Annotated in this window: 51 protein-coding genes (1 of these 51 cut by a window edge); 19 read left to right on the forward strand and 32 right to left on the reverse strand. The window is 71.8% G+C overall.

Annotation, left to right across the window (positions count from 1 at the left end; translation table 11 throughout):
• Positions 1-318 precede the first annotated feature (318 nt).
• From proC to ACIQM4_RS09255, 4 genes are all read right to left on the reverse strand, one after another.
• Positions 319-1,182, reverse strand: a complete 864-nt coding sequence (proC, locus tag ACIQM4_RS09240; RefSeq protein WP_401588285.1) for a pyrroline-5-carboxylate reductase — start codon at positions 1,180-1,182, stop codon at positions 319-321.
• Between the two features lie 139 nt (positions 1,183-1,321).
• On the reverse strand, positions 1,322-2,131 hold the full coding sequence (locus ACIQM4_RS09245; RefSeq protein WP_401588287.1) for an ABC transporter permease: 810 nt from the start codon (positions 2,129-2,131) through the stop codon (positions 1,322-1,324).
• Positions 2,132-2,157: 26 nt separating this feature from the next.
• Positions 2,158-2,943, reverse strand: coding sequence for an ABC transporter ATP-binding protein (locus tag ACIQM4_RS09250; protein ID WP_401588290.1), 786 nt, complete (start codon positions 2,941-2,943; stop codon positions 2,158-2,160).
• Positions 2,944-3,359: 416 nt separating this feature from the next.
• On the reverse strand, positions 3,360-3,881 hold the full coding sequence (locus ACIQM4_RS09255; RefSeq protein WP_401588293.1) for a hypothetical protein: 522 nt from the start codon (positions 3,879-3,881) through the stop codon (positions 3,360-3,362).
• A 487-nt stretch (positions 3,882-4,368) separates the two neighbouring features.
• On the opposite strand from ACIQM4_RS09255, the gene ACIQM4_RS09260 reads away from it, so the two are divergent.
• The gene (locus ACIQM4_RS09260; RefSeq protein ID WP_401588296.1) at positions 4,369-6,801 is read left to right on the forward strand and encodes a PQQ-binding-like beta-propeller repeat protein; all 2,433 of its coding nucleotides are present in this window, start codon (positions 4,369-4,371) and stop codon (positions 6,799-6,801) included.
• Between the two features lie 46 nt (positions 6,802-6,847).
• Here the strand turns inward: ACIQM4_RS09260 and ilvD are convergent, their stop codons facing one another.
• The 4 genes from ilvD to ACIQM4_RS09280 form a co-directional block, all read right to left on the reverse strand.
• On the reverse strand, positions 6,848-8,698 hold the full coding sequence (gene ilvD, locus ACIQM4_RS09265; protein WP_401588299.1) for a dihydroxy-acid dehydratase: 1,851 nt from the start codon (positions 8,696-8,698) through the stop codon (positions 6,848-6,850).
• Between the two features lie 115 nt (positions 8,699-8,813).
• The gene (locus ACIQM4_RS09270) at positions 8,814-9,596 is read right to left on the reverse strand and encodes a TetR family transcriptional regulator (RefSeq protein WP_401588301.1); all 783 of its coding nucleotides are present in this window, start codon (positions 9,594-9,596) and stop codon (positions 8,814-8,816) included.
• Positions 9,593-10,426 carry a sugar phosphate isomerase/epimerase family protein gene (locus tag ACIQM4_RS09275; protein WP_401590061.1) on the reverse strand — a complete coding sequence of 278 codons (834 nt, stop codon included), beginning with the start codon at positions 10,424-10,426 and terminating at the stop codon, positions 9,593-9,595. Before ACIQM4_RS09275 ends, ACIQM4_RS09270 begins: the two co-directional genes overlap by 4 nt.
• Before the next feature lie 65 nt (positions 10,427-10,491).
• The gene (locus ACIQM4_RS09280; RefSeq protein ID WP_401588304.1) at positions 10,492-11,424 is read right to left on the reverse strand and encodes a Ppx/GppA family phosphatase; all 933 of its coding nucleotides are present in this window, start codon (positions 11,422-11,424) and stop codon (positions 10,492-10,494) included.
• A gap of 54 nt (positions 11,425-11,478) precedes the next feature.
• Here ACIQM4_RS09280 and ACIQM4_RS09285 point away from each other — a divergent pair, with 54 nt between their 5' ends.
• Positions 11,479-12,321: a hypothetical protein gene (locus tag ACIQM4_RS09285; RefSeq protein WP_401588306.1), complete on the forward strand. Its 843-nt coding sequence runs from the start codon at positions 11,479-11,481 to the stop codon at positions 12,319-12,321.
• A 266-nt stretch (positions 12,322-12,587) separates the two neighbouring features.
• Here the strand turns inward: ACIQM4_RS09285 and ACIQM4_RS09290 are convergent, their stop codons facing one another.
• Positions 12,588-14,399, reverse strand: a complete 1,812-nt coding sequence (locus ACIQM4_RS09290) for a hypothetical protein (protein ID WP_401590064.1) — start codon at positions 14,397-14,399, stop codon at positions 12,588-12,590.
• A 268-nt stretch (positions 14,400-14,667) separates the two neighbouring features.
• Between ACIQM4_RS09290 and radA the strand changes: the two genes are divergently transcribed.
• Positions 14,668-16,068, forward strand: a complete 1,401-nt coding sequence (radA, locus tag ACIQM4_RS09295; RefSeq protein ID WP_401588308.1) for a DNA repair protein RadA — start codon at positions 14,668-14,670, stop codon at positions 16,066-16,068.
• Between the two features lie 111 nt (positions 16,069-16,179).
• Positions 16,180-17,313, forward strand: coding sequence for a DNA integrity scanning diadenylate cyclase DisA (disA, locus tag ACIQM4_RS09300; RefSeq protein ID WP_401588311.1), 1,134 nt, complete (start codon positions 16,180-16,182; stop codon positions 17,311-17,313).
• A gap of 497 nt (positions 17,314-17,810) precedes the next feature.
• Here disA and ACIQM4_RS09305 read toward each other — a convergent pair whose 3' ends face one another.
• Positions 17,811-18,689: a hypothetical protein gene (locus tag ACIQM4_RS09305; protein WP_401588314.1), complete on the reverse strand. Its 879-nt coding sequence runs from the start codon at positions 18,687-18,689 to the stop codon at positions 17,811-17,813.
• 185 nt (positions 18,690-18,874) lie between these two features.
• On the opposite strand from ACIQM4_RS09305, the gene ACIQM4_RS09310 reads away from it, so the two are divergent.
• The 6 genes from ACIQM4_RS09310 to cseC all read left to right on the forward strand — a co-directional run bounded on the left by ACIQM4_RS09310 (position 18,875) and on the right by cseC (position 24,386).
• The gene (locus ACIQM4_RS09310; RefSeq protein ID WP_401588317.1) at positions 18,875-19,501 is read left to right on the forward strand and encodes a phosphatase PAP2 family protein; all 627 of its coding nucleotides are present in this window, start codon (positions 18,875-18,877) and stop codon (positions 19,499-19,501) included.
• Between the two features lie 51 nt (positions 19,502-19,552).
• Positions 19,553-20,518: an A/G-specific adenine glycosylase gene (locus tag ACIQM4_RS09315; protein WP_401588320.1), complete on the forward strand. Its 966-nt coding sequence runs from the start codon at positions 19,553-19,555 to the stop codon at positions 20,516-20,518.
• A 159-nt stretch (positions 20,519-20,677) separates the two neighbouring features.
• Positions 20,678-21,229: a SigE family RNA polymerase sigma factor gene (locus ACIQM4_RS09320; protein WP_401588322.1), complete on the forward strand. Its 552-nt coding sequence runs from the start codon at positions 20,678-20,680 to the stop codon at positions 21,227-21,229.
• A complete protein-coding gene (locus ACIQM4_RS09325) occupies positions 21,217-22,197 on the forward strand; it encodes a hypothetical protein (RefSeq protein ID WP_401588325.1) in 981 nt (326 codons plus the stop codon). The genes ACIQM4_RS09320 and ACIQM4_RS09325 overlap by 13 nt, the downstream gene beginning before the upstream one ends.
• A gap of 58 nt (positions 22,198-22,255) precedes the next feature.
• A complete protein-coding gene (cseB, locus tag ACIQM4_RS09330; RefSeq protein WP_401588328.1) occupies positions 22,256-22,954 on the forward strand; it encodes a two-component system response regulator CseB in 699 nt (232 codons plus the stop codon).
• A 127-nt stretch (positions 22,955-23,081) separates the two neighbouring features.
• Positions 23,082-24,386, forward strand: coding sequence for a two-component system sensor histidine kinase CseC (cseC, locus tag ACIQM4_RS09335; protein WP_401588331.1), 1,305 nt, complete (start codon positions 23,082-23,084; stop codon positions 24,384-24,386).
• A gap of 199 nt (positions 24,387-24,585) precedes the next feature.
• Here cseC and ACIQM4_RS09340 read toward each other — a convergent pair whose 3' ends face one another.
• Positions 24,586-26,172 (reverse strand): MDR family MFS transporter, encoded by a 1,587-nt coding sequence (locus ACIQM4_RS09340; protein ID WP_401588334.1) that lies wholly within the window; start codon positions 26,170-26,172, stop codon positions 24,586-24,588.
• A 124-nt stretch (positions 26,173-26,296) separates the two neighbouring features.
• Between ACIQM4_RS09340 and ACIQM4_RS09345 the strand changes: the two genes are divergently transcribed.
• Complete coding sequence (locus tag ACIQM4_RS09345; protein ID WP_401588336.1) at positions 26,297-26,881, forward strand: TetR/AcrR family transcriptional regulator; 585 nt, start codon at positions 26,297-26,299, stop codon at positions 26,879-26,881.
• A 32-nt stretch (positions 26,882-26,913) separates the two neighbouring features.
• Here ACIQM4_RS09345 and ACIQM4_RS09350 read toward each other — a convergent pair whose 3' ends face one another.
• Positions 26,914-27,510: a M23 family metallopeptidase gene (locus ACIQM4_RS09350; protein ID WP_401588339.1), complete on the reverse strand. Its 597-nt coding sequence runs from the start codon at positions 27,508-27,510 to the stop codon at positions 26,914-26,916.
• A gap of 530 nt (positions 27,511-28,040) precedes the next feature.
• Between ACIQM4_RS09350 and ACIQM4_RS09355 the strand changes: the two genes are divergently transcribed.
• Positions 28,041-28,385 carry a trypco2 family protein gene (locus tag ACIQM4_RS09355; protein WP_401588341.1) on the forward strand — a complete coding sequence of 115 codons (345 nt, stop codon included), beginning with the start codon at positions 28,041-28,043 and terminating at the stop codon, positions 28,383-28,385.
• Between the two features lie 166 nt (positions 28,386-28,551).
• Here the strand turns inward: ACIQM4_RS09355 and ACIQM4_RS09360 are convergent, their stop codons facing one another.
• Positions 28,552-31,077: an ATP-dependent Clp protease ATP-binding subunit gene (locus ACIQM4_RS09360; RefSeq protein WP_401588344.1), complete on the reverse strand. Its 2,526-nt coding sequence runs from the start codon at positions 31,075-31,077 to the stop codon at positions 28,552-28,554.
• Positions 31,078-31,507: 430 nt separating this feature from the next.
• On the opposite strand from ACIQM4_RS09360, the gene ACIQM4_RS09365 reads away from it, so the two are divergent.
• The gene (locus tag ACIQM4_RS09365; RefSeq protein ID WP_401588346.1) at positions 31,508-32,107 is read left to right on the forward strand and encodes an SCO3374 family protein; all 600 of its coding nucleotides are present in this window, start codon (positions 31,508-31,510) and stop codon (positions 32,105-32,107) included.
• Here the strand turns inward: ACIQM4_RS09365 and ACIQM4_RS09370 are convergent.
• The 10 genes from ACIQM4_RS09370 to ACIQM4_RS09415 form a co-directional block, all read right to left on the reverse strand.
• Positions 32,086-32,418, reverse strand: coding sequence for an Lsr2 family protein (locus ACIQM4_RS09370; protein ID WP_401588349.1), 333 nt, complete (start codon positions 32,416-32,418; stop codon positions 32,086-32,088). The two genes, ACIQM4_RS09365 and ACIQM4_RS09370, sit on opposite strands and share 22 nt — an antisense overlap.
• A gap of 157 nt (positions 32,419-32,575) precedes the next feature.
• Complete coding sequence (locus tag ACIQM4_RS09375; protein ID WP_401588352.1) at positions 32,576-33,106, reverse strand: amino-acid N-acetyltransferase; 531 nt, start codon at positions 33,104-33,106, stop codon at positions 32,576-32,578.
• 9 nt (positions 33,107-33,115) lie between these two features.
• Complete coding sequence (locus ACIQM4_RS09380) at positions 33,116-33,505, reverse strand: BlaI/MecI/CopY family transcriptional regulator (protein WP_401588354.1); 390 nt, start codon at positions 33,503-33,505, stop codon at positions 33,116-33,118.
• Positions 33,506-33,621: 116 nt separating this feature from the next.
• Positions 33,622-33,786, reverse strand: a complete 165-nt coding sequence (locus ACIQM4_RS09385) for a hypothetical protein (protein WP_401588357.1) — start codon at positions 33,784-33,786, stop codon at positions 33,622-33,624.
• Between the two features lie 13 nt (positions 33,787-33,799).
• On the reverse strand, positions 33,800-34,399 hold the full coding sequence (locus ACIQM4_RS09390) for a hypothetical protein (protein WP_401590067.1): 600 nt from the start codon (positions 34,397-34,399) through the stop codon (positions 33,800-33,802).
• 159 nt (positions 34,400-34,558) lie between these two features.
• A complete protein-coding gene (locus ACIQM4_RS09395) occupies positions 34,559-35,359 on the reverse strand; it encodes a type III pantothenate kinase (RefSeq protein ID WP_401588360.1) in 801 nt (266 codons plus the stop codon).
• Complete coding sequence (gene nadC, locus ACIQM4_RS09400; protein ID WP_401588362.1) at positions 35,359-36,381, reverse strand: carboxylating nicotinate-nucleotide diphosphorylase; 1,023 nt, start codon at positions 36,379-36,381, stop codon at positions 35,359-35,361. Before nadC ends, ACIQM4_RS09395 begins: the two co-directional genes overlap by 1 nt.
• On the reverse strand, positions 36,378-38,108 hold the full coding sequence (locus ACIQM4_RS09405) for an L-aspartate oxidase (protein ID WP_401588364.1): 1,731 nt from the start codon (positions 38,106-38,108) through the stop codon (positions 36,378-36,380). Before ACIQM4_RS09405 ends, nadC begins: the two co-directional genes overlap by 4 nt.
• Complete coding sequence (gene panC / locus ACIQM4_RS09410; RefSeq protein ID WP_401588367.1) at positions 38,105-38,983, reverse strand: pantoate--beta-alanine ligase; 879 nt, start codon at positions 38,981-38,983, stop codon at positions 38,105-38,107. Before panC ends, ACIQM4_RS09405 begins: the two co-directional genes overlap by 4 nt.
• Positions 38,980-39,891: a Rossmann-like and DUF2520 domain-containing protein gene (locus ACIQM4_RS09415; protein WP_401588370.1), complete on the reverse strand. Its 912-nt coding sequence runs from the start codon at positions 39,889-39,891 to the stop codon at positions 38,980-38,982. The genes panC and ACIQM4_RS09415 overlap by 4 nt, the downstream gene beginning before the upstream one ends.
• 212 nt (positions 39,892-40,103) lie before the next feature.
• On the opposite strand from ACIQM4_RS09415, the gene ACIQM4_RS09420 reads away from it, so the two are divergent.
• Positions 40,104-41,249: a threonine aldolase family protein gene (locus tag ACIQM4_RS09420; RefSeq protein ID WP_401588372.1), complete on the forward strand. Its 1,146-nt coding sequence runs from the start codon at positions 40,104-40,106 to the stop codon at positions 41,247-41,249.
• Here the strand turns inward: ACIQM4_RS09420 and ACIQM4_RS09425 are convergent.
• Positions 41,246-41,596, reverse strand: coding sequence for a hypothetical protein (locus ACIQM4_RS09425; RefSeq protein WP_401588375.1), 351 nt, complete (start codon positions 41,594-41,596; stop codon positions 41,246-41,248). The genes ACIQM4_RS09420 and ACIQM4_RS09425 overlap by 4 nt on opposite strands.
• A 132-nt stretch (positions 41,597-41,728) precedes the next feature.
• On the opposite strand from ACIQM4_RS09425, the gene ACIQM4_RS09430 reads away from it, so the two are divergent.
• The gene (locus ACIQM4_RS09430) at positions 41,729-42,847 is read left to right on the forward strand and encodes a DUF5937 family protein (RefSeq protein ID WP_401588378.1); all 1,119 of its coding nucleotides are present in this window, start codon (positions 41,729-41,731) and stop codon (positions 42,845-42,847) included.
• A gap of 74 nt (positions 42,848-42,921) precedes the next feature.
• Here the strand turns inward: ACIQM4_RS09430 and ACIQM4_RS09435 are convergent, their stop codons facing one another.
• Together ACIQM4_RS09435 and ACIQM4_RS09440 are read right to left on the reverse strand one after the other, a co-directional pair.
• Complete coding sequence (locus ACIQM4_RS09435) at positions 42,922-43,605, reverse strand: response regulator (protein ID WP_401588381.1); 684 nt, start codon at positions 43,603-43,605, stop codon at positions 42,922-42,924.
• Positions 43,606-43,773: 168 nt separating this feature from the next.
• Complete coding sequence (locus ACIQM4_RS09440) at positions 43,774-44,967, reverse strand: sensor histidine kinase (RefSeq protein ID WP_401588383.1); 1,194 nt, start codon at positions 44,965-44,967, stop codon at positions 43,774-43,776.
• 136 nt (positions 44,968-45,103) lie between these two features.
• On the opposite strand from ACIQM4_RS09440, the gene ACIQM4_RS09445 reads away from it, so the two are divergent.
• On the forward strand, positions 45,104-46,156 hold the full coding sequence (locus tag ACIQM4_RS09445) for an SAM-dependent methyltransferase (RefSeq protein ID WP_401590070.1): 1,053 nt from the start codon (positions 45,104-45,106) through the stop codon (positions 46,154-46,156).
• 131 nt (positions 46,157-46,287) lie between these two features.
• The gene (locus ACIQM4_RS09450) at positions 46,288-47,433 is read left to right on the forward strand and encodes an NADH-quinone oxidoreductase subunit D (RefSeq protein ID WP_401588386.1); all 1,146 of its coding nucleotides are present in this window, start codon (positions 46,288-46,290) and stop codon (positions 47,431-47,433) included.
• A 75-nt stretch (positions 47,434-47,508) separates the two neighbouring features.
• Here ACIQM4_RS09450 and ACIQM4_RS09455 read toward each other — a convergent pair whose 3' ends face one another.
• The 4 genes from ACIQM4_RS09455 to ACIQM4_RS09470 all read right to left on the reverse strand — a co-directional run bounded on the left by ACIQM4_RS09455 (position 47,509) and on the right by ACIQM4_RS09470 (position 51,258).
• Complete coding sequence (locus ACIQM4_RS09455) at positions 47,509-48,549, reverse strand: hypothetical protein (protein WP_401588389.1); 1,041 nt, start codon at positions 48,547-48,549, stop codon at positions 47,509-47,511.
• Between the two features lie 179 nt (positions 48,550-48,728).
• Positions 48,729-49,715 (reverse strand): ABC transporter substrate-binding protein, encoded by a 987-nt coding sequence (locus tag ACIQM4_RS09460; RefSeq protein ID WP_401588391.1) that lies wholly within the window; start codon positions 49,713-49,715, stop codon positions 48,729-48,731.
• Between the two features lie 137 nt (positions 49,716-49,852).
• A complete protein-coding gene (locus tag ACIQM4_RS09465; RefSeq protein WP_401588394.1) occupies positions 49,853-50,521 on the reverse strand; it encodes an ABC transporter permease in 669 nt (222 codons plus the stop codon).
• A 5-nt stretch (positions 50,522-50,526) separates the two neighbouring features.
• A complete protein-coding gene (locus ACIQM4_RS09470; RefSeq protein ID WP_401588397.1) occupies positions 50,527-51,258 on the reverse strand; it encodes an ABC transporter permease in 732 nt (243 codons plus the stop codon).
• Between the two features lie 163 nt (positions 51,259-51,421).
• Here ACIQM4_RS09470 and ACIQM4_RS09475 point away from each other — a divergent pair, with 163 nt between their 5' ends.
• On the forward strand, positions 51,422-52,579 hold the full coding sequence (locus tag ACIQM4_RS09475) for an ABC transporter ATP-binding protein (protein WP_401588400.1): 1,158 nt from the start codon (positions 51,422-51,424) through the stop codon (positions 52,577-52,579).
• A 76-nt stretch (positions 52,580-52,655) separates the two neighbouring features.
• On the opposite strand, the gene ACIQM4_RS09480 is transcribed toward ACIQM4_RS09475, so the two are convergent.
• Positions 52,656-53,768 carry an alpha/beta hydrolase gene (locus ACIQM4_RS09480; protein ID WP_401588403.1) on the reverse strand — a complete coding sequence of 371 codons (1,113 nt, stop codon included), beginning with the start codon at positions 53,766-53,768 and terminating at the stop codon, positions 52,656-52,658.
• Positions 53,769-53,917: 149 nt separating this feature from the next.
• Here ACIQM4_RS09480 and ACIQM4_RS09485 point away from each other — a divergent pair, with 149 nt between their 5' ends.
• Positions 53,918-55,771, forward strand: coding sequence for a phosphatidylglycerol lysyltransferase domain-containing protein (locus ACIQM4_RS09485; protein WP_401588405.1), 1,854 nt, complete (start codon positions 53,918-53,920; stop codon positions 55,769-55,771).
• 298 nt (positions 55,772-56,069) lie between these two features.
• Here the strand turns inward: ACIQM4_RS09485 and ACIQM4_RS09490 are convergent, their stop codons facing one another.
• On the reverse strand, positions 56,070-56,395 hold the 3' end of the coding sequence (locus ACIQM4_RS09490; RefSeq protein WP_401588408.1) for an NADP-dependent oxidoreductase. It continues 601 nt past the right edge of the window; the window shows 326 of its 927 coding nt (coding positions 602-927); its start codon lies off the right edge, out of view; the stop codon is at positions 56,070-56,072.

Here is a 56,395-nt window from a genome sequence, read left to right on the forward strand (position 1 = left end):
GGGCCGTTCCGACGAGTGAGACATTAGCGGAGTCCGGGGCCCCGATGCCAATCGGGGTGCGCCCTCTCGAACGCGGATTCCTCATTTCGCAAAAGTGCACACCGAAGCAATGCGACGGAGAGTCGTCTGCTCGAAGTGGTTGATGCGGAATGACTGTCCGGGGACCGGCCGGAGCCGGTACTCACAGTCGGACAGCTCGGAGAACATTACGTATCGGCTAATCGCGTGTCAACCCCGGGCGTGGGGCGGCCCGGCACACCATGGATGAGGCGTGCCGGGCCAGGCGGGGCGCTGCCCGTGCGGTGAGGGTGCTGGAGGTCAGCCGTTGCCGGAGGCCAGTTCCTTGCTGCGGTCCCTGGCGGCTTCCAGGGCAGCGATGAGTGCGGCCCGTACCCCGTGGTTCTCCAGCTCGCGGATGGCACTGATGGTGGTGCCGGCCGGGGAGGTGACGGCCTCCCGCAGCTTCACGGGGTGCTCGCCGCTGTCGCGGAGCATCACCGCGGCGCCGATGGCGGCCTGCACGATCAGGTCGTGTGCCTGGGCGCGGGGCAGGCCCAGGAGGATGCCGGCGTCGGTCATCGCCTCGACGAGGAAGTAGAAGTAGGCCGGGCCCGAGCCGGAGAGAGCGGTGGCCGCGTCCTGCTGGGACTCGGGGACGCGGAGCGTCTTGCCGACCCCGCCGAAGATCTCCTCGGCGTGGGCGAGGTGGGCGGGGGTCGCGTGGCTGCCCGCCGAGATGACGGACATGGCCTCGTCCACGAGGGCGGGCGTGTTCGTCATGACGCGGACCACGGGGGTGCCGGCGGCGAGGCGCTCCTCGAAGAACGAGGTGGGGATGCCGGCGGCGCCGCTGATCACCAGGCGGTCGGCCGGGACGTGCGGGGCGAGTTCGTCGAGGAGCTTGCCCATGTCCTGGGGCTTCACGGTCAGGATGAGGGTGTCGGCGCGCTTGGCGGCCTCGGCGTTGGTGACGGACTCGACGCCGTAGCGGGTGCGGAGTTCCTCGGCGCGTTCGCTGCGGCGGGCCGTGACGAGGAGGTCGGCCGGGCGGCGGCCACCGCGGATCATCCCGCTGAGGAGGGCTTCGCCGATCTTGCCGGTGCCGAGGACCGCGACGGTCTTGGGCCTCGGCGCGGGCGCGTCAGGGGTGGCGCTGTGCGTTGCGTCTGTCTGCTGGGTCATGCGGGAAACCCTCCGGGGAGGTGGAGCTCGGGTATCTGGACATCCTTGCACCGGGTCGGCGGGGGACGGCGGAGTGTCCGAGGGGTGGAGGGGGCCAGGACGGGGTGAGGGGCGGGGAGGGGCGCAGACGGGTGGCGGGTCAGGGGGTGCGGCGGCGGAGGGTGGCGGCGCCCAGGCAGAGGACCAGGAGGGCGACCGCGGCGACGACCGTGATGCTGCGGACGAAAGCGGCCGTGATCTCGGCGTGGGTACGGATCTCGTTCATGGCGTCCACCGCGTACGACATGGGCAGGACCGTGGAGATCGCTTCCAGCACGGGGTGCATGGAGGCGCGCGGGGTGAGCAGACCGCAGAGGAGCAGCTGCGGGAAGATCACCACCGGCATGAACTGCACCGCCTGGAACTCCGACGCCGCGAACGCCGACACGAAGAGGCCCAGTGCCGTGCCCAGCAAGGCGTCGAGAAGGGCCACCAGGAGCAGCAGCCAGGGGGAGCCCACGACGTCCAGGCCCAGCACCCAGACCGCCAGCGCGGTGGTGAGAGCGGCTTGGAGCAGGGCGAGTACGGAGAAGGCGAGTGCGTAGCCGCCGATGAGTTCCGCCTTGGCGAGGGGCAGGGCGAGGAGGCGTTCGAGAGTTCCGCCGGTGCGTTCGCGCAGGGTGGCGATGGAGGTCACCAGGAACATGGTGACCAGCGGAAAGATCCCGAGGAGCGAGGCTCCCACCGCGTCGAAGGGGCTGGAGCCGGCCCCCGTACCTGCTCCTCCGCCTCCGCCACCTCCTCCGTCCGCCGTCGCCGACGTGTCGAAGACGAAGCGCAGGAGCGTGATCATCACTGCTGGTACCAGCAGCATCAGGGCCGTGGCGCGGGGGTCGTGGCGCAGTTGGCGCAGGACGCGGGCCGCAGTGGTGAGGGTGCGGTGCGCGGACGGCGATGGCAGCGGGGACATGACGGTCCCTTCCGGGGGCGGGCGGGTCAGGCGGCCGGGGTGTCGACCATGCGGAGGAAGGCTTCTTCGACTGTTGGGGCGCCGGTACGGGCGCGAAGGGCGTCCGGGGTGTCCTGGGCGAGGATCTCGCCGTCGCGCATGAGCAGGAGGTGGTCGCAGCGTTCGGCCTCGTCCATGACGTGCGACGAGATCAGCAGGGTGGTGCCGCGGTCGGCGGCGAGGGCGTGGAAGAGGTCCCATAGGTCGCGGCGCAGGACCGGGTCCAGGCCGACCGTCGGTTCGTCGAGCACGAGCAGCTCCGGGGTACCGAGGAGCGCCACGGCGAGGGAGACACGGCTGCGCTGGCCGCCGGAGAGGTTTCCGGTGAGGGCGTCGGCGTGGGTGGTGAGGTCGACGTCCGCCAGCGCGCGGGCGACGAACTCGGCACGGCGGTCGGCGGCGGCCCGGCCGGGGGCGAGGATCGCGGCGAAGTAGGCCAGGTTCTGGCGAACGGTCAGGTCGGCGTAGACGGACGGGGCCTGCGTGACGTAACCGATGCGGGGGCGGAGGGCCGGGTGCCCGGCGGGCCGGCCCAGAACCGTGAGGGTGCCGGTGACCTTGGCCTGCGTCCCGACCACCGCGCGCAGCAAGGTGGACTTGCCGCAGCCGGAGGGGCCGAGAAGGCCGGTGATCCGAGCGGGCGGGAGCTGGAAGGTGAGGTCACGGACGACGGGTCGGGAGCCACGGGTGACGGTGACGGACCGGGCGGCAAGCGCGGGGGTGTCGGCAGGGGGCTGGGGGCGGTTGTCATGGCGGCTCCCTGACTTATTCATCGTGTGATGAATTGTGCTGCGCACGGGCCGGACGCGTCAAGGGCGGGGAGGGGGGGTGGGTTGGCCGCGGGGGCGCGGGGACGCGGGGACGCGGGGACGCGGGGACGCGGGGACGCGGGGACGCGGGGACGCGGGGACGCGGGGACGCGGGGACGCGGGGACGCGGGGGCCGGGCACGCGGGGGCCGGGCACGCGGAGCCGCGGAGACGCGGGAAATGACGCCGGCATTCGTCGCCGACGTTTGGGGAGGTTTGCCGACAGTGGGGGCGGTTCGCCGACGCCGGCATTCGTCGCCGACGTTGAGGGCGGTTCGCCGACAGTGGGGGCGTTCGTCAACCCTTGGCTTCGTTCGTCAACCCCTGGCTTCGTTCGTAAGCCCTTGGGGGTGGGGTTCCTCGGCTGTCCTCGGGGTTCCGCTACTTGCGCTTCGGCTTCTTCTTGCGTGCGGCGGGGTTGCCGGTGCGGGTGCCGCGCCTGCGTTCGTACTGGGTGAGGGCCGTCTCGTACTCCTGGCGGTGGAGTTTCTCGCCGGGCGCCTCGGTCAGGGAGCGGAAGAAGTAGGCGAGGAGCGAGCCCACGAAGCCGATGGCCTTCAGGCTGCGGAGGGACTGCTCGCGCGCCGGATCCGCAGGGCGGGCCGAGAATCCTTCCCAGGTCTTGCGGAAGGCAATGGCGCTGCAGATCGCGAACATCACGACGACGAGCATCCCTACGATGCCGCCGACGTCGGCGATCTGGAGGCCTTGGTAGGCGAAACGGAGCAGGAGGCAGCCGGCGACCGCCGCCACGATCGAACCGCCCGCCGCGCCGACGCGGCGCAGTGCGTAGCCGTTGTCGTGGTGCACCCAGGTGGTGCCGAAGAAGCGGAGGGGCTCGGGCCGGGGCCCTGCCGGGGTGGTGGGGGCGTCGGAGTCGGCGTTCTGGGGGTTCTCGCTCACGGGGTCGATTATCCCTGGGGTTCGGTGCGGGAGGGGCGGGGCCGGACGCGGAGCCGGGTGAAAGGCCGCGCGGTGGTACGAGTGCGGTTCGTGCGCGCGGTTTGCGGCCGGCCGACCCGGCTCACGGAGCGCCTCCCTGCGCAGGGGGCCCGGGGGCATCCAACCGCTCCCGTCCCGGCTTACGGCCCGCCTCCCCGTCCCGAGGCCCGGGGGGCATCCAACCGCTCCCGTCCCGGCTCACGGCCCGCCTCCCCGTCCCGCACCCCCCTGGGGCCGACCCCCGTCCCGGTTCCCGCCTCCCCGTCCCGCCCCCCCCCGGGGCCGACCCCCGCCCCGCACCCCCAAAGACCGACCCCCGTCACGCCCCCCGGCACCCGCCCGCCCCGCGGGTGGTGCATTTCCGTTTTGGGGGTTCGGGGGGCTCGTGCGTTCTAGGGTGAGGGGACCACGCACTTCTCCCGGTCAGGGAGTCGAAGGGAGCTGAGCCGTGTCGCTCGCGGCGGACGATCCTCGGGTCATCGGGGACTACCGGCTTCTCGGCCGGCTCGGAACCGGCGGCATGGGCACCGTCTATCTCGGCGCCTCCCCCTCCGGTCGTGAGGTCGCCGTCAAGGTGATCCACGAGCAGTACTCCGCCGACCCCGACTTCCGGACCCGCTTCCGGCAGGAGATCGCCGCCGCGCGCAGGGTCAGCGGTGCCTTCACCGCGGCCGTCCTGGACGCCGATCCGGACGCCGTACGGCCGTGGATGGCGACCCAGTACGTACCCGGCCCCACCCTCGCGGAGCTGCTGGACGCACAAGGGCCGCTCGCAGAGGCCGAGTTACGGCTGCTCGCGCTCGGTCTCGTCGAGGCGTTACGGGACATCCACCGCGTCGGCGTCGTCCACCGCGACCTCAAGCCCGCCAACGTACTCATGGCCCATGACGGGCCCCGGGTCATCGACTTCGGCGTCTCGCGGGCCGTCGGCAACCGCGCGCTGACCGTCACCGGGCATGTGATGGGCACCCCGCCCTTCATGTCGCCCGAGCAGTTGAACAGCCCCCGCACCATCGGCCCCGCCTCCGACGTCTTCTCGCTCGCCACACTGCTCGTGTACGCGGCCGTGGGGCGTGGCCCGTTCGACGCGGACAGCCCGTACATGACGGCGTATCAAGTGGTGCACGAGCCTCCCGTCCTCGACGGCCTGCGCGAGCCGCTGCGCGGCATTCTGGAGTACTGCCTGCTCAAGGAGGCCCAGGACCGGCCCGAAACGGACGAGCTGGCCGCGCTGTTACGGAAGTGGAAGCCCGGGAGCGCTTCCGGGGCCGGGCCCGGTGCCCCGACCCCGGGGACCGGTACAGAGGGCGAAGGCGCGGCCCTCCGCGTCCGCATGCATGAGGGCGACGGCGCGAGCAAGCGTGAGGGCGACGGCGTCAGCGTGGGCAGGGGCGACCGCGTCGGCGCGGGTGGTGGGGGTGTCCGCGCCGACACCGACACCGGCACCGTCGTCGTGCGCCGTCAAGTTCCCGTCGGTGACCGGCCCACCCCGCCGCCCCGGCGCCGTTCCCTGTCCCGCCGTGCCCGGTTCGGGTCCGCCGCGCTGGTGGCCGTCCTCGGGGCCGGTGGGCTCGTCCTCTTCCTCAACTCTCCCGGTGACCAGGGACCGGGCTCCCCGGGCAGGAGTGAATCCGACGGGAAGGAGCCGCCCGCCGTCCAGCGGTCCTGGCAGACCGCGCTGCCCACCGCCACGGGCGCGTTCGGGCCGTTCGCCGAGGTCCGCTGCACCCTGTCGGGCAACGCCGTCCACTGCGGGGGCGGCAGCCTCAGGGCCGTACGGCTGGACGTCGCCACCGGGTCCACCCGCTGGCGCGCGCCCGAGCCACCCACCGTCCCCGGCACCCAGGAGGGCAACGACTCCTCCCCCTCCGCTGCCGCCGCCAAGGGCGCGGTGGTCTTCGTCGTCGAGACCGTCTCGGACTCGTCCCGCCGGCTGGCCGCCCTCGACACCCGGGACGGGCACCGCCTCTGGCACCGGCCCGTCGGCGGCTACGACTCCCCCGCCGTCCTGGACGACCTCGTCGTCACCCCCGACGCGGCCCGGCGCGCCGTCGTGGCCCGCGACCCCCGCTCCGGCGCGACCCGCTGGTCCGTGCCGAATCCCGCCGGGCAGTTCTGCTCGCCGTTCGTACTCGAAGGGCAGTTGTACGGGTCGTGCGCGCGCCCCGACGACGGCGCCGCGCCCAGGAGTTACGTCCGCTACGCGAAGACCGACGGCCGGCGGGCCGCGCTGGTGACGCGTGGCCGGGACCACGACGTCGTGGGGGCCGGCCGGGGTCTGCTGGTCCTCGCCAGGTGGGGCCGCCCCGGCGACGCCGCCGAGCACGCCAACCACGAGGGCAGTTACTCCTCGCTCCTGCTGGTCGACCCCACCGGCGCCCGCGCCCCGCGCACCCTCGCCCTGCCCGGCGCCCCCAAGGGCCGTCCGGTGCTGCTGGGCGACACGGTCTACTTCGTGCACCACTGGGGCACCGTCTCCGCGTACGACGTCAGGACCGGCGCCCCGCGCTGGAGCAGGGACCCGGGAGTGCGGGGCCTGGGCGTACCGGGGACCGACGCCGCGGGCGCCACCCTGTTCGTGCCGAGCCTCAGCGGCCAGGTGCTCGCGCTCAACTCCCGTACCGGCAAGGAGGTGTGGCGCTCCGCGCACCGCGGCGCGCCCCCGGCCGCGTACCACGACACCGCGGTCCTGCGGGCGGGTGGCCTGCTGGTGGTCACCGGTACGAGCGGCGAGGTCTTCGCCCTCGACCCGAAGGATCCGGGCCTGCGTCCCGGCAACGGCGCGGACGACGTCCGCAGGCCCGGCGGCGACGCGCCACCGCCCCCTCCGCCACCCCGGAGCGGGAGTGTCGGAGAGGGCGGAAGCGGGGGCCGAGGATAGGGGCGGGGCGGGGCGGCAGCTGTACCGATCGGCCCCCCCTGGGGGGTCAGCCCAGCTTCGAGACGTCGCGCACCGCGCCCCGGTCCGCGCTCGTCGCCATCGCGGCGTACGCGCGCAGCGCGGCGGACACCTTGCGCTCGCGGTTCTTCGGGGCGTAGACCCCGCCGAGTGCCTCGCTGCGCTCCGCCAGTTCCTGGTCGGACACGAGGAGTTCGATCGTACGGTTCGGGATGTCGATGCGGATGCGGTCGCCGTCCTCGACGAGCGCGATCGTGCCGCCCGACGCGGCCTCCGGCGACGCGTGGCCGATCGAGAGGCCCGAGGTGCCGCCGGAGAAGCGGCCGTCGGTGATCAGCGCGCACTCCTTGCCGAGGCCGGTGCCCTTCAGGTACGAGGTCGGGTAGAGCATCTCCTGCATGCCGGGGCCGCCCTTGGGGCCCTCGTAACGGATGACGACGACGTCGCCCGCCTTGACCTCCTTGAGGAGGATCTTCTCGACGGCCTGCTCCTGCGACTCGCAGACGACGGCCGGGCCCTCGAAGGTCCAGATCGACTCGTCCACGCCCGCCGTCTTCACGACGCAGCCGTCGACGGCGAGGTTGCCCTTGAGGACGGCCAGTCCGCCGTCCTTGGAGTAGGCGTGCTCGACGGAGCGGATGCAGCCTTCCTCGGCGTCGGTGTCCAGGGTGTCCCAGCGCTCGGACTGGGAGAAGGCGGTGGCGGAGCGGACGCAGCCGGGGCCCGCGTGCCACAGCTCGACGGCGTCGGGGGCCGGGGAGCCGCCGCGCACGTCCCAGTTCTTGAGCCAGTCGGCGAGGGAGGGCGAGTGCACCGAGTGCACGTCCTCGTTGAGGAGTCCGCCCCGGTAGAGCTCGCCGAGGATGGCGGGGATGCCGCCGGCCCGGTGCACGTCCTCCATGTAGTACGTACGGTTCTTGGCGACGTTCGGCGCGACCTTGGCGAGGCAGGGGACGCGGCGCGAGATCTCGTCCATCTCCGGCAGGCCGAAGTCCAGCTCGGCCTCCTGGGCGGCGGCGAGGAGGTGCAGGATCGTGTTGGTGGAGCCGCCCATGGCGATGTCCAGGGCCATGGCGTTCTCGAACGCGGCGCGGCTCGCGACGGCGCGGGGCAGGACGCTCGCGTCGTCCTGCTCGTAGTGGCGCTTGGTGATCTCGACGATCGTGCGGCCGGCGTCCTCGTACAGGGCGCGGCGTGCGGTGTGCGTCGCGAGGGTCGAGCCGTTGCCCGGCAGGGCGAGGCCGATGGCCTCGGCCAGGCAGTTCATCGAGTTGGCCGTGAACATGCCGGAACAGGAGCCGCAGGTCGGACAGGCGTTCTCCTCGATCCGGAGCATGTCCTCGTCGGAGATCTTGTCGTTGACCGCGTCGGACATCGCGTCGACCAGGTCGAGGGTACGGACCGTGCCGTCGACGAGAGTGGCGCGTCCGGACTCCATCGGGCCGCCGGAGACGAAGATCGTGGGGATGTTGAGGCGGAGCGCCGCGTTCAGCATGCCCGGGGTGATCTTGTCGCAGTTCGAGATGCAGATCAGGGCGTCGGCGCAGTGGGCCTCCACCATGTACTCCACGCTGTCCGCGATGAGGTCGCGGGACGGCAGCGAGTACAGCATTCCGCCGTGGCCCATCGCGATGCCGTCGTCGACCGCGATGGTGTTGAACTCGCGGGGCACCGCGCCCGCCGCCAGGATCGCGTCCGAGACGATCCGGCCGACCGGGGCGAGGTGGGTGTGGCCGGGGACGAACTCGGTGAAGGAGTTGGCGACCGCGATGATCGGCTTGCCGATGTCCTCGCTCGCTACACCGGAGGCGCGCATGAGCGCGCGGGCGCCTGCCATGTTGCGGCCGTGGGTGACGGTGCGGGACCTCAGCTCGGGCATCGGGTTCACTTCCCAGGAGTACGGATTCGTAGCGCCGGCCGACGGTACGACTGGCACCGAGCGTACGCCCCGGATCCAGGATCCGGACAGCTTGTCCGGATGACGGAACGACTGTTCAGATTTCGGTCAGATAGCGCTGGAGGGTGGGCGCGACCATCGCCACGATGTCCTCGACCTCCGCGGAGGCCAGCGGCTCGACCTCCAGCGCGTACCGCACGATCGCGATGCCGATCATGTGCGAGAGCGCCAGCTCGGCCCGGAACGTCGGTTCCGGTACGTCCAGGTCCGCCGCGACCCGCTCCAGGACGCGGCGCAGCACGAAGCCCCGCAGCACCTTCGCCGCCGCCTCGTGCGTCAGCGCGGACCGTACGACGGCGAGGAGCGGCCCCCGGGTCGCCGGGTTCTCCCACACCCCGAAGAAGAAGCGGGCGATGCGCTCGCCGATGTCGTCGACGCCCTGGCCCAGCAGGGACTCCAGGGCGAGGGCCGGCTCGAAGGACACCTCGACGGCCGCCGCGAAGATCTCGTCCTTCGTACCGAAGTAGTGGTGGACGAGCGCCGGGTCGACCCCCGCGGCCCTGGCGATCGAGCGCACGGAGGTCTTGTCGTAACCGCGCTCGGCGAACTCGGTGCGGGCGGCGGCCAGGATCCGGTCCCGGGCGGCCGGGACGGTCTCCCCGGCGGCGGCCCGGGGAGGGCGGCCGCGGCGGCGCCGGGTGGGGGGCGGGGTCGTCGGGGTCGTCGGGGCCGGGGTGGGAGTGGGAGTGGGCTCCGGGTCGGGTCCCGGGTCGGGGGCAGGGTCGGAGCGCGTGTTGGGTCCCGGGTCGGGGGCTGGGTCCGGGCCCCGGTCGGGTCCGGGGTCGGCGCCCGGGGGCTGCGGGGGTGGGGGCTTCGTCATGGGCCCTGGAGGCGGGCCTGGGGCCTCGCCGACGCCAGGTGCAGGCGGGTGAAGGCGAGGGCCTCGGCGAGGTCGGCCTCGCGTTCGGCGGACGACATGGCCCGGCGGGTGTTGACCTCGACGACGACGTGACCGTCGAAGCCGGTGGCGGCCAGCCGTTCCAGGAGTTCCGCGCAGGGCTGGGTGCCGCGGCCCGGCACCAGGTGCTCGTCCTTGGCGGAGCCCTTGCCGTCCGCGAGGTGTACGTGGCCGAGCCGCTCACCCATCCGGTCGATCATGGCCATGGCGTCGGTGCGGGCGGTCGCGGTGTGCGAGAGGTCGACCGTGAAGTGCCGGTAGTCGTCCTTGGTGACGTCCCACTCAGGGGCGTACGCCAGCATCTCGCGGTCCTTGTAGCGCCACGGATACATGTTCTCGACGGCGAAGCGGACGTCGGTCTCCTCGGCCATCCGCCAGATCCCGCTCACGAAGTCACGGGCGTAGTTGCGCTGCCACCTGAAGGGCGGGTGGACGACGACCGTCGACGCGCCCAGCCTCTCGGCCGCGGCCTGCGCGCGCTGCAGTTTGACCCACGGGTCCGTCGACCACACCCGCTGGGTGATCAGCAGGCAGGGCGCGTGCACGGCGAGGACCGGGACGCCGTGATGGTCGGAGAGTCTGCGCAGCGCCTCGATGTCCTGGCTGACGGGATCCGTCCACACCATGACCTCGACACCGTCGTAGCCGAGGCGTGCGGCGATCTCGAAGGCCGTCGCCGTCGACTCCGGGTAGACGGAGGCGGTGGACAGCGCGACCTTCGCATCGGGGATGCGTACCACTGGTTTCGCCACTTCTGCCACGAGGGACAGCGTACGGTCCCCTTCCGGTCCGGCGGCGCGCGGAGGTCTCCGTACGGTCATGCGGAGGGGAGGCGATCCAGCCGTCGCAGGATGACTCCCTCGCGCAGCGCCCACGGGCAGATCTCCAGGGTCGTCGCCTCGAAGAGGTCCATCGCACCCTCCGCGACCAGGGCTCCTGCCAGGAGTTGGGGAGCGCGGTCGGCGGAGACCCCGGGGAGCTGGGCGCGCTGCTCGACCGTCATCCCGGCCAGTTTCGGCACCCATTCCCGCAGCGAACTGCGACTGAGCTCACGTTGGACGTACAGACCCTCGGCCGAGCGGGCGGCGCCCCCGATCCGGGCGAGCTGACGGAACGTCTTGGAGCTGGCCACCACATGGTCCGGCGGCCCGAACCGGGCAAATTCCCCCACCGTACGGGCGATTTGTGCGCGTACGTCCTTTCGTAGGGCCCGTACGTCCTGGGCATCGGGCGGATCCCCCGGGAGGTGCCCCGCCGTGAGCCGGCCGGCGCCGAGCGGGAGGCTGACGGCGATGTCCGGGTTCTCGTCGAGCCCGTACGCGATTTCCAGCGAGCCGCCGCCGATGTCGAGCAGCAGCAGCTTGCCCGCCGACCAGCCGAACCAGCGGCGGGCGGCCAGGAAGGTCAGCCGGGCCTCGTCCTCGCCGGACAGGACCTGGAGGTCGGCGCCGGTCTCCTCGCGCACCCGGGCCAGCACGTGGTCCGCGTTGCTCGCCTCGCGGACCGCCGACGTCGCGAACGCCATCACGTCCTCGCAGCCCTTGTCCTCGGCCGCCTCCATGGCTTCGCCCACGGTGCTGACCAGCCGGGTTATCCCGACGGAGTCGATCGCACCCTCCTCGTCCAGCAGCTCCGCGAGGCGCAGTTCCGCCTTGAAGGAGTGCGCGGGCAGCGGGCGCGCGCCGCGGTGGGCGTCCACCACCAGCAGGTGCACCGTGTTCGAACCGACGTCGAGGACTCCGAGTCTCATGTACGGAACGCTACTGCGGCGCGCCGCGGCCGCTGCTGCGCCTACCCTTGCCCCGTGCCAAAGACGAAAAAGGCGAAGCCGGAGAAAGCCGCGAAGCAGCCGAAGCCGGATGCGGTGGCGGAGAGCGACGAGCAGGGGCTCGACTTCGCCCGCGCGTGGGTGGAGTTCCCCGACCCGGAGGACGAGGAGCAGGTCTTCCGGTGCGACCTGACCTGGCTCACCTCGAAGTGGACGTGCATCTTCGGCAGCGGCTGCCAGGGCATCAAGCTCGGCCGGGCGGACGACGGTTGCTGCACGCTCGGTGCGCACTTCTCCGACGAGGACGACGAGCAGCGGGTCGCCGGTCACGTGGCGCGGCTGACGCCGGACATCTGGCAGTTCCACGACGTGGCGAAGACCACGAAGGGCTCCAAGGGGCCGCACGGCGGCTGGGTCCAGGAGGACGAGGACGGGGACCGGCAGACGCGGCGCTGGGAGGGCTCGTGCATCTTCCAGAACCGGCCGGGGTTCGCGGGCGGCATGGGCTGCTCGCTGCACATCCTCGCGCTCAGGGAGGGCAAGGAGCCGCTGGAGACCAAGCCGGACGTGTGCTGGCAGCTGCCGGTGCGGCGGACGTACGACTGGATCGAGCGGCCGGACGACACGAAGATCCTCCAGGTCACGATCGGTGAGTACGACCGCCGCGGGTGGGGCCCCGGCGGCCACGACCTGCACTGGTGGTGCACGTCGGCGACGTCCGCGCACGGGGCGGGGGAGCCGGTGTACGTGTCGTACCGGCCGGAGCTGACGGAGCTGATGGGGGCGGGGGGGTATGCGCGGCTCGCCGCCCTGTGCGAGGCGAGACTCGCCTCGCAGCTGCCACTGGTGGCTCCGCATCCGGCGGATCCGGGGCGGTGAACTTGCCCCTTGCGGGGCGGGGGGGCTTGCCCCTTCCGGGGCGGGGAGGGTGTTGTGCGGGTGCGTCGTGGCTGGTCGCGCAGTTCCCCGCGCCCCTAAATGCCTGCCCTCGGGCCCCTCGGTCCTCGGAGAGGCCCTGCCCCCACTCCCCCCTCAGCCCCCTTGGGCAGCGGGGCCGCCCCCCGGGGGCGGGACGGGTGGGCAAGGGGGCGGCCCCTCGCGCGGAGCGGGGGCCTTGGCGACCGGCCCGCCTCGCGACCGTGCCCTCAGCCCTGGCCGCCCTGCGAGCCATCCGTCGGCGGCGGGGTGCTCGGGGGCGGCTCGCTCCCGGGCGGTGACGTGCTCGGCGGCGTCGTGGGCGGGCTCGTCGGCGGGGACGTCGGCGGAGAAGTGGGCGGCGACGTCGGCGGAGAAGTCGGCGGCGAGGTGGGCGGCGACGTGGGCGGATGCGTCGGCGGATGCGTCGGCGGATGCGTCGGCGGATGCGTCGGCGGATGTGTGGGCGGAAGCGTGGGCGGGGGTGTCGGGCCCGGGCCCGGCGGTGGAGGTGGGGGCGGAGGGGACGGGACTGCGGATCCCCGGCCCGTCACCGATATCACCGCACCCGAGGGCGACACCCCGAGCCTGGCCGTCCAAGGCTCGGCGGGCTCCCTAGCACGGTCCACCGTGATGTAGACCGTGAACGACTCGCCCGGTGCGAGAGTTCCCGAGGTCCGACTCAGGTGCAGCCACCCCGCGTTGGCCCACATCGACCACGCGACCGGCCCGCCGCCCGACACCGTCAGCCGTACCACCGTCGTATGGCCCGAGGTCTCCGCGGTCACCGCGAGCCGTCCCGCGCCCGGCGGCGCCGAGACCCGGCCTGGGGTGAGGACCTTCACCGACACGTCCTGCCCGCCCCCGCCCCCGCCTCCACCGCGGCCGGGCTCACCGTGCGCGTTGCCCGTGTTCTCGTACGCGTCGCCGCCGCCCTCGTACGGTGTGCCGTCGGGCCCCGGTACCCCGTCCTCCTCGCTCGCCGTCACCGATGCCCCCCGGGGCCCCTCCCCCGTGACGGGCGCCCCGCGGTACGCCGCCCACAGGGCGATCACCGGCGCAGCGACGACGGTCGCGACCACCGTCGTCGTCAGCGCCCTCGTACGGAGGCGTTCGCGGCGGGCCGCCCGGTCCTTGGGGTCGAGCGGGAACCCCTCCCGGTCGAAGCGCGGTGTGCCGCTCCTCGGCACCCGCGGCGCGTGCAGCATCGCCACGTAAGCCGCCGCCCGCGGTGCCTCCACCAGCGGCAGCCGGCCGGGGGACGCGCCCGTTCCCGGCCACGGCCCGCCCGCGCCCACGCGTTCGGCCGCCTTGCGGCAGACCGGGCAGTCGTCGACGTGCCGCACGAGCTCACCGCGCAGGGCCGTACTGAGCAGGACCTGGTCGTCGTCGGTGAGGCGGGTGACGGTCGGACAGTTGCCGCTCTCCACGACGATCAGGGCCGCCCGGGTGCGCTCCACCTCGCACGCCGCCGCGGCGAGCAGTTCGCGGGCGGCCGGCCGGTCCAGCCCCAGGACCGCCGCGACCTGCCCGGCACCGAGCGTGTGCCGCACCGCCAGCTCCAGGGCCTCGCGCTGCTCCGGTGTGGTGCCGGCCGCCTCGGGCCAGGCGAGCAGGGCGAGATCGGCGTGCCGCCTGCGCGCCACGCTCTGCTCGACCGGGAGTTCCGGTTCCGGTACGGCCGCCGGCGGGCGGTGGGTCCGGTGTCCGCCGTGCGCGCCCTGGCGGCGGCGCTTCTCCTCGGTGAGGCGGCGCAGACAGGACCAGCGGGTGAGGGCGTAGAGCCAGGCCCTGCGTTCCGGTTCGGCGCCGGGACAGCGTCCGTAACTGCGTTCGGCGAGTGCCAGGACGTCGCCGAGCACGGCGGTGGCCACGTCGTGGTCGCGCAGCACCGAGAGGGCGTAGGTGAACAGGCCGTCCAGGTACGGCTCGTAGCGCGACGGGGGCCGCTGGGCGAGCGTGCGGGGCGCACGCCGGCGCGCCCGGTGCGCCCCGGTGATCCCGGCGCCTTCCGTGCCGCCGGTGTCTCCGGAGCTGTCGATGCCCCCGAGACCCTCGGTGGTGCCGGTGTTCCCGGTGCTCTGCGTGGGGTGCTCCCGCCTGCTGGTCGTCACCCGGCAGACCGTAGGGGCGCCGTGCCCGCCCCCTGGCTCTCCTTGAGTCCTTTTAATCCGTACGGGTGAACAGATCCCTCGAAAGAGTTCAGGAATCCCATGTTCCGCCCTCTTCCGCCCCATACCGGTGGCCTATGCCCTCACGCACCGCGACCGCCCGGCGGGGGTTGTCGGTGGTCGTCTGTACGGTGACGGCATGGCTGCCCGTACGAAATCCGCGAAGGACCGGCCGTCCTACCGCTGCACCGAGTGCGGCTGGACGACCGCCAAGTGGCTCGGCCGCTGCCCCGAGTGCCAGGCCTGGGGGACGGTCGAGGAGTTCGGCGCGCCCGCGGTCCGCACCACCGCCGCCGGCCGGGTCTCCAGCGCGGCCCTGCCCATCGGCGAGGTGGACGTCCGTACCGCCACCGCCCGTTCCACCGGCGTGCCCGAGCTGGACCGGGTGCTGGGCGGCGGTCTGGTGCCCGGCGCCGTGGTCCTCGTCGCGGGCGAGCCGGGCGTGGGCAAGTCGACGCTGCTGCTGGACGCCGCGGCGAAGGCCGCCGACGAGGAGCACCGCACGCTGTACGTCACGGCGGAGGAGTCGGCGAGTCAGGTCCGGCTGCGCGCCGACCGCATCCATGCGCTCAGCGACCACCTCTACCTCGCGGCCGAGACCGACCTCGCCGCCGTCCTCGGCCACCTGGACGCCGTCAAGCCCACCCTGCTGATCCTGGACTCCGTGCAGACCGTCGCGTCCGCCGAGCTCGACGGCGCACCGGGCGGCGTGGCCCAGATCAGGGAGGTGACGGCGGCCCTCATCCGGGCGTCCAAGGAACGCGGCATGGCCACCCTCCTGGTCGGCCACGTCACCAAGGACGGCAACATCGCGGGTCCGCGCCTGCTGGAGCACCTCGTGGACGTCGTCCTCTCCTTCGAGGGCGACCGGCACGCCCGGCTCCGGCTGGTGCGCGGGGTGAAGAACAGGTACGGGGCCACGGACGAGGTCGGCTGCTTCGAGCTGCACGACGAGGGCATCACCGGCCTCACCGACCCCTCGGGGCTCTTTCTCACCCGCCGTGACATCGCCGTCCCCGGCACCTGTCTGACCGTGACCCTCGAAGGCCGCCGTCCGCTGGTCGCCGAGGTCCAGGCGCTCACCGTCGACTCGCAGATCCCCTCCCCGCGGCGCACCACCTCCGGTCTGGAGACCTCCCGCGTCTCGATGATGCTGGCGGTGCTCGAACAGCGCGGGCGCATCACCGCGCTCGGCAAGCGCGACATCTACTGCGCGACGGTCGGCGGCGTGAAGCTGACCGAGCCCGCGTCCGACCTCGCCGTCGCGCTCGCCCTCGCGTCGGCGGCCAGCGACACCCCGCTGCCCAAGAATCTGGTCGCGATCGGCGAGGTGGGGCTCGCCGGAGAGGTCCGCCGGGTCACGGGCGTACAACGAAGACTGGCCGAGGCGCACCGGCTCGGCTTCACCCACGCACTGGTCCCGACCGACCCCGGCCGTGTCCCTGCCGGGATGAAGGTGACCGAGGTGGCCGACATGGGGGCCGCCCTGAGCGTCCTTCCGCGCCGGTCTCGCGCACAGGCCCCACGGAGTGAGGAGTAGCGCCGGTAGACTTTGCCCTGGTCTCGCCTGTCCACCGCGTCCGCGAGGCGAAGTTGACCGCCCCGGGCAGGGGCGGACCCGACCCGTGACCCCCGTGACCGGAGGAGTGCAGTGGCAGCAGGCGACCGGGCCTCATCACCCGGAAAGTCCGGCGGAGGCTCCAGCAACTCCGGCAACGAGGCCCAGATCCGTGCCTCGCTGAGCGCCGTCGCCCCCGGCATGGCGCTGCGCGACGGCCTGGAGCGGATCCTGCGCGGCAACACCGGCGGGCTGATCGTCCTCGGTATGGACAAGACCGTCGAGTCGATGTGTACGGGCGGCTTCGTCCTGGACGTCGAGTTCACCGCCACCCGGCTGCGTGAGCTCTGCAAGCTCGACGGCGCGCTCATCCTCGACAAGGACATGACGAAGATCCTGCGGGCGGGCGTCCAGCTCGTCCCCGACGCCTCGATCCACACCGAGGAGACGGGCACCCGGCACCGGACCGCGGACCGTGTCTCCAAGCAGTGCCACTTCCCCGTGGTGTCGGTGTCGCAGTCGATGCGGCTGATCGCGCTGTACGTGAACGGGGAGCGGCGGGTCCTTGAGGAGTCCGCGGCGATCCTCTCCCGCGCGAACCAGGCGCTCGCCACCCTTGAGCGGTACAAGCTCCGCCTGGACGAGGTGGCCGGCACGCTCTCCGCGCTGGAGATCGAGGACCTGGTGACGGTCCGCGACGTCACGGCGGTCGCCCAGCGGCTGGAGATGGTGCGCCGGATCGCGACGGAGATCGCGGAGTACGTGGTGGAGTTGGGCACCGACGGGCGCCTCCTCTCCCTCCAGCTCGACGAGTTGATCGCGGGTGTGGAGCCGGAGCGGGAGCTCGTCGTACGGGACTACGTGCCGGAGCCGACGGCGAAGCGGTCGCGGACGGTGGCGGAGGCGCTGACGGAACTGGACGCGCTGACCCACAGCGAGCTGCTGGAACTGCCGACGGTGGCGCGTGCCTTGGGCTACAGCGGGTCGCCCGAGACCCTCGACTCGGCGGTGTCGCCGCGGGGCTACCGGCTGCTCGCCAAGGTACCGAGGCTGCCGGGGGCCATCATCGAGCGCCTGGTCGAGCACTTCGGAGGCCTGCAGAAGCTCCTCGCGGCGAGCGTGGACGACCTCCAGACGGTCGACGGCGTCGGCGAGGCAAGGGCCCGCTCGGTACGCGAGGGCCTCTCCCGCCTGGCGGAGTCCTCGATCCTGGAGCGGTACGTGTAGCTCGGGCGCGTGCCGGGGGAAACATCCCTGGGGCGCGGGGAACTGCGCGCCCAGCCCCCACCCACCCGCACGTTCCGCTCCTCGCCAGGGGGCACCTCCTAGGGGCGCGGGGAACTGCGCGACCAGCCACGACGCGCCCGCACGTTCCGCTCCCTCGCCCAGGGGGCGCCCTTCAGGGGCGCGGGGAACTGCGCGATCAGCCACGACGCGCCCGCGCGAAGGAATCGCACCCCGCAAGGTCGGTCCGCCGCAAGAGGGGTGCGCTCCGCGCGAGGGGCCGCCCCCTTGCCCACCCGTCCCGCCCCCGGGGGGCGGCCCCGCTGCCCAAGGCGGCTGGGGGTGGGGAGGGTAGAGGGAAGGGGCGGCCCGCGGCCCAAGAGGGCTGGGGGCGGGGAGGGTAGAGGGAAGGGGCGGCCCGCGGCCCAAGAGGGCTGGGGGTGGGGAGGGTAGAGGGAAGGGGCGGCCCGCGGCCCAAGCGGGCTGGGCGAGGCCGAGGGTCAGTCCTTGGCGAGGGAGATGGAGGCGGGGGTCTTCGCCCCGGCGAGTTCCACGAGGTAGGTGCCGGGAGCGACCTCCGGCCCCGCCGGCCCGTCGCACTTCTGCGCGTCGCTGCGCGTACGGTCCCACTCCAGCGCGTGCGTCACCGTCGTCCTGGCCGGCACCCGCAGCAGGAGCGACCTCGCGCCCCTGGGGCAGTCCTTCGACGACCAGACCGTCTCGTTCGCCGCGTTCTTGATGTCCACGGTCGCCTCCTGCGGGCCGAAGTCCATCTTGCAGTCCGCAGCCGTCGTGTTCTTCGCGACCAGCTCGAACTTCGGCTTCTCGTCGACGGGGACCTGGACCTTGATCGCGCGGATCGTCAACTCCACCGAGCCCGGCAGGCAGTTCGGGAGCGGTGAGTCGGCCGGAACCTGCTGCCCCGCGCCGCCCGTACCGCTGCCACCGCCCGTGCCCGCCCCGGCGCCGCCGATGCCGGTGCCGGTGCCGCCAGTACCGCCCGTACCGGCAGCGCCCCCCGCGCCGTCCGCCCCGCCCGAGTCGCCGCCTGCCGAGTCCGCGCCGTCGGTGCCCCCGGTGCCGGGGTCCGTACCGCCGGTGTCCGTACTGCCGCCGCCCGTAGCGCCGTTGCCGCCGGTGTCACGGCCGCCCGGTTCGCCCGGGACCACGGGGCCCGAGCTCGACGGGCCGGGGGTGATCGAGGCGGCGGGCGAGGGGGCGCCGCCTCCCCTGCCGTTCCTGTCGTCGTCGCCCCCGCCGGAGAGCGTGATCCAGAGCACCAGCACCACCACCAACGCCAGCAAGGACAGCCCGACGGCCCTCCGTCGCCAGTAAATGGAGGAGGGGAGCGGCCCGACTGGATTACGCAGAGATCCCACGGCCCGAACTCTACGAGAGAAGAGGCCTCAACTCCTGCCCCACCCGCCGCTGTCGTGGCAACTTTTGCCGATCATCATTCCGGATGAGGAGGACCGACCCCTACTTTCGTCGTGCCCGGTCACGCACCGGAGTCGACGATCGGCGATTGTGAACGGCACCCGTCCATTCCGTAACGTCTGTGGCCATGGAAAGCAGCAGCGCGCTCTACCGCGCCATCCTCAACTTCGCGCACTCCACTCCCGGCTGGTTCCAGTACCTCGCCGAGATATGGACGGAGCTGGGGCTGCTGGTCTCCGCGGCCCTGTTCGTGGTCGTCTGGTGGCGGGCCCGCGGCGACAGCGCGGCGTCCGTGGCGGTCGCGGTGCTCGCACCGCTGGCGACGGGAGTGATGTACGTCGCCAGCGAGCTCGCCAAGTCGTTCATCCACGAGGACCGGCCCTGCCGGGCCGTCGCCAGGGCCGCCAGGCCGCTGGTGGAGTGCCCGCCCGTCGGGGACTGGTCGTTCCCCAGCAACCACTCCGTCATCGCGGGCGCCGCCGCCATGGGGCTGATCCTGGCCTGGCCGCGGCTCGCCGTGTGGATGGTGCCGATGGCCGTGCTGATGGCGTTCTCCCGGGTGTTCGTCGGCGTGCACTACCCGCACGACGTGCTGGTGGGCCTGCTGGTGGGTGCGATCGGCGCGGGAGTGCTGGTGTGGGGCGGCGCGCGGCTCGCCCAGAGCACGGTCATGTGGATGCGGGCGAGCAGCCTCGGGCTGCTGGTCTGGTTCGCGGGTCCGGGCGGCGGCCGTCGCACACGCAGCCTGACATGAGCTTGTCGTACGGCGGTCCGCACTCCGTTTCGTGCCAGGATCGGAGGTGCCATGACTGCGACCACTGAGTTCAAGCCCGAGTTCACGCCCGAGTCCGCCTCCGAGACCGCGCCCGTGACCGTGCCCGACCAGCACGGCGGCGCGCTGCCCGTCCTCCACCCCGACGTCAACCTCTGGTTCGAGGGCAACGCCCGCGATCTCCCCTGGCGGCGCCCCGAAGCGGGTCCGTGGGGTGTGATGGTGAGCGAGTTCATGCTCCAGCAGACGCCCGTCAGCCGGGTCCTGCCGGTCTACGAGCAGTGGCTGGCCCGCTGGCCGCGCCCCGCCGACCTGGCCGCCGAGCCCTCCGGTGAGGCCGTCCGCGCCTGGGGCAGGCTCGGCTACCCGCGCAGGGCCCTGCGTCTGCACGGCGCGGCCACCGCCATAACGGAGCGGCACGGCGGGGACGTACCGTCCGAGCACAGCCAGCTGCTCTCGCTGCCCGGCATCGGCGAGTACACGGCTGCCGCCGTCGCCTCGTTCGCGTACGGACAGCGGCACGCGGTGCTCGACACGAACGTACGGCGCGTGATCGCGCGCGCGGTGACCGGCGTCGAGTACCCGCCGAACGCGACCACCGCCGCCGAGCGCAAGCTCGCCCGTGCGCTGCTGCCCGACGACACGGCGACGGCAGCCCGCTGGGCGGCGTCCTCGATGGAGCTCGGGGCGTTGGTGTGCACCGCGAAGAGTCCGGAGTGCGGGCGCTGTCCGATCGCGGCGAAGTGTACGTGGCTGCAGGCCGGAAAGCCCCCGCACGTGGGTCCCGCGCGGCGCACCCAGACGTACGCCGGAACGGACCGGCAGGTGCGCGGGCGGCTCCTCGCCGTACTGCGCGAGGCCGTGACTCCCGTACCGCAGCGGTCCCTTGACGCGGTGTGGCACGAGCCGGTGCAGCGGGCGCGCGCGCTGGACGGGTTGGTGGCGGACGGCCTGGTGGAACCGCTGGCGGGCGGCGTCTACCGGCTTCCGCAGAGCTGAGCCGCGTCCGGGCCACTCGTCGTTACACAACCGATGGGCAGCCGTGCGCCGTCCGAGCGCTCACCCGCACAACCCCGTGACAACGCCTCCGTAATTTCAGGTCCACAGGGGAAACGCAGCCGGGAACCGGCTGGAACGGGACGGACGGAGGCGGTTCGAATGGCGCACGGCGGCGAGGTGCTCGGATTCGAGGAGTACGTACGCACGCGGCAGGAGGCCCTGCTGCGCAGTGCCCGGCGTCTCGTTCCGGACCCGGTCGACGCGCAGGACCTCCTCCAGACCGCGCTGGCCAGGACGTACGGCCGCTGGGACGGCATCGAGGACAAGTCCCTCGCGGACGCCTACCTCCGCCGCGTCATGATCAACACGCGTACCGAGTGGTGGCGGGCGCGCAAGCTGGACGAGGTGCCCACCGAGCAGCTGCCCGACGCCCGTGTCGAGGACGGCACGGAGCAGCGCGCCGACCGCGCCCTGCTGATGGACATCCTCGGGGTGCTGGCGCCCAAGCAGCGCAGCGTGGTCGTATTGCGCCACTGGGAGCAGATGAGCACCGAGGAGACCGCTGCCGCGCTCGGCATGTCTGCGGGTACGGTCAAGAGCACCCTGCACCGGGCGCTGGCCCGGCTGCGTCAGGAGCTGGAGAACCGCGACCTGGACGCCAGGGCTCTGGAGCGCGGCGACGAACGGGGGCAGGAGCGGTGCGCGGCCTAGGCGGCGGTAACGACAGCGGCTACAGCGGCACGGACGACGACGGACCAGGCAGCGGCGCCGCCGACGGGCGCGACCCGGACGACGGGCGCGACCCGGAAAGCGGACGCGGCCCGGACACCGGACGCGGCCCGGACACCGGACGCGGTCCTGAGCGGTCCCACCGGGGCGTACTGGCGGTGAGCGGAACGGCGATGGCCGGGCTCGCCGCCGTCGGTCTGTTCGCGGTCTCCTGCAGCGGGGGCGGCACGGGCACCAGGGACGAGGGCCCGGCCCGCTCCGATCCCGTGGTCGCGAAGAGCCTCCCGACCCCGAAGGCCACCGAGTCGGTGCCGGCCGCGGCCCCCGCCAGGCGGACGGACCCCGTCGAGCTCCTCAAGAACGACCCGAAGGTCAGCGAGACCGTGAAACGCGACCTGAAGCCGTGCGTGAAGGACATCTACCCGGTCGACGCCTCGTACGGCCGAGTCACCGCCAACAACACCGATGACGTCGTGGTCAACGTGATGACCTGCAACGACGCGGTCGGAATCGGCTCCTACGTGTTCCGCGAGGAGAATGGGCGGTATGTGAACGTCTTCGTGGCGGAGGAGCCTGCCGTGTACGCGGAGATCGACCGGGGCGACCTGGTGGTGACCCGTCCGGAGTACAAGGAGCGTGACCCGGTGGCGTTCCCGTCCGGCGAGGTGGTCGTGACGTACCGCTGGGCCGGGCAGAAGTTCACTGAGCACGACAGGGTGGAGAACAGCTACAGCAAGGCGGTCGGCGACGGCGACCGGAGCGACGAGGAGCGCACCGCGCAGGAGGAGCAGGCCGCGAAGGAGCGGGCGGCGAAGGAGCAAGAGGTGGAGCAGCAGGAGCAGGACGCGAGGAGGAAGGCCGGGAGCGGGCGGTCTACGGACCAGGGCGCGTCGCCGCAACCCGCCGCTCCGTCCCCCGCCCCCTCCACCGCGTCGCCGTCCCGGGACTGAACGACCGACCGACAGACTGACCGGCGGCAAGACCGATCGAGAGAGCAGAGAGCAGCCGATGGCCGACACCCACGTCCTGTTCGTCGAGGATGACGACGTGATCCGCGAGGCGACCCAGCTGGCGCTGGAGCGGGACGGGTTCACCGTCACCGCGATGCCGGACGGCCTCTCGGGTCTTGAGGCGTTCCGCGCCGAGCAGCCGGACATCGCGCTGCTCGACGTGATGCTGCCGGGGATGGACGGGGTCAGCCTGTGCCGCCGCATCCGGGACGAGTCGACCGTGCCGGTGATCATGCTCTCCGCGCGGGCCGACTCGATCGACGTGGTGCTCGGTCTCGAAGCGGGCGCCGACGACTACGTGACGAAGCCGTTCGACGGTTCGGTGCTGGTCGCGCGCATCCGTGCGGTGCTGCGCCGCTTCGGCCACGCGTCGGGCGGCGGCGCGCCCGAGCCGGTGCAGGACGGCGAGGGCGGGATGCTGACCTTCGGCGAGCTGGAGGTGGACACCGAGGGCATGGAGGTCCGCAGGAACGGCGAGCCGGTGGCGCTGACGCCGACCGAGATGCGGCTGCTCCTGGAGTTCTCGTCGGCGCCCGGCACGGTGCTCTCCCGCGACAAGCTGCTGGAGCGGGTCTGGGACTACGGCTGGGGCGGCGACACCCGGGTCGTGGACGTCCATGTGCAGCGGTTGCGCACGAAGATCGGCCAGGACCGGATCGAGACGGTCCGCGGCTTCGGTTACAAACTGAAGGCCTGAGCCCGCACCTGACTGCCGACCCGGCCACGCGAGGGGCCACGCCGCGCGAGGCACCACGCACCACCGCACCAACGCCCCGCACACGAGACACCGCACCGTACGAGCCACCCGGCATGAGGCATTCCGCATGAAGCGTTTCTCCCTGCGCACCGGCATCCGCTGGAAGATCAGCTGTGCCATCGCCGCCGTCAGCGCCCTCATCGCCGTCGCTCTCAGTCTGGTCGTGCACAACTCCGCCCGCGTCTCGATGCTCGACAACGCCCGTGACCTGCAACTGGAGCGGCTGCAGTTCGCGCAGCGGCTGTACGAGTCGTCCCGCGACCCGAAGGTCGGCTCCAAGCTCAACGACCCCGAGCTGCCCGCCGAGCTGCGTGCCAAGCTCGCGCACGGCCGGCGCGCGACGCACGTCCAGGAGGACACCGACGGGGTGCCCGAGGTGTGGGCGGCGGTCCCCTACCCGGGCGGCGACATCCTCTCCCTGCACACCCGTTTCCCCGGCAACGCCGCCGTCGTCGAGGACCTGGACCGGTCCCTGGTGATCGGTTCGGTCGCCGTCGTCATCGGGGGCTGCGCGCTGGGCATCCTCATCGGCGGTTCCATCTCGCGCCGGCTGCGCAAGGCCGCGTCCGCGGCGACCGAGGTGGCGCACGGCAATTCGCAGGTACGGGTGCGGGACGCGATCGGCGGTGTCGTACGCGACGAGACCGATGAGCTGGCCCGCGCGGTCGACGCGCTGACCGACGCACTCCAGGAGCGCGTCGAGGCCGAGCGCCGGGTGACCGCCGACATCGCGCACGAGCTGCGCACGCCGGTGACCGGGCTGCTGACCGCCGCGGAGCTGCTGCCTCCCGGCCGCCCCACCGAACTGGTGCGGGACCGGGCGCAGGCGCTGCGGACCCTGGTCGAGGACGTACTCGAAGTGGCGCGGCTGGACAGCGCGGCCGAGCGTGCGGAGATGCAGGAGATCGCGCTGGGCGAGTTCGTCTCGCGCCGGGTCGCCTCGCTCTACCCCGACGCGGCCGTCACCGTCCTGCACGGGAGTTACGTGAACACCGATCCGCGCCGGCTCGAACGGATCATCGGCAATCTCCTCGGCAACGCGGCCAAGCACGGGAAGCCCCCGTTCGAGGTGACGGTCGAGGGCCGGGTCGTCCGGGTGCGCGACCACGGCAAGGGCTTCCCGGCGGATCTGCTGCGTGAGGGGCCGAGCCGGTTCCGTACCGGCTCCAGCGACAGGGCCGGTCAGGGGCACGGCCTCGGACTGACCATCGCCGCAGGTCAGGCCAGGGTGCTCGGGGCGAGGCTGACGTTCCGCAACGCGCAGCCGGCCGGCGGGGCGATCGCCGTGCTGTGGCTGCCCGAGCACTCGCCGACGGCGACGGGCAGCTTCCCGATCGTCAATCTGGCGGATCTGCCACCCCGCCGGAGATAGCCGGAGATAGCCGGAGATAGCCGGGGACAGCGCGCTCCGGGCCCGGCACGGGGAAGGCCCGGCACGGGGAAGGCCCGGCACGGGGAAGGCCCAGCGGCGGAAAGGCCAGGTCGGGAAAGGCCCGGTACGGCAAAGGCCCGGCACCGGAAAGGGGGCCCGCGGCGCTGTGCCGCGAGCCCCCCATGTCCGTCCGTGTCGCTCACACCGAGGCCGGGACCGCGTCCTTGGTCTGGTCGGGCTCGGCCGTCTTCTGCGGGCCCGCGCCCTTGAGCACGACCTCCTTGACGAAGAACGCCGCCACGAACGCGATCACCGCGATGCCCGCACCCAGCAGGAACGCCCCGTGCGTACCGGACGCCACCGCGACCTGGTACATCTCGCGCATCGCCGCCGGCAGCTTCTCCAGGCTGTTCGCGTCCAGCGCGGCGCCCTGCGGCAGCCCGCCGGACGAGGCGCCCTGGGAGACCATCGAGTCGGTCACCCGGGCGGTGAACAGCGCGCCCATCACCGAGACGCCGAACGAGCTGCCGAGCGTACGGAAGAGGGTCGTGGACGAGGACGCGACGCCCATGTCCTTCGGCTCGACGCTGTTCTGCGCGACGAGCATCGTGATCTGCATCAGGAAGCCCATGCCCGCGCCGAGGACCGCCATGTAGACGCCGGAGACGAGGCGGGTGGTGTCCGTGTCCATCGTGGAGAGGAGGAACAGGCCGACGGTGACCAGGGCGCCGCCCATGATCGGGAACATCTTGTACTTGCCGGTGCTGGTGGTGATCCGGCCGACGACCAGCGAGACGACCATCATGGACATCAGCATGGGCAGCAGGAGCAGCCCGGAGTTGGTGGCCGACGCGCCCTGCACGGACTGCTGGAACAGCGGCAGGTAGAGGACCGCGCCGAACATCACGAAGCCGACGATGAAGCCGATCACCGACATGAGGGTGAAGTTCCGGTTGCGGAAGATGTGCAGCGGAATGATCGGTTCGGCGGCCTTGGTCTCCACGTACAGGAAGCCCGCGATCGAGAGGATGCCGACGGCGCCGAGACCCAGGATCTGCGCGGAGCCCCAGGCGTACTCGCTGCCGCCCCAGGTGGTGAGCAGCACGATCGAGGTGATGCCCACGGTCAGCAGCGCGGTGCCGAGGTAGTCGATCCGCGGCTTGCCGCGCTCCTTCTTCGGGAGGTGCAGCACGACGGTGATCATGACGAGGGCGAGCGCGCCGAGCGGCACGTTGATGTAGAAGGACCAGCGCCAGCCGAGGTGGTCGGTGATCGCGCCGCCGACCAGCGGGCCGCCGATCATGGCCAGCGCCATCACGCCGGCCATCATGCCCTGGTACTTGCCGCGCTCACGCGGCGGAATCAGGTCGCCGATGATGGCCATGACGCCGACCATCAGACCGCCCGCGCCCAGGCCCTGGACGGCCCGGAAGCCGATCAGCTGGCTCATGTCCTGGGCCACCCCGCTGAGCACGGAGCCGAGGACGAAGATGACTATGGAGGTGAGGAAGATGCCCTTGCGTCCGTAGAGGTCGCCGAGCTTTCCCCAGATGGGGGTGGAGGCGGCGGTGGCGAGCGTGTAGGCGGTGACCACCCACGACAGGTGCTCCAGCCCGCCGAGCTCACCGACGATGGTCGGCATCGCGGTGCCGATGATCATGTTGTCCAGCATCGCCAGCAACATGGCGATCATGAGCGCGAGAAGGACGACGCGCACACTGCGCGGCTGTTTCCCGGTCTGCTCGGTCGTCGGCGTCTCTGGCGCCGCTTGCCCCGTGGTCTTCATATCCGCTCCCCATTGCTACTTACTTGCCGCCCGGCAAGCTGGCTACACTTGAGGAAGTTAGACCCCTAACTAGCCGGGCGTCAAGTAAGTTCTGGCGAGTTGAACAAGCCTTGGGAGTACGCGAATGAGCAGCAGTGTGGGTGGGACCGGTCGACCGCGCCGCGGTGACACGCGTCAGCGCATCCAGGACGTGGCTCTGGCGCTGTTCGCGGAGCAGGGATACGAGAAGACCTCCCTGCGGGAGATCGCCGAGAAGCTCGATGTCACCAAGGCCGCGCTGTACTACCACTTCAAGACCAAGGAAGACATCCTGATCAGCCTCTTCCAGGACCTGACCCGTCCGATGGACGAGCTGATCGAGTGGGGGCAGGGCAGGCCGCGCACGCTGGAGACCAAGAAGGAACTGCTGACCCGCTACAGCGCGACGCTGAACCACGCGGGCCCGCTCTTCCGGTTCATGCAGGAGAACCAGGCGGCCGTGCGTGAACTGAGCATCGGCGACAGCTTCAAGAGCCGGATGATGAGCATGATGAGCCTGATGAAGGAGCCGGACGGCCCGCTGCTCGACCAGGTCAGGTGCATGAGCGCGCTGTTCACGATGCACGCGGGGATGTTCGCGCTCAAAGACGTCGAAGGCGACTTCGAGGACAAGCAGAAGGCTGTCCTCGAAGTCGCCATCGAGCTGATCTCGTCGACCGGCTCGGCCTGACGGATCGCGTCACGGGGTTACCGCGACCAGGGTCAGACGGTCACGCCCACCGAGCGCAGGAAGGCGACCGGGTTGACCGCGGAGCCGTAGTTGGGGCTGGTGCGGATCTCGAAGTGCAGGTGCGGGCCGGAGGAGTTTCCGGTGTTGCCGGACAGGGCGATCTTCTGGCCGGCCGCGACCTTCTGGCCGACGTGCGCCTGGACCTTCGAGAGGTGGGCGTACTGGGAGTACGTGTGGTTGGCGTGCCGCACGACGATCGCGTTGCCGTACGCGGGACCGTCACCGGCGCCGTTCGGGCCCGCCTTGACGACGGTGCCGGCCGCGGCGGCCGTGACCTGGGTGCCGATCGGCACGGCGAAGTCCTGGCCGGAGTGCTTGTGGGCCCACATGCCGCCGCCCTTGCCGTACGTGGCGGAGAGCGCGTAGCGCTTGACGGGCTTGGACCAGGACTTGGCCTTCTTCTTCGCAACAGCCTTCGCAGGGATCTCCGCCGCGGCCTTCGACGGCACGGCGGCCTTCGCGGGCTCCGCAGCGAAGGCGCCCGCCCCGGCTCCGGCCACGCACGCCGCACCGACGGTGGTGGCTACGACGGCGTTGCGGATTCGGCGGGAATTGGCGCGCTTCGTCATACGGTCAGTACCTCCGGAAGTGGATGCGCCCGGCAGGTCCGCCGGGCTTGCTCCACATTGGTAACCCGCGGGGCACGGGTACCCAAAACCACCCATCTACTACCTAATGCCGTAGCGGAAGCGGTGGAATTCCGTCCCTTGACGTCGTTCGGGAGCGCCCGCCGACCTCCAGAAGATCTTCGCGGAATCGGGTTTAGCGCCTAACCAGAACGTCCCGTTTCCGACATGTACGGCTGTTCCGGCCGATCCCGAGGACGGGGCCGAAGGTCCCCGCGCGGCCCTCCCCCAAAGTCCCGCCGAAGGTCCGCGGCGCACGACTATTCCTGCTAGTAGGCCGGGAAACCCCTGTGCGCCTTGTCACGGGCAGACCGCTCCCGCACTCTCCGACGGGCTCTTCGGCGGGGTCGGCCGGCCACGTTCCCCGCCGCACATCACCCCGCCCGGACGGGAACCGGAAGCCCTGCAAACGCCGTTCTAGGGGAGAGCAGTTCACGTCGCTCCGCACAGTCACTCTGCCCAGGGGGTCCGTCATGGCCAGCTCCTCGCACGAATTCGACGGCATCGAGCTTGCCGACGCGGTCGAGTCGGTCCGCAACCAGCTGATGCGGGCCGCGGCACGCTCGGCGGGCATGGAGATCACCTTCGCCGTCGGCGACATCCAGATGGAGTTCACGGTGGAGCTCCGCAAGGAGGTCAAGGGCGGGGCGAAGGTCAAGGCATGGGTGGTGGAGGCGGGGGCCGACGCCGCGCGCACCACGGGGCGTACGCACAAGGTGTCGCTGACGCTGAAGCCGAGGGTGCGCTCGACGGGCGCCTCGGTGGACGTGGGGAACGACGCCCCGGCGGATCTGAGCGGCTCCGGCGAGGTGGACTAGACAGGGCGGTTCGCCATCGGCCGGGGGCACCCACGGGCCGTACGAGCGCCGTACTCACACGCTCACGGCAACCGGCCTCCGCCCCCGGCAACGGACAAGGGGCCCCGGGAACCAATTGGTTCCCGGGGCCCCTTTCACACGCTCACCTCGGCGCAGCCGCCAAGCGTCACGCGTCCTTCGTCATGTTCGGCCCGTTGCCACCGGCCGCGGACTCGACGGGAGGGGCGTCCGGCAGGGCCGCCTTCTCCTCGCCGCGGAAGGTGAACTCCTTGGCGTCACCCTCACCCTCGGTGCCGACGACCACGATGTGACCGGGGCGCAGCTCACCGAAGAGGATCTTCTCGGAGAGGATGTCCTCGATCGAGCGCTGGATCGTCCGGCGCAGCGGCCGGGCGCCCATCACGGGGTCGTAGCCCTTCTTGGCGAGGAGCGACTTGGCGTCCGGGCTCAGCTCGATGCCCATGTCGCGGTCCTTGAGCCGCTCGTCCACCTTGTGGATCATGAGGTCGACGATCTGGATGATGTCTTCCTCGGTCAGCTGGTGGAAGACCACCGTGTCGTCGACACGGTTGAGGAACTCGGGCCTGAAGTGCTGCTTGAGCTCCTCGTTGACCTTGACCTTCATCCGCTCGTAGTTCGTCTTGACGTCGCCCTGGGCGGCGAAGCCCAGGTTGAAGCCCTTCGAGATGTCCCTCGTACCCAGGTTGGTCGTCATGATGATGACCGTGTTCTTGAAGTCCACGACGCGGCCCTGGGAGTCGGTCAGGCGACCGTCCTCCAGGATCTGCAGCAGGGAGTTGAAGATGTCCGGGTGGGCCTTCTCGACCTCGTCGAAGAGGACGACGGAGAACGGCTTGCGCCGCACCTTCTCCGTCAGCTGGCCGCCCTCTTCGTACCCCACGTAGCCGGGGGGCGAGCCGAAGAGCCGCGAGACGGTGTGCTTCTCGCTGAACTCCGACATGTCGAGGGAGATCAGTGCGTCCTCGTCGCCGAAGAGGAACTCGGCGAGCGTCTTGGACAGCTCGGTCTTACCGACACCGGAGGGACCGGCGAAGATGAACGAGCCACCGGGACGCTTCGGGTCCTTCAGGCCGGCCCGCGTACGGCGGATGGCCTGCGAGAGGGCCTTGATGGCGTCCTTCTGACCGATGACGCGCTTGTGGAGTTCGTCCTCCATGCGCAGCAGGCGGCTCGACTCCTCCTCGGTCAGCTTGAAGACCGGGATGCCGGTCGCGGTCGCCAGGACCTCGGCGATGAGCTCGCCGTCGACCTCGGCGACGACGTCCATGTCGCCGGCCTTCCACTCCTTCTCCCGCTTGGCCTTCGCGGCGAGGAGCTGCTTCTCCTTGTCGCGCAGGGAGGCGGCCTTCTCGAAGTCCTGCGAGTCGATCGCCGACTCCTTGTCCCTGCGGACATTGGCGATCTTCTCGTCGAACTCGCGGAGGTCCGGCGGCGCGGTCATCCGGCGGATGCGCATGCGCGACCCCGCCTCGTCGATCAGGTCGATCGCCTTGTCCGGGAGGAAGCGGTCCGAGATGTACCGGTCCGCCAGCGTCGCCGCCTGGACGAGGGCCTCGTCCGTGATGGAGACGCGGTGGTGGGCCTCGTACCGGTCGCGCAGACCCTTAAGAATCTCGATGGTGTGCGGGAGCGAGGGCTCCGCCACCTGGATCGGCTGGAAGCGGCGCTCAAGGGCCGCGTCCTTCTCCAGGTGCTTGCGGTACTCGTCGAGCGTGGTGGCACCGATGGTCTGGAGCTCACCGCGGGCCAGCATCGGCTTCAGGATCGAAGCCGCGTCGATCGCGCCCTCTGCGGCACCCGCGCCGACGAGCGTGTGCAGCTCGTCGATGAACAGGATGATGTCGCCGCGGGTGCGGATCTCCTTGAGGACCTTCTTCAGCCGCTCCTCGAAGTCACCGCGGTAGCGGGAACCGGCGACGAGCGCACCCAGGTCCAGGGTGTAGAGGTGCTTGTCCTTGAGGGTCTCGGGCACCTCGCCCTTGACGATGGCCTGCGCCAGTCCCTCGACGACGGCGGTCTTGCCGACGCCGGGCTCGCCGATGAGGACCGGGTTGTTCTTGGTCCGGCGGGACAGCACCTGCATGACCCGCTCGATCTCCTTCTCGCGCCCGATGACCGGGTCGAGCTTGGATTCACGAGCGGCCTGGGTGAGGTTCCGGCCGAACTGGTCGAGCACCAGGGACGTCGAGGGCGTGCCCTCGGCAGGTCCGCCGGCTGCGGCGGTCTCCTTGCCCTGGTAGCCGGAGAGCAGCTGGATGACCTGCTGCCGCACCCGGTTGAGATCGGCGCCCAGCTTCACCAGGACCTGGGCGGCGACGCCCTCGCCCTCGCGAATCAGGCCGAGCAGGATGTGCTCGGTGCCGATGTAGTTGTGGCCGAGCTGGAGGGCCTCGCGGAGCGACAGCTCCAGGACCTTCTTCGCACGCGGGGTGAAGGGAATGTGACCGGACGGAGCCTGCTGCCCCTGACCGATGATCTCCTCGACCTGCTGGCGAACCGCCTCAAGCGAAATGCCGAGGCTCTCCAGGGCCTTAGCGGCGACACCTTCACCCTCGTGGATCAGACCCAGGAGGATGTGCTCGGTGCCGATGTAGTTGTGGTTGAGCATCCGGGCTTCTTCCTGAGCCAGGACGACAACCCGCCGCGCGCGGTCGGTGAACCTCTCGAACATCGTTATTCGCTCCTCAGAGCGGTCGGGCAGTTAAGGGGTCGGTCCCCTCCCTGTCCTTCCGCATGCTAGTCCCGCGGGGCGGGACAGCTCATTCCAACTGCCGACACCCGTTCTTGCCTCCCGGCCTGAACAGCCGACAACTACTTCAACTCGATGGTGCGAGACGATGTTCCCGCAGGCCAAGCAGTTACCCCTATCGCCACTACGCCGATGGCGAACGTGAGACCGCTTCGCACGCGTGTCGCCCCTTCCCACTAGGACTGTCTTACCCGCAAGCAGTGACACTCCATGCGGCGCACGCCGGTTCCCTCAGCTACGGGCGAACATCCTTGCGCCGCCGGGCGCGCCCGTACGCCCCCATTTCGCCCACGGAGCGCATCCGTCAACAGACACAGCGTAACCACCGCTCGTTTCGGGAGTTGCTCCGGGCATGGCCCCCACCGTTCCGCACGCCCGGCTGGCACTGCCCGAGGGCGGCATCGCCCAGTGGTACGAGGACGAGCTCGGCTGGGCGACGGTCAGCCCACCCGGAGAACCGGTTCTGCTGCGCACCGGGCTGCGGTTCGACGTACTGGAGCTGCCGGCCGACGCGGGCCACGCCGTACTGCGCAGGGCCGGGCCCACGGGGCCGGTGGCACTGCTCGGCGGGCGGATGCGGCTGTTCGTCGCCGCGGGCAGCGCCGACGAGGTGCCCGCGCTCCTGGAGTGGCTGGAGTGGGGCGCCGTGCCGCTGGATCTGCGGGCGATCGGCACGGGCGGACTGACCGCCGCCCCCGCCCCGCCCGGAACGGCGCCTTCCGCCGTGGTCGGGACCGCCAGGTGGCTGCGGCCCCCACTACCGGGGCGCCAGTGGGAACAGACGCTTCCGGTATTCGCCGGCATCGGGGGCCGCGGGGCCGCCCCCGATCTCGTGCGCCTTGTGGCCGCGGCGGCGACAGAATGCCACCGGGCCCGTTTGACCGACGTGAAGACCAACGTGAATACGGGACCGCCAAAAGAAGGGCGGACTCAGCCGTTCGCCTTCTCGTAGGCCTCGCGCACGTGGCCCGGGACACGGCCGCGGTCGTTCACGTCGTAGTCGTTGTCCTTGGCCCACTTGCGGATCTCGGCCGTGTTCTGGCTGCCACCGGAAACAGCGCGCGCCTTGCCACGGCCCGCGGCGCGGCCACCCGTGCGGCGGCCGTTCTTGGTGTACGGGTCGAGCAGCCCGCGGAGCTTCTCCGCGTTCGCGGTGGTGAGGTCGATCTCATAGGTCTTGCCGTCCAGAGCGAACGTCACCGTCTCGTTCGCCTCGACGCCGTCGAGGTCGTCAACAAGAAGGACCTGAACCTTCTGCGCCACCGGATTTCCTTTCATCGAAAATGCAGTACGCGGAAAGGAAACCGCTTTTCTTGGGAAAACACAAACCCCTGTCCGATGTTCAGTGCCCCGAGAACACGGGAAACGTACGCGTTTCGGACATAGGGTTACGGGCTTCACCGGGAGCTTCAGAGACCGTTCAGAGGTGCAGAAGCATGCGGCTGTTGCCCAAGGTGTTGGGCTTCACCCGTTCGAGACCGAGGAACTCGGCCACGCCCTCGTCATTGGAGCGCAGCAGCTCACTGTAGACATCTCCGTCGACCGGGGCCTCGCCGATCTCCACGAAGCCGTGCTTCTCGAAGAACTCGACTTCGAAGGTCAGGCAGAATACCCGGCGCACCCCGATCCAGCGGGCGGTCCGCAGAAGTTTGTCCAGCACCTGGTGGCCGACTCCGGCGCCCTTCAAGCCGGGGTGGACGGCGAGAGTGCGTACTTCCGCGAGGTCTTCCCACATGACGTGCAGCGCGCCGCAGCCGATCACCTCGGCGTCGTCGTCGCGTTCCGCGACCCAGAACTCCTGGATGTCCTCGTAAAGCGTGACGTTCGCTTTGTCGAGGAGGATGCTCTGGCGCGCGTAGGCGTCCACAAGGGCGCGGACGGATGGCACATCACTGGTGCGTGCCCGCCGGACGGTGATGGCTTTTGCCGACGCAATACGATCTGGGGCCATGACCGGACGCTATCTCCCGGCGTCGCTCTCGGGCGCACCGGGGAGTTGCACGACGCGCATCGCGTCCTGAAGCGCTTCGCGCTGCTCGGCCGACATCATGCCGAAGAACGCGACAAGGGCCGCCGCGGGGTTGTCACTGGTCGACCAGGCTTCGTTCATCAGTGCGGCCGAGTAGGCGGCCCGCGTGGAGACCGAGGTATATCGATAGGCCCGGCCGTCTACTTCCCTGCGCACCCAGCCCTTCTGATGGAGATTGTCCATTACGGTCATGACGGTGGTGTAGGCGATGGACCGGTCCTTCTGGAGATCTTCGAGGACTTCCCGCACGGTGACGGGACGGTTCCACTGCCATACGCGCGTCATGACGGCGTCTTCCAGCTCTCCCAATCGGCGTGGCACAGCGCCACCCTAGTGGGAGATATCCGGAAATTCCTGGCTATTTGCGCGGGGGCACGAGAAAGAGGGGCGTGCGGCCCGGTGCGATCCCGGGCCGCAGGCCCCTCCTCGTCAGTGCTTCAGTGCTTCACCGCTGCGCCGGTCTGCGCGGCCTCGGCAGCGTCGGCGGCGGCGTCTTCCTTGGTCTTGTTGGAACCGCCCTGCGTCTTGACGATCGTCACGACGAGGCCGATGAAGAAGGCGGCCATCACCACCGGGGGCACGAGCGCGGAGACATAGTCCATGGCTCCAGAGTAGCTAGCTCGCCTCGCGCCGTTCCCCTGGGGGCACGGGCCGCTTGCGGGGCGGGAACGCCTCGGCAGGGGTGGGTACCGGACGGTCCTTGGCCGGGTCGTCCGCGGGGGCCGGCTTGCCGGGGACGGCCGGGCGGGCCGGTTTGATGTCGGCGCGACCGCCCGGGAGCGCCGTCAGCCGGGTGCGTGGGGCGGGGGCGGCGGGCACGGCGGCGCCGGACGGGCCGGCGGTGGACCGGGCGAGTCTGGCCCGTACCGAGCGCTCCGCGATCCCCTGGCAGCGGGCCAGCAGCGCCGCCGCGAGCGGGAGGTGCCGCAGGGAGCGCAGCGAGGCGAGATCGTCGGGCTGGGGGCGGTAGCCGGCCGCGAGGGCGTCCTGGAGGAGTTCCAGGTAGCCGGTGGCGGAGCCGGGCAGCGCGGTCCGGTAGCGGGCGAGGTCCGCGAGGAGGAAGGCGCGCAGCCGTCCCGCCTCACGGATCGCTTCGTCCACCGAACCGGCCAGCTGGAGGCACTCCCGTACCTCGTCGGCGGGGAGGGGGGCGGGGTGCAGGGCGAGGGCGAGGGCGCGTCGGAGCACACGCAGTTCGTCTGCGCTGAACGCCATGCCGCCGCGGGAACCGTATGGCGTGGGCATGTGGTGACTTTAAGTGCTAAGCGGACAATTTTCGTTTATTACCGAAAAGGTGGCGAGTTTCCGCGTTGCGGGGCGGTGCCGGGAAGGGTGACCGGGCACTCGCCGCCGAATTCCGTATTCCGTCCGCCGTCACATTCGGGCGATGTTGCGCTCGTACACCAGGCGCAGACCGATCAGGGTCAGCCAGGGTTCGTGCTCGTCGATGACCGAGGACTCGCCCAGGATGATCGGGGCGAGGCCGCCCGTCGCGATGACGGTGACGTCGTCCGGGTCGTCGGGGGAGAGTTCGCGCACCATCCGGGCGACGACTCCGTCGACCTGGCCCGCGAAGCCGTACACGATGCCCGACTGCATGGCCTCGACGGTGTTCTTGCCGATGACGCTGCGCGGGCGGGCCAGCTCGATCTTGCGGAGCTGGGCGCCCTTGACGCCGAGGGCGTCGACGGAGATCTCGATGCCGGGGGCGATGACGCCGCCCGCGTACTCGCCGCGGGCCGTGACCGCGTCGAAGGTGGTCGCCGTGCCGAAGTCGACGACGACCGCGGGGCCGCCGTACAGCTCGACGGCCGCGACGGAGTTGATGATGCGGTCCGCGCCGACCTCCTTGGGGTTGTCGACGAGGATCGGCACGCCGGTCTTGATGCCGGGCTCGACCAGGACGGCGGGCACGTCGCCGTAGTAGCGGCGGGTGACCTCGCGCAGCTCGTGCAGCACGGAGGGAACGGTGGCGCAGATCGCGATGCCCTCGATGCCGTCGCCGAGCTCGTTGCCGAGCATGGGGTGCATGCCCATCAAGCCCTGCAGCAGGACGGCGAGTTCGTCGGCGGTGCGGCGGGCGTCGGTGGAGATCCGCCAGTGCTCGACGATCTCCTCGCCGTCGAACAGGCCGAGGACGGTGTGCGTGTTGCCGACGTCGATGGTGAGCAGCATCAGGCGCGGACCTCGGCTGCGGTGTCGGCCTCGCGCAGGTCCAGGCCGATGTCGAGGATCGGGGACGAGTGCGTCAGGGCCCCGACGGCGAGATAGTCGACGCCCGTGCCGGCGTACGCGCGGGCGGTGGCGAGGGTGAGCCTGCCGGAGGACTCAAGGGCGGCGCGCCCGGCGACCAGGGCGACCGCCTCCGCGGTCTGCTCGGGGGTGAAGTTGTCGAGGAGGATCAGGTCGGCGCCCGCCGACAGGACCTCGGTGACCTGGGCGAGCGTGTCGACCTCGACCTCGATCGGGACCTCGGGGAAGGCATCCCGTACGAGCTTGAAGGCTTGGGCCACTCCCCCGGCGGCGACCACGTGGTTGTCCTTGACCAGGGCCGCGTCGGAGAGCGACATCCGGTGGTTGACGCCACCGCCGCAGCGGACCGCGAACTTCTCCAGCGAACGCAGCCCGGGAGTGGTCTTGCGGGTGTCGCGGACCTTGGCCCGCGTGCCCTCCAGCGCGTCCGCCCACGCGCGCGTGGCGGTGGCGATGCCGGAGAGGCGGCACAGCAGGTTCAGCGCGCTGCGCTCGCCGGTGAGGAGGTCGCGGGTGCGGGTGGTGACGGTGAGGAGCTTCTGGCCGGCCTCGACGCGGTCGCCGTCCTCGACGTGCCGCTCGACCTCGAACTCCTCGGTGCAGACGATGGACAGGACCGTCTCGGCGACCCGCAGGCCCGCGACCGTACCGGCCTCGCGGGCGGTGAAGTCGCCGGTGGCGACGGCCTCCTCGGGGACGGTCGCCACCGTCGTCACGTCGACCCCGTGGGCGAGGTCCTCGGCGAGAGCGACGTTGGCGACGTCCTCGACCTCGATCGGGTCGAGGCCGCAGTCCAGGAGGAGTTGGGCGAGGTCGGGGTCCAGGCCGCAGTCGGAGAGGTCGTAGCTGCCGTCCTCCTGGGGTGCCGCGCCGCCCGAGCAGCCGCAGGCGTCGCCGCAGCCGCCCGCCTGCGGGAGGAGCTGGGGGTTCTCGGGGGTGCTCACTGGTGCTGCTCCTTCTTCGGGGGTGCTTGTACGGGCGGGAACGCGGCCGTCGCGGTGCGGCGCACCTCCAGGGTGCGGTCCGGGGCCAGCGTGACGACGAGGTGACGCTGCCAGTGGGCGTCGTCGCGGTCGGGGCGGTCCTCGCGCCAGTGGCAGCCGCGGGTCTCCTCGCGCTGCCGGGCGGCGGCGACCAGCACCCGGGCGACGCAGAGGAGGTTCGTGGTCTCCCAGGCGTCGACGCCGGGCACGGCGGGCTTGCCGGAACCCGGCGCGGGGTCGGCGGCTTCGCGCTGCACGGCCGCCAGGGCCCGCGCGGCGACGTCGAGGCTGTCGGCCGAGCGCAGGACCCCGGCGCCCAGCGACATCGTGCGCTGGATGCCCGGGCGGGCGTCCGGGGCGACGAGCGGGAGGACCGTACCGGGGGCGGTGGGGGCAGCGGGCGCGGGTCGGTCATCGGCGACGGCGTCGTCGTCCACATCGGCGGCGGCGGTGATGTCGTCCGCGATGCGTTCGGCGAAGACGAGCCCCTCCAGGAGGGAGTTGGAGGCGAGCCGGTTCGCGCCGTGCACGCCCGTGCAGGCGACCTCGCCGCACGCGTAGAGGCCGGGGACCGTGGTGCGCCCGTGCAGGTCGGTGCGCACACCGCCCGAGGCGTAGTGCGCGGCGGGCGCCACCGGGATCGGCTCGCTCACCGGGTCGATGCCGTGGCTGCGGCAGGCCGCCAGGATGGTCGGGAAGCGGTTCTCCCACATCGTCGCGCCGAAGTGCCGGGCGTCCAGGTACATGTGGGTGGCGCCCTGCTCCCGCATCCTGCGCATGATCGCCTTGGCGACGATGTCGCGGGGCGCCAGTTCGGCGAGTTCGTGCTGCCCGAGCATGAAGCGCACACCGTCGCCGTCGACGAGGTGCGCTCCCTCGCCCCGTACCGCTTCGGAGACCAGCGGCTGCTGGCCCTCCGAGCCCTCGCCCAGGAACAGCACCGTCGGGTGGAACTGGACGAATTCCAGGTCCGACACCTCCGCGCCCGCGCGCAGGGCGAGGGCGACGCCGTCGCCCGTGGAGACGGCCGGGTTGGTGGTGGCGGCGAAGACCTGGCCCATGCCGCCGGTCGCGAGGACGACGGCGGGGGCGTTGACCGCGCCGACACCGTCGTGCTGGCCCTCGCCCATGACGTGCAGGGTGACGCCCGCCGTGTGTCCTCGCGCGTCGACGAGCAGGTCGAGGACGAGTGCGTTCTCGACCGTACGGACGGCCCTCTCACGGACCGCCTCGACGAGGGCGCGGGAGATCTCGGCGCCGGTCGCGTCACCGCCCGCGTGCGCGATGCGACGGCGGTGGTGGCCGCCCTCGCGGGTGAGCTCGATGGCGCCGCTGTCGGGGTCGGTGTCGAAGTGGGCGCCGGTGGCGATCAACCGCCGTACGGCGTCCGGGCCTTCGGTGACCAGGGTGCGTACGGCCGCCTCGTCGCACAGGCCCGCGCCCGCCACGAGGGTGTCGTCGAGGTGCTGCTCGGGGGTGTCGCCCTCGCCGAGCGCCGCGGCGATGCCGCCCTGCGCCCAGCGGGTGGACCCGTCGTCGAGCCGCGCCTTGGTGACGACGACCGTGCGCAGTCCCGCGGCGGTGCACCGCAGGGCCGTGGTGAGGCCGGCGACGCCGGAGCCGACCACCACCACGTCGGCGTCGATCGCCCAGCCGGGCGCGGGGGCGGTCAGGCGTATGCCGGTCACGGGGCTGCTCCTGGGGTGTGCTGGGGCCGCGGTACGTCGCCGAGGACCAGCGGCAGGTTGTCGATGAGCCGGGTCGTGCCGACCCGGGCGGCCACCGCGAGGACCGCGTCCCCCCGGTGGTCCTCGGGGACCTCGGTGAAGTCGGCGGGGTCGACGAGCGCCAGGTAGTCGAGGTCGACTCCGGACGCCTCCTTGAGGAGGTGGTGCGCTGCGCCGCGCACCGCCGCGGGGGACGTCTCGGCGGCGCCCGCGAACAGGGCGGCGGACAGCGCGAGGGCGCTGCGGCGCTCCTCGGGCGTAAGGAAGCGGTTGCGGCTGGAGAGGGCCAGCCCGTCGTCCTCCCGGACGGTCGGGACGCCGACGATCTCCACGGGGAAGTTGAGGTCCAGCACCATCCGCCGGATCAGCGCCAGTTGCTGCGCGTCCTTCTGGCCGTAGAGGGCGAGGTCGGGCGCGGTGAGGTGCAGGAGCTTGGCGACGACGGTGAGCATGCCGTCGAAGTGGCCCGGCCGGGTGGCGCCTTCGAGCACCTCGCCCATCGGGCCAGCGGAGAGGCGGACCTGTACGGAGCCCCCGGGGTAGACCTCGTCGACGGCGGGCGCGAACACGGCGTCCGCCCCGGCCTCCTCGGCGACGCGCAGGTCCTCCCGGAGCGTGCGGGGATAGCGGTCGAGGTCCTCGTTCGCCCCGAACTGGAGGGGGTTGACGAAGACGGTGACGAGCACCGTGCCGGCCGCTCCCACCCGCTCGCGCGCGGCACGGACCAGGGTGGCGTGCCCGTCGTGCAGCGCGCCCATCGTCATGACCACACCGAGCCGTCCCGCACGCGGGTACGCGGCGAGCTCGGCGGCAGTGCTCAGCAGTCGCACGCTCATCGCAGGTCCCCCTCCGCCAGAACGCCCAGCAGGTCCTCGGCGAGTTCGGGCTTGAGCAGGCCGTGTGCGAGTGCGCGGTCCGCGGTGGCGCGGGCCATGGCGAGGTAGCCGGCCACCGTCTGCGGGGCGTGCTCGCGCAGCTCCGAGACATGGGCGGCGACCGTGCCCGCGTCACCTCGTGCGACGGGTCCTGTCAGGGCGCCGTCGCCGGAGCGCAGGGCGTTGTCGAGGGCCGCCCCCAGGAGCGGGCCGAGCATCCGGTCGGGGGCCTCGACGCCCGCGGTGCGCAGCAGTTCCATCGACTGCGCCACGAGGGTGACCAGGTGGTTCGCGCCGAGGGCGAGGGCCGCGTGGTAGAGCGGACGGGCCTCCTCCGCGATCCACTCGGGTTCGCCGCCCATCTCGATGACGAGTGCCTCCGCGGCCAGCCGCAGCTCCTCGGGCGCGGTGATCCCGAAGGAGCAGCCGGCGAGGCGCTGGACGTCCACCGATGTGCCGGTGAACGTCATCACCGGGTGGAGGGCCAGCGGGAGCGCCCCGGCACGCAGCGCGGGGGCCAGGACGCCCGTCCCGTACCGCCCCGAGGTGTGCACGAGGAGCTGTCCCGGGCGGATCGCGCCGGTCCCGGCGAGGCCGTCGACGAGTTCCGGCAGGGCGTCGTCGGGGACGGTGAGCAGTACGAGGTCGGCACGGGCCAGCACCTCGGCCGGGGTGACCAGCGGGACGTCGGGCAGCAGGGCGGCGGCCCGGCGCACGGAGGCGTCGGAGACACCGGAGGCGGCGACCGGCCGGTGTCCGGCCTGGCGCAGCGCCGCCGCCAGGGTGGCACCGACGCGGCCGGCTCCGACCACGCCCACGGTGAGGCGGGCCGGGCGGTCGGTGGGGTCGGGGAGCTGGGATGAGTTCACGCGGAAACGGCCTTCCGTTCCAGTCCGCAGGGGGTACCGGACGACTGCCCGTCATGCTACGCCAGCGTTTCCGGGGCTTCCCGGGACGGCGGACGGGGGCAGCCGTGCCACGGGCGGCGGGCAGTGCGCGGGACGGGTCGGCTGCGCCGCGCACACCGTCCACAGCCTGTGGAAACTCCGGCGCCGCCCGCCCCGTACGCGATCATCGGCGGATGACCGACAACCACAGCGAGGACGAGGACCCCACCGACCGCAGGCTCGCCGCCTGGCGCGGCGCCACGAGGACGCTCGCCAGGAACGCCACCGAGCACCGGATCGGCGACCGGCTGACCGCCCTCGCCGCGGACGCGGGCACCGTCTACGACCTGGCGGACGGGACCGACGTCTACGGCGACGGCGTCGTGGCGGAGCTGGAGCGGCGCACCGCGCGCACCCTCGGCATGGAGGACGCCGCGTTCTTCCCCTCCGGCACCATGGCGCAGCAGGTCGCCCTGCGCTGCTGGGCGGGCCGCACCGGCAACCGCACGGTCGCCCTGCACCCCCGTGCACACCCGGAACAGCACGAGCGGGGCGCCCTGTACGAAGTGAGCGGGCTGCGTACCGTGCACCCGACCTCCGAGCCCCGGCTGCCGTCCGCCGACGAGGTGTCCGGCTTCGAGGAGCCCTTCGGGACGCTGATGCTGGAACTGCCGCTGCGCGAGCCGGGTTTCGTACTGCCGACGTGGGACGAGCTGACCGCGGTCGTGGCGGCGGCCCGGGAGCGGGACGCGGTCGTGCACTTCGACGGGGCGCGGCTGTGGGAGTGCACCGAGCACCTCGGGCGTCCTCTTGAGGAGATCGCGGGGCTCGCCGACAGCGTGTACGTGTCGTACTACAAGTCGCTGGGCGGGATGTCGGGGGCGGCGCTGGCCGGACCGCGCACGCTGATCGACGAGGCGAGGACATGGCGCCACCGCTACGGGGGACAGCTTTTCCAGCAGTATCCGGCGGCGCTGAGCGCGCTGCTGGGACTTGAGCGGGAGCTGCCCAGGCTGCCGGAGTACGTGGCGCACGCGCGCGTGGTGGCGCGGGCGCTGGGCGACGGGTTCGCGGCGGCGCGGACCCCGTGGTTCCGGGTGCATCCGGAGGTCCCGCACACGCATCAGTTCCAGGTGTGGCTGCCGTACGCCGCCGATGTGCTGACGGAGGCGGCGGTACGGCAGGCGGAGGAGACGGGGGTGTGCCTGTTCCGGCGGTGGTCCGCGGGAGACGCCCCGGGCCTCTCGGTCACCGAGGTGACGGTGGCGGCCGAGGGCCTTGAGTGGTCGGCGCGGGAAGTGCACGCCGCGGTGGCCGAGTTCACCGGCCGACTGCCCTAACGGCGGCCCACCGTCGCGGCGCCCCCGCGGGATGTGCGGGGCACCGGGGAGGTACGGGGCGCCTGGGAGGTACGGGATCCCTGAGAGGTACGGGGTGCCTGAGAGGTACGGGACGCCTGGGAGGTGCGGGTCGGGCGCAGCCGGGTCACCAGGCGGGTGAGTGCGGCGCGCAGGAAGGTACGGGCCGGCTGCTCGGCCACCGCCGCGCGGAAGCGGAGGTCGTCGCGGACCGCGTCGCGCAGTTCGCGGACGGTCCGCCAGTCGTGCGTGCCGGGGGCCGGCGGGGTGGGGCCGCCCTGCTGGGCGGCGCGGTAGACGTCGAACATGTGCTGCTGGGATGCGTTCATGTGCTGAACGCTGCGGCCGGTGCGGGCGCCCCGCCCAGCCGATTGACGGGGCCCGTCAATCGGACCGCCGTCGATTGACGGGCCCCGTCAATCGACGGCCCGGTTGTCAGTGCGAGGGGGCACCATGAGGCCATGAGTGTCTCCGTGGACATCGCAGGCCTGCCGCCCGAGCGGATCGAGTTCGCCATCTCGCCGCTGGGTGAGCTGGGCATGGCGCTGCACGCCCTGTCCGAACCCGGCCACCATCCCGGGCTGCACGGCTGGGCCACCGCGACCGCCTCCTGCCTCAAGCCGGACCTCGCGGACCGGCTGACGGAGGCCGACTTCCTGTGGCGCACGACGTTCTCCGACGTGTTCCTGCCGTTCGCCGGGGTCAGGAACGGGCCCGGCAGGCCCGGTGCGACGCTCGGCGAGGACCTGGACCTGCTGGACCGGCTGGACGACGAGGAGTTCGTGTCGGCCGCACTGGAGTTCACCTGCTCCAGCATGTACTCCGAGGGCAGCCCCTCGCCGCTGGTCGACGCCTCGCTGCGGGCCCGCGCACTGGAGCTGGCGGCGGCCCGCGGCCCCAAGCAGATGGACTTCACCCACCGGCTGCTGACCGACCCGGGTTCGGTCAGGCTCTGGCTGCGCCGGTTGTTCGAGGACTGCGACGAGGCGTTCTTCGCGGACACCTGGAACCGGGTCAGGGTCCAGCTCGCCTCCGACGCCCGCCACAAGCACGACCTGCTGCAACGCCGGGGGCTCGCCGAGGCGTTGCACGCCGTCTCGCCCTCCCTCACCGTGGACGAGGACAACCGCCGGATACGGGCGGACAAGCTCGCCGAGGGCCAGACCACCGCGACGGACCCGGCGGTGGGCGCCGGCCTGACCGCCGTGCCGTCCACCTTCGGCTGGCCGCACCTGCTGGTGTTGCACGCCCCCGGCTGGCGCCCGGTGATCCACTACCCGGTGGGTGCGCCGGAGTTGCCCTCGCCGGCCTCGGTGCAGCTGCTGCAACTGCGGCTGGAGGCGCTGGCGCACCCGATGCGGATGCGACTGTGCCGGTTCCTGGCCCGTACGCCGTACACGACGGGTGAGCTGGCGGACACCCTCGCCATCACCGCGCCCGAGGTGTCCCGGCACCTGGGCGTGCTGAAGAAGGCCGGCCTGATCTCCACGCGCCGCCGCGGCCGTTATGTGCTGCACCAGCTGGACACGACGGTGGTGGCACGACTGGGCAGCGACTTCCTGGAGGGGGTGCTGCGCTAGCGGGGCCGCCCGCGCCACGGGTTGCCCCTGGTGCCCGCTGCCCGCCGACCACTGCCCGCCGCCCGCTGCCCGCGCTACAGGTTTCCGGGCGAGCCCCCGGCCCGTACCAGGCCCGACTCGTACGCGAGGACGACCACCTGCACCCGGTCGCGCAGACCGAGCTTGGTCAGGATGCGGCCGACGTGCGTCTTCACCGTGGCCTCGGAGAGGACCAGACGGGCCGCGATCTCACCGTTCGACAGGCCCTGCGCGACGAGCAGCATGACCTCGCGCTCGCGCTCGGTGAGCTTCTCGACCTCCTTGTGCCGCGGCTCCTTGCTGCTGCTCGGCAGCATCGGCGAGAAGCGGTCCAGCAGCCGGCGGGTGGTCGAGGGGGCGACGACCGCGTCCCCGCTGTGCACCGAGCGGATCGCGTCCAGCAGGTCGGTCGGCGGCACGTCCTTCAGCATGAAACCGCTGGCGCCCGCCTTGAGCCCGGAGAAGGCGTACTCGTCGAGGTCGAAGGTGGTCAGGATGAGCACCCGCGGCGGGTCCTGCTGTGCGCAGATCCGCCGGGTCGCCTCCACCCCGTCCAGCCTCGGCATGCGGACGTCCATCAGGACGACGTCGACCGCGGTGGTGCGCAGGACGTCGATCGCCTCCTGTCCGTCACCCGCCTCGGCGACGACCTCCATGTCCGGCTGGGCGGCCAGGACCATCCGGAAGCCGGTGCGCAGCAGCATCTGGTCGTCGACGAGCATGACGCGGATCGGCGGCATTGGGGGACCTTCCGGAGAGCGGGTTCAGCAGGGCGGGTTCAGCAGGGCGGGTTCAGCAGGGCGGGTTCAGCAGGGCGGGTTCGGTGCGCCGGGGCCGGTGGGCCGGGGCCGGTGGGCCCGCGTTTCAGTGGGCCGGGTGCGGGGCGCCGGGGTCAGTTGGGGGCAGGTTCAGTGGGCCGGCTTGAGCGGGAGCAGGGCGCTGATCCGGAAGCCACCTCCCGGGCGCGGTCCCGCGTCCAGCGTGCCGCCGACCATACCGACCCGCTCGCGCATCCCGATGAGGCCGTGCCCCTGGCCGTCGGCGCCGCCGTCCTCGTACATCTCGTGGGCGGCGCCCCGGCCGTCGTCCTCCACGAGCAGCCCGAGGCCGTCGTCGAAGTACACCAGCCGCACGCTCGCGCCCACCTCGGGGCCGCCGTGCTTGCGGGTGTTGGTGAGGGCCTCCTGCACGATGCGGTACGCGGTGAGCTCGACGCCGCTGGGCAGCGGGCGGGCGGTGCCCTCGATCTTGAAGTCGACGGTGAGGCCCGCCGTGCGGACCTGTTCCACCAGGTCCTCGATCTGCTGCACGTCGGGCTGCGGCACGTACTCGCCGGCCTCCTGCTGCTCTCCCGTACGCAGTACGCCGAGCAGTCTGCGCATCTCGGCGAGCGCCTGCCTGCCGGTCGTCGAGATGGTCTCCAGGGCCTGCTTGGCCTGGTCGGGCGAGGCATCCATGACGTACGCGGCGCCGTCGGCCTGCACCACCATCACGGACACGTTGTGCGCGACGACGTCGTGCAGCTCACGGGCGATCCTGGCGCGCTCGGCCGCCACCGCCACCTTCGACTGCGCCTCGCGCTCCTTCTCCAGCCGGGTGGCCCGCTCCTCCAGCTGGGCGAAGTAGGCGCGGCGGGTGCGCAGCGAGTCACCGAGCACCCAGGCGAGGAGGAAGGGGATGGTCAGGAACACCGCGTACGCGATCGGGGCCGCGGCTCCCGGGGCCTTGTCCACCGGCCATCTGAGCTGCGAGATCGTCGCGGCCAGCAGCGAGCCGCCGAGCGCCAGCCGGGAGGCCCAGCGGGCCCCGTTGGCCGCCACCGTGTAGACGATGACGAGCATCGCGAAGTCCGCGAGGTTCGGCTGGATGTCCAGCGCGACCTGGACCAGCCCGACCGCGATCGCGGTCAGCAGCATCCACTCGGGGAAGCGGCGGCGCAGCGCGACCACCAGGGACAGCACGAAGATGCAGATGCCCGCCGAGACGCCGTGTCCGTCGAAGGCGCCGGCCGCCGACGCCGCGGACATCCCGAGGAGCATCACAGCCCAGAAGCTGTCGACGCTCGTCGGGTGTCTGCGGATGAAGTCGTAGAGGCGCTGCACGAGTCCAGCGTAGGGAAACCCCAGAGGTCAATGGGTCAACCGGAGGGGCGATCCGGTGGACGGGCCACTACTCCCCAAGGTGGAGACGCAGTGGAGACTTGGCGCCGTGAGAGACGAGAGGGACCCCCGGGACGAGCTGCACGGCGAGGGAACCGAGGGGCGCGGCAGGCCACGCGAAGGGGCGGCTTCCGGGTGGAGCGGGTGGCGCACGGCGACGGAGCGCGCGCTCTACGGGCCGGGCGGTTTCTATCAGCGTCCCGAGGGGCCGGCGGGCCATTTCCGTACGTCCGTGCACGTGTCGGCGCTGTTCGCGCGGGCGGTGGCGCGGCTGCTGCTGCGTACGTACGGGGAACCGGGTGTCGGGCACGGCACGCCGGGCGGCCCGGAACGCTCCGGCGGGATCGACCTGGTCGACATCGGGGCCGGGCGCGGTGAGCTCCTGACGGGGGTGCTCGCCGCGCTCCCCGAGGGCTTCGAGGTGCGGGCGTACGGGGTGGAACGGGCCGCCCGGCCGGACGGGCTCGACCACCGCATCGAGTGGTGCGCCGAGCCGCCGTCGGGCGTCACGGGACTGGTCTTCGCGAACGAGTGGCTGGACAACGTTCCGGTGGACGTCGCGGAGGTGGACGCGAAAGGGGTGCCGCGGTACGTGGAGGTGCGGGCGTCCGACGGGGCGGAGCGGCTCGGCGCCCCGGTGGGCGGCGCGGACGCCGCGTGGCTGGCGCGGTGGTGGCCGCTGGAGGGCCTGCCCGCCGGACACCGGGCGGAGATCGGCCGCCCTCGGGACGAGGCGTGGGCACGGGCGGTCTCGACGCTCGACGCGGGCCTCGCGGTGGCGGTGGACTACGCGCACGAGCGGGGGTCGCGGCCGCCGTTCGCAACCCTGAGCGGTTTCGCGGCAGGCCGCGAGGTGCGGGCGGTGCCGGACGGCAGCTGCGACGTGACGGCACACGTGGCACTGGACGCGTGCGCGGCGGCGGCCGAGGCCCCCCGGACCGAGCTGCTCACTCAGCGAGAGGCGCTGCACAGGCTCGGCGTGACCGGCGAACGCCCACCGCTGCCCCTGGCGTCGAAGGACCCGGCAGCCTACGTCCGCGCCCTGTCCGCGGCGGGCGAGGCGGCAGAACTCACGGCAAGGGGCGGCCTGGGGGACTTCGGCTGGCTGCTGCAGGGGACCACGGGCCTCTGACATCCAGCATCCAGGCGCTGGTCTGCGCGAGGGCGCGAGGGCGCGAGGAGCACGGGCGCGAGGAGCGCGGGCGGGGCGAGGGCGGGGGCTCTCCGGCCGCCCGCTCGGGACCGCGAGGGATACTGTCCCGCATGACGCAGACGACGACGGTCGGCATCGGCGGCGCGGCCGAGTCCACCGACATGGTGCTCAACATCGGCCCCCAGCATCCCTCGACCCACGGCGTCCTGCGCCTGAAGCTCGTCCTCGACGGTGAGCGCGTCCAGCACGCCGAGCCCGTCATCGGTTACATGCACCGCGGGGCCGAGAAGCTCTTCGAGGCACGTGACTACCGCCAGATCGTCATGCTGGCCAACCGCCACGACTGGCTCTCCGCGTTCTCCAACGAGCTCGGTGTCGTCATGGCCGTCGAGCGGATGCTCGGCATGGAGGTCCCCGAGCGCGCCGTGTGGACCCGTACGCTCCTCGCCGAGCTGAACCGGGTGCTCAACCACCTGATGTTCCTCGGCTCCTACCCCCTGGAGCTCGGCGGCATCACCCCCGTCTTCCACGCGTTCCGCGAGCGCGAGGAGCTCCAGGCGGTGATGGAGGAGGTGTCAGGCGGGCGCATGCACTACATGTTCAACCGGGTCGGCGGCCTCAAGGAGGACGTGCCGGCGGGCTGGCTGGGGCGGGTGCGCGACGCCGTCGCCTCCGTCCGCTCCCGCATGGACGTCTACGACGGCCTCGTCCTCGGCAACGAGATCTTCCGCGGCCGTACGCGCGACGTGGGCGTGCTGTCGGCGAAGGCCGTCCACGCGTACGGCGTCTCCGGGCCGATCGCCCGCGCCTCCGGTGTCGACTTCGACCTGCGGCGCGACGAGCCGTACCTCGCGTACGGGGAACTCCAGGACACCCTCAAGGTGGTGACCAGGCAGGAGGGCGACTGCCTGGCGCGCTTCGAGTGCCTCCTGGAACAGACGCACAACGCGCTGGACCTCGCCGACGCCTGCCTCGACCGGACGGCCGACCTGGCGCCCGGCCCGATCAACCAGCGGCTGCCGAAGGTCCTCAAGGCCCCCGAGGGCCACACCTACGCGTGGACCGAGAACCCGCTCGGCATCAACGGCTACTACCTGGTCTCCAAGGGCGAGAAGACGCCGTACCGGCTGAAACTGCGCTCGGCGTCGTTCAACAACATCCAGGCGCTGACGGAGCTGCTGCCGGGGACGCTGGTCGCGGACATGGTCGCGATCCTCGGCTCACTCTTCTTCGTCGTCGGCGACATCGACAAGTAGTACTTCGGCGACCGCCCAGCTGCCCAACTGGTCGCATCTTGGCGGCCGCCCAGCTGATCGCGCCTCGGCGACCGCCTAGCTGATCGCGCTGCGGAGGTCCGCGACGTCCAGCTGCTCGGTCTCGTCGTGCGCCGTCAGGTCGATGACCTCACCCACCGCGTCACGGTCGGCGGCACGCAGCGTCCGGTGATCGGCCAGCGCCTCCTCGCCGACGACGTCCGCCAGGTCCTCGTTCTGCACGGCGGCGTGCTGCTGGACGGTGTGCTGCTCGGCGACGTGCTCCGCGGACTGCTGCTGGACGGCGGGCTGTTGCTGGTCGGGCTGCCGCGGTGCGGGCCGGTGCTGTCCCGGCCCGCGGACCGGTTCCAGCGCGGAGGCCGCGGTGTCCGTGGCCGCCGCGTCCACACCCACACCCGCGGCCTCGGCCGCGGCCGTGCCGAAGAAGTCGAAGCCGCCCTGCTTGCGCACGGCGGGGAGGTTCCGCGGTGCGTACGGGGTGACGGCCGTGGCCGGACGGGTGTGTTCCCGCAGTTCGGCGGCCGAAGCCGCGGTCTGCGCGGCCCCGTTCCGCCCCAGGTTCTGCAGTGCCGCCGCCGCCCGCATGTACGCGGCCGGGGTCGGCGTGGAGCCCGCCGCGGGCAGTTCGCGAGGCGCTTTCCTCGCCGCCTCCAGCGCGAGCTGCCGGCGGCGTTCCAGCGCCGTGGCCCGCTCGGTCTCGGCGGTCGCGTACCGGCGCAGCAGCGCGGCGTGCTCGTTGCGCAGAGCGGCCAGTTCCACGCGCTTGGAGCGCAGCTTCTCCTCCAGCCTACTGCGCAGCGCGCGCGACTCGTCGAGGTCTCCCTCGACGTCGGCGACACGCTCCTCCGCCTTCCAGACGTCGGCCTCACGTGCCCGGGTCAGTTCGGCGACCCTGCGGCCGGCCGTACGGTCCCAACCGCGCATCAGCGCCGCCCCGGTGACGGCGGAAGCCGCCGTGGCGGCGACGAGGACGCGGAGTACCACCGGCTCCGCCACGAACCAGGCGCCGACGGCGCACACGAGCGAGACGCCCGCGACCGCCGAGGGGGGCAGCAGTTTGTGCAGGGGTGGGGAATGGCGGTGGCGTCCACGTGGCATGGCTGGAAATTTACCGCGTGCGGGACACGTATGGGGCACCGCTCGGCAATCTGTTCCCTTGCGGTTACCAGGACCGCTGGAGAAACACCGCCGAACGGCTGCCCCCACCACCCCCGATGCCCTGAGTGCCGTTCCCCGTTCCCCGTTCCCCGTTCCCCGTTCCCCTTTCGCCGCTGCCGTTACTTCTTGATCAAGTTCTTCTCCTCCAGGTAGGCCTTCGCCACATCGCCCGGCTTGGCCCGCTCGATGTCGACCTTCCGGTTGAGTTCGCCGAGGTCCGCCGTGGTCAGCGCCTTGGTGAGTTTGCCGAGGGCCTCAGCGACGGCGGGGTCGCCCGCGTCCTTGGCGTTGACGACGGGCAGCAGGTTGTCGGCGTTCTGCAGCTTCTTGTCGTCGGCCAGGAAGACGAGACCGAAGCTGTCGATCGTGGCGTCCGTGGTCGTGGTGAGGACGAGCTGGTCCGCACCGTCCTTGACGGCCTGCTTGGACTGCGGGGTACCGACGCCCTTGGGGTCGATGCCGGTGACGTCGATGCCGTACTTCGACTTCAACCCGGGGGCGCAGAACGGCCGGATCTCACATTCGTCGCCCGCCGCGATCTTGACCTTGAGCTTGGACCTCCCCAGGTCGGAGAGGCTCTTGAGATTGTTCTTCGCGGCGAATTCCTTGGTCACCGCGAACGCGTTCTGATCGACGGCCTGCCCCGCGGGCAGAACCTTCAGTCCGAGCGGCTGTGCCAGCTTCTCCAGCGCGGCGACGGTGGCGGCGACGTCACTGGACGCCAGCGGCTTCTGCTGGGCCTTCTGCGCGCCGTTGACCTTGGCGTTGAGGAATTCCGTGATCGTCGCCGCGTATTCCGGTACGACGTCGATCTCGCCCTTCTCCAACGAGGGTTCGTACAGCTCGCGGTTCTTGACGACGGTCACCGAGGTGGCGAACCCGGCGTCCTTGAGTATCTGCGCGTACAGCTCCGCCAGCACCTTGGACTCGGTGAACGCGGCGGCGCCCACCACCAGGGAGCCCTTCTTGCCGCCGCCCGCGGGGGCTTCGGCGCCCGGCTTGTCCTTCTCCAGGCTGTCGCCGCCGCACGCGGCGAGCGAACCGGTCAGTGCCACCAGGCCGACCACCGCACCCGCGAGGCGTGAGGTCTTGGAGGTCTTACTCATGAGGGATCACCATTCATGAAGTGCACGGAGTGCAGGGACGCACGAGGTGCAGGGATGCACGAGGTGCGGGAACGAGGGACGTGAGCGAAACAGCAGGAGAACGGAGCAGCAAGGGAATCAGGAGGGCCACCGCACCGTCAGGCCGTTTTCCTGAGCGGCGAGAACAGTCGGCCGAGCACCACCAGAGCGCCCTCCACCAGCAGTGCGAGCAGCGCCACCAGCAGCGCCCCCGCGACCACCTGCGCGGTGTCGTACGTGTTGAAGCCGGCGGTGATGATCCGTCCGAGCCCGCCCTGGCCGACCATCGCGGCGATTGACGCGGTGGCCACCACCTGGACGGCCGCGGACCGCAGCCCGGTCATGACCAGCGGGTACGCGAGGGGGAGCTCGACCCGCAGAAAGAGCTGCACACCCGACATGCCCATGCCGCGTGCGGCCTCCACCACCGCCCGGTCCACCTCCCGCATCCCGACGTACGCGTTGGTGAGCAGCGGCGGCACCGCGAACAGGATCAGCGCGATGATCGTCGGCAGGTATCCGGCGGAGCGCAGCGGCGAGACCATGAACAGCGCCAGCACCGCGAACACCGGCACGGCCCGCCCCACGTTGGAGATGTTGACCGCGAGCGCACCGCCCCTGCCGAGGTGTCCGAGCAGGAAGGCCGTCGGCAGCGCGAGCAGACAGGCCAGCGCGAGCGCCACCCCGCTGACGTACAGATGCTCGGAGAGGCGGGCCAGTACCCCGCCGTCCCCCGACCAGTTCGAGCCCGTGACCAGCCAGGTCCAGGCGCCCGAGAGCACACCCATCGAGATCAGCCCGCCTCAACAGCCGCAGAAGTCTTCCGTATTCGAGCCGTACGCGGCTCGGGCCTCGCCCGGGTCACCCGTGTCCACGGGGTGAGCAACCGCTGCAGCCCGAGCAGCAGCAGGTCCGCGACGAGGGCGAGCAGCACGCACAGCACGGACGCGGCCAGCACCTGCGCCTTGAAGAAGGTGGGCAGCGCGTCCTCGATGAGGTTGCCGAGGCCGCCGCGGCCGACGATGGAGCCGACCGTGGTCAACGCGACCGTCGAGACGGTGGCGATCCGCACCCCGGCCATCAGCGCGGGCAGCGAGAGCGGCAGTTCGACCTCCCAGAGCATCCGCCACGACCCGTACCCCATCCCGCGGGCGGCCTCCCGGGCCTCTTCCGGCACCGCTTCGAGACCGGCCAGGATGTTGCGTACGAGGATCGTCAGGGAGTACAGCACCAGGCCGGTGACGACCAGCGCGGCCGAGAGCCCGAAGAGCGGCAGCAGCAGCGAGAACATCGCCAGCGAGGGCACCGTGTAGAGCACGGTGGTCAGCCCGAGCACCGGCCCCGCGAACCGCTTGTGCCGACGCGCCAGCAGCGCCAGCGGGAAGGCCACGGCCAACCCGATCAGCACCGAGGCCACCGTGATCCAGATGTGCTGGACGGTCGCGTCGGTCAGTTCCTGGCTGCGGGAACGCAGGTACTCACCGCAGATCCAGTCGTTCGTCGCCAGACAGCTCTGCTCGCTCACCCGTTCCCCCTCCCCCGTTCCGGCAAATCCATACGGCTGAGAACGTATGTTCAAAGACCTTATCGCCGACCACCGACAACGGGCCCGGCCCGGTTCGGGCTGCCACATCCCGGCAACACGCCCTTCACACAAGACCTGTCACCAGCCGTCACAATGGGGACCCATGATCCGGTTCGAGCACGTCACCAAGCGCTACGCCGACGGAACGACCGCCGTCGACGACCTGTCCTTCGAGGTCGCCGCGGGTGAACTGGTCACGCTCGTCGGCCCGTCGGGCTGCGGCAAGACCACCACCATGAAGATGGTCAACCGGCTCATCGAACCGACCGGGGGCCGCATACTCATCGACGGCGAGGACATAGCCGCGGGCGATCCCGTCGAACTCCGGCGCAGGATCGGCTACGTGATCCAGCAGGTGGGCCTCTTCCCGCACCGGACCGTCCTCGACAACACGGCGACGGTGCCGCACCTGCTCGGGGTGCGGCGTGCGGAGGCCCGCGCCCGCGCCGCGGAACTCCTCGACCTGGTGGGACTCGATCCCAAGGTCTACGGTCCCCGCTATCCGGAACAGCTCTCCGGCGGTCAGCGGCAGCGCGTCGGGGTGGCCCGCGCACTGGCCGCCGACCCGCCGATCCTGCTCATGGACGAACCGTTCGGCGCGGTCGACCCGGTGGTCCGCGAGCACCTGCAGAACGAGTTCCTGAAGCTCCAGTCGCAGGTCCGCAAGACGGTGCTGTTCGTCACGCACGACATCGAGGAAGCGGTCCGCCTCGGCGACCGGATCGCCGTCTACGGACAGGGCACCATCGAGCAGTTCGCCGCCCCGGCCGCCGTGCTCGGCGCGCCCGCCACCCCGTACGTCGCGGACTTCGTCGGCGCCGACCGGGGCCTCAAGAGGCTGTCGGTCACCCCCATCGAGGAGAGCGACCTGGACCAGCCGCCGGTGGTCCACCTCGACGACTCCCTCAAGAGCGCCACCGCACGGCTGTCGGCGGAGGGCGCGCGCTGGGGCGTCGTACTGGACGGGGACGACAATCTGCACGGCTGGATTCCGGCCACGTCCACGGCGCAGGGCGGGACCGTGCGCGAGCACGCGCGCCGGATGGAGGCCTGGCTCCCGGTGGGGGCCTCGCTGAAGCAGGCGTTCGCGACGATGCTCCAGCACGACGCGGGGTGGATCGCCGTCATCGACGGGCGGAGCGAGGGCCGGTTCCTGGGCGTGCTCACCCCGGCCCGGCTGCATGAGGCGCTGCGCCGGTCCATCGACGCGGACGACCGCAAGGTGCCCCGCACCGAGGTGCAGGTGGAGACGATCGGCTGACCGCCGCCGGCCGGAGACGCAGCCGGACCCGGGCGACCCTCCCCGCCCGGCAGCCTCAGGCCCCGCCCGCAAGGCGTCAGGCCGTGAGCTTCTTGCTCATCCACTCGACGACGGCGGGGATCTCGCGCTTCCAGGTGTTGAAGTTGTGGCCGCCGCTGTTCAGCGTGATCGAGGAGATGTGCGTCGGCGGCTTCACCTTGCTGATGAACTCCGCCGTCGGCTTCTTGTTGTCCTCGCCCTTCTTGCTGGTCGTGACCAGCAGGGAGGTCCTGGGCGCGGGCAGGTGGTCCAGCGACCACAGCAGGTCCGCACGCTTCTTGAGGTCCGCGTTCCCGCCGAAGAGGTCTCCGGTCGTCGGGTCGTCGGCCGCCTTGTAGTACGGGGAGAGCCCCGCGCCCGCGGCGAACTTGTCCGGGTGGCCCATGGCTATCTTCACGGCGCAGTAGCCACCCGTGGAGTTCCCCATGAAGCCCCAGTTCTTCCCCTTCGTACCCACGCGGTACGCGGAGGAGACCGCGCGCGGCAGGTCCTCGGCGAAGAACGTCTCGGTCTGCGGGCCGCCGGGGATGTCCACGCACTCGGTGTCGCGCGGCGGTGCGACGGTCGGCCGCATCATCACCATGACCATCGGCTGCGCCTTGCCCGCGCGGGCCTGCAGCAGGGCGGTCTGCGGGTAGCGGAGCCCCTTGATCAGGTTCATCGCGGTGCCGGGGTAGCCGGTGAGCACGACCGTCGCCGGGAAGTTCTTCTTCGCGTACTGCGGCTGGAAGTACTCCGGTGGCAGGTACACGTACGCCGGGCTGACGATCTTCGACTTCGCGCCCTCGATCCGTACTTCCTGTATCTGCCCGCCCACGGACGGCTTGCCGCCGCCGGGGACGTCCAGCGCGCGGGTGCCGATCAGCTGCGCCTGCTTGCCTGCGCCCGCTGCGTGGTCGACGACCACGCCCATCTCCTCCTCCTGGCCGAAGAGGTCGGCCCAGGAGCCGTAGAAGAGGAAGGACTTGTTCGCGGCGAGGCCGACGGCGGCGAACAGTGCCAACTGGGTCACCAGCAGCAGTCCGATCCGGCCGAGAACGGCCCTGAGGGAGCGGCGGGACAGCCGCGGCCAGAGCCAGATCGTGGCGGCGAAGAGCAGGACCGCGATCACCAGGGTGAGCGCGAGGACCTTGGTACTGGTGAGACCCATGTCGAGATCGTTACTTCCTGGATGAGAATTTCCTGAGAGCCGAGTGAACCCACCCCCCGGAAGCGCCGTCCTAGTGGACGCACATTGCCCGGACGGACCTTCTCCAAGTTCCGCGGGCACAAAACCCCTCGCGGAAACCTCGGGAAGCGATGTCAATCAGAATAGATGGGGATAAGTCCGGAGCGGTTCCGGATCGGGTCCGGCGGATCCTGCGCGGTCCGCGGCCCGAGAAGGTCCCCGCGCTGGTGGGCGCGGCGGTCACCCTGGTGGCACTGCTCGACATCGCGGCCGCGGTCTTCCCCCGCTTCCGGCACAGCCGGATGCACAGCGTGGCCGAGGTACTGCCCGGTACGTTCGGGCCGTTCGCCGCCGCCTTCTCACTGACCGTGGGGGTGCTGCTGCTCCTGCTGGCGCACGGCATCAAGAGGCGCAAGCGGCGCGCCTGGCGCGCCGCGGTGGTCCTGCTGCCGGTGGGCGCCGCCGCCCAGTACTCCTACCGGCATTCCTGGGTCGGGGTGCTGATCGCGCTCGCACTTCTCGCCCTGCTGATCGTCCATCGGAGTGAGTTCGCCGCGCTGCCCGACCCGCGCAGCCGCTGGAAGGCGGTGGCGAACTTCGTACTGACCGGCGTCGGCTCGGTCGGGCTCGGTCTGCTGATCGTCAGCTCGCACCCGAGGACGATCGTCGGCAACCCCGGCTTCGGCGACCGCCTGACCCATGTCCTGTACGGCCTGGTCGGCTTCGAGGGCCCGGTCGACTACGCCAGGCAGGCGTCCTGGACGGTCGGCTACTCGCTCGGCGCGCTCGGCTGGGTCGTCGCGCTCACCACCGTCTACCTGGCCTTCCGCCCCGAGCACCCGGCCGCACGGCTGACCGCCGACGACGAGACGCGGCTGCGCGCCCTGCTGGCCAAGCACGGCGCCCGCGACTCGCTGGGCCACTTCGCGCTGCGGCACGACAAGGCCGCCGTGTTCTCCCCCAGCGGCAAGGCCGCCGTCACCTACCGCGTCGTCTCCGGCGTGATGCTGGCCAGCGGGGACCCGATCGGCGACGTCGAGGCCTGGCCGGGCGCCATCGAGCGGTTCATGGAGGAGGCCAAGGCGCACTCGTGGACCCCGGCGGTGATGGGCTGCTCGGAGACCGGCGGCGAGGTCTGGACCCGCGAGAGCGGCCTGGACGCACTCGAACTGGGCGACGAGGCGGTCGTCGACGTCCCCGACTTCTCCCTCTCGGGGCGCGCGATGCGCAACGTGCGGCAGATGGTCAAACGCATCGAGCGGGGTGGCTACGAGACCCGGGTGCGCCGCGTCGGCGACCTGTCGGGCGAGGAGCTGGACCGCATCCGCCGGGCCGCCGCCGACTGGCGCGGCACGGAGACCGAGCGCGGGTTCTCGATGGCGCTGGGCCGGGTCGGTGAACCGGGCGACGAGGACTGCTTCGTCGCGACCGCCCACAAGGCCGACGAGGAGGGCGCCGCTCCCGGCCCGTACGGCGACATCAAGGCGGTACTGCACTTCGTGCCGTGGGGCGAGGACGGCATGTCCCTCGACCTGATGCGGCGCGACCGGGCGGCCGACCCCGGCATGAACGAACTCCTGATCGTGGCCTCCCTGACGGCCGCCCCCGGCCTCGGCATCAAGAAGGTCTCGCTCAACTTCGCGATGTTCCGCTCGGCGCTGGCCCGTGGCGAGAAGCTGGGCGCGGGGCCGGTGCTGCGGGGCTGGCGCGGGCTGCTGGTGTTCCTGTCCCGGTGGTTCCAGATCGAGTCGCTGTACAAGTTCAACGCGAAGTTCCAGCCGCGCTGGGAGCCGCGCTTCGTGGTCTTCCGGACCACCCGGGACCTGCCGCGGATCGGTTTCGCGGCGATGCAGGCGGAGGGCTTCGTGACGCTGGGCCTGCCGAGGCCGTTCGCCCGGCTGACCCGCGGGAGGGCCGCGAAGAGGGGCCCTCAGCCGTGTGCACACGCCCCTGCGCCGGTCCCCGAGGTGGAACCGGCGGCCTGACCGGGACGGGACGTTCCAGGGGGCGGGGTCGACCGCGCCGGGGGGCGGGCAGGGCGGCCTGACCGGACGGGACGTTCCCGTGGCGCGGGCAACCGCGCCGGGCAAGGGCGGCAGGGGGCCGGCGCCGCGGGCAGCCCCACCCCGCACATACCCGCGCCGCCCCCGCCGACGGCCCCCATCTCCCCGCACCGTCCCGCAGTCGGCCCCCACCGCCCCGCACCGTCCCGCAGCCGGCCATCACCGCCCCGCACCGTCCCCCGCCTGCGCGTCCCCCACGCCCCGCACCCGCGGGTCACGCCTACGCCACGCTGATCACGATCTTGCCCCGCGTGTGCCCCCCGATGCTCTCGCGGAAGGCGTCCGCGGCCTTCTCCAGCGGGTGGACGGCCGCGACCTCGATCTTCAGCTCACCCCGCTCCACGAGCACCGAGAGCGCCGTCAGGTCAGCGGTGTCCGGCCGTACGAAGAGGTAGTCGCCGCCCAGCTCCTTCACCGCGCCGTCCGCGACGGAGGCCAGCCTGCCGTCCTTGGCCAGCAGCTCGGGCGAGCCCTGGAGCGCTTCGCCGCCCACCAGGTCGAGCACGGCGTCCACCCCGCCCGGCGCGATCGCCCGCACCCGGTCCG

This window comes from Streptomyces sp. NPDC091272 (genome assembly GCF_044757485.1).
Taxonomy (GTDB): Bacteria; Actinomycetota; Actinomycetes; order Streptomycetales; family Streptomycetaceae; genus Streptomyces.

Bases quoted from the DNA above. Each gene is read 5' to 3' on its own strand.
- proC (WP_401588285.1), bottom strand. From the start codon at position 1,182: ATGACCCAGCAGACAGACGCAACGCACAGCGCCACCCCTGACGCGCCC.
- ACIQM4_RS09245 (WP_401588287.1), bottom strand. From the start codon at position 2,131: ATGTCCCCGCTGCCATCGCCGTCCGCGCACCGCACCCTCACCACTGCG.
- ACIQM4_RS09250 (WP_401588290.1), bottom strand. From the start codon at position 2,943: ATGAATAAGTCAGGGAGCCGCCATGACAACCGCCCCCAGCCCCCTGCC.
- ilvD (WP_401588299.1), bottom strand. From the start codon at position 8,698: ATGCCCGAGCTGAGGTCCCGCACCGTCACCCACGGCCGCAACATGGCA.
- ACIQM4_RS09270 (WP_401588301.1), bottom strand. From the start codon at position 9,596: ATGACGAAGCCCCCACCCCCGCAGCCCCCGGGCGCCGACCCCGGACCC.
- ACIQM4_RS09280 (WP_401588304.1), bottom strand. From the start codon at position 11,424: ATGAGACTCGGAGTCCTCGACGTCGGTTCGAACACGGTGCACCTGCTG.
- radA (WP_401588308.1), top strand. From the start codon at position 14,668: ATGGCTGCCCGTACGAAATCCGCGAAGGACCGGCCGTCCTACCGCTGC.
- ACIQM4_RS09310 (WP_401588317.1), top strand. From the start codon at position 18,875: ATGGAAAGCAGCAGCGCGCTCTACCGCGCCATCCTCAACTTCGCGCAC.
- ACIQM4_RS09315 (WP_401588320.1), top strand. From the start codon at position 19,553: ATGACTGCGACCACTGAGTTCAAGCCCGAGTTCACGCCCGAGTCCGCC.
- ACIQM4_RS09320 (WP_401588322.1), top strand. From the start codon at position 20,678: ATGGCGCACGGCGGCGAGGTGCTCGGATTCGAGGAGTACGTACGCACG.
- cseB (WP_401588328.1), top strand. From the start codon at position 22,256: ATGGCCGACACCCACGTCCTGTTCGTCGAGGATGACGACGTGATCCGC.
- cseC (WP_401588331.1), top strand. From the start codon at position 23,082: ATGAAGCGTTTCTCCCTGCGCACCGGCATCCGCTGGAAGATCAGCTGT.
- ACIQM4_RS09340 (WP_401588334.1), bottom strand. From the start codon at position 26,172: ATGAAGACCACGGGGCAAGCGGCGCCAGAGACGCCGACGACCGAGCAG.
- ACIQM4_RS09345 (WP_401588336.1), top strand. From the start codon at position 26,297: ATGAGCAGCAGTGTGGGTGGGACCGGTCGACCGCGCCGCGGTGACACG.
- ACIQM4_RS09350 (WP_401588339.1), bottom strand. From the start codon at position 27,510: ATGACGAAGCGCGCCAATTCCCGCCGAATCCGCAACGCCGTCGTAGCC.
- ACIQM4_RS09355 (WP_401588341.1), top strand. From the start codon at position 28,041: ATGGCCAGCTCCTCGCACGAATTCGACGGCATCGAGCTTGCCGACGCG.
- ACIQM4_RS09360 (WP_401588344.1), bottom strand. From the start codon at position 31,077: ATGTTCGAGAGGTTCACCGACCGCGCGCGGCGGGTTGTCGTCCTGGCT.
- ACIQM4_RS09365 (WP_401588346.1), top strand. From the start codon at position 31,508: ATGGCCCCCACCGTTCCGCACGCCCGGCTGGCACTGCCCGAGGGCGGC.
- ACIQM4_RS09375 (WP_401588352.1), bottom strand. From the start codon at position 33,106: ATGGCCCCAGATCGTATTGCGTCGGCAAAAGCCATCACCGTCCGGCGG.
- ACIQM4_RS09385 (WP_401588357.1), bottom strand. From the start codon at position 33,786: ATGGACTATGTCTCCGCGCTCGTGCCCCCGGTGGTGATGGCCGCCTTC.
- ACIQM4_RS09390 (WP_401590067.1), bottom strand. From the start codon at position 34,399: ATGGCGTTCAGCGCAGACGAACTGCGTGTGCTCCGACGCGCCCTCGCC.
- ACIQM4_RS09395 (WP_401588360.1), bottom strand. From the start codon at position 35,359: ATGCTGCTCACCATCGACGTCGGCAACACGCACACCGTCCTCGGCCTG.
- panC (WP_401588367.1), bottom strand. From the start codon at position 38,983: ATGAGCGTGCGACTGCTGAGCACTGCCGCCGAGCTCGCCGCGTACCCG.
- ACIQM4_RS09420 (WP_401588372.1), top strand. From the start codon at position 40,104: ATGACCGACAACCACAGCGAGGACGAGGACCCCACCGACCGCAGGCTC.
- ACIQM4_RS09425 (WP_401588375.1), bottom strand. From the start codon at position 41,596: ATGAACGCATCCCAGCAGCACATGTTCGACGTCTACCGCGCCGCCCAG.
- ACIQM4_RS09430 (WP_401588378.1), top strand. From the start codon at position 41,729: ATGAGTGTCTCCGTGGACATCGCAGGCCTGCCGCCCGAGCGGATCGAG.
- ACIQM4_RS09435 (WP_401588381.1), bottom strand. From the start codon at position 43,605: ATGCCGCCGATCCGCGTCATGCTCGTCGACGACCAGATGCTGCTGCGC.
- ACIQM4_RS09450 (WP_401588386.1), top strand. From the start codon at position 46,288: ATGACGCAGACGACGACGGTCGGCATCGGCGGCGCGGCCGAGTCCACC.
- ACIQM4_RS09455 (WP_401588389.1), bottom strand. From the start codon at position 48,549: ATGCCACGTGGACGCCACCGCCATTCCCCACCCCTGCACAAACTGCTG.
- ACIQM4_RS09460 (WP_401588391.1), bottom strand. From the start codon at position 49,715: ATGAGTAAGACCTCCAAGACCTCACGCCTCGCGGGTGCGGTGGTCGGC.
- ACIQM4_RS09465 (WP_401588394.1), bottom strand. From the start codon at position 50,521: ATGGGTGTGCTCTCGGGCGCCTGGACCTGGCTGGTCACGGGCTCGAAC.
- ACIQM4_RS09475 (WP_401588400.1), top strand. From the start codon at position 51,422: ATGATCCGGTTCGAGCACGTCACCAAGCGCTACGCCGACGGAACGACC.
- ACIQM4_RS09480 (WP_401588403.1), bottom strand. From the start codon at position 53,768: ATGGGTCTCACCAGTACCAAGGTCCTCGCGCTCACCCTGGTGATCGCG.
- ACIQM4_RS09485 (WP_401588405.1), top strand. From the start codon at position 53,918: ATGTCAATCAGAATAGATGGGGATAAGTCCGGAGCGGTTCCGGATCGG.